This window comes from Saccharicrinis sp. GN24d3 (genome assembly GCF_052400645.1).
Lineage (GTDB): Bacteria > Bacteroidota > Bacteroidia > Bacteroidales > Marinilabiliaceae > Saccharicrinis.
Genome location: NZ_JBQTGI010000006.1, coordinates 120,488 through 168,894, shown reverse-complemented (window position 1 = coordinate 168,894; position 48,407 = coordinate 120,488). Strand labels below are relative to the sequence as shown.

Here is a 48,407-nt window from a genome sequence, read left to right as displayed (position 1 = left end):
CTGTTGTTATACTTCACGTTAAAAGGTGATGTTTTAAATAGGATATTGAACAAAATTGGCAAATAATTATAAACATTGTAAGTCAGCAGCTCTACTATAGACTATACTGCAACCACCAATTAAACCATCTCCCACCTCCTTCTTTTTACCCCTCCAAACCTCCCCTAAAGTGGAGGCTGAAGTCCCCTTTAGGGGATTTAGGGGTATTATCAAAGGCAAACTGCTTACAAATTGAAAGTTTCTCAAAAATACTTATGCATTTTCACACACACACTTTTGAAGGAGGAGTACCGACTCCCGTCTTGTAAAATATTGCGGGTTCAATATTACAACTTTCCGAACACTTATGAGCGTTGCCCCAACTTTCGAAATAATGCCTTTCAGCCTTATGATATTTACCATTGATTCGAATTCTTAAATTATTGGTTTTTTAAATGCCAGGAATATGGGCTTCCTCCAAGGGCTTTTTCTAAAGAGAAAAACTTACTAACTTGGACAAATCCGTAAAGTAATGCCCGGATAGTACCGTTACGATAATATACACAATATGAGTAGTACTAGTATACCCAAATTTATTGGTTTAAGAATATATCTCACCTCAACCATCTTGTATTTGTTTTTGGTGATGCCGTTTATAGGATTCCTGATATTTCAGAACCTGCCCGATATTATAAAAGAATCAAGATTTCCTGGAAAGAGAATGCCGATGAAGGAAGGCCGACCGCCAGTCATCAGGGACTCTGTTCTATTGGATGTGATGGGCAAAAGGGAAGGTGTTGCACAAATGGAACAACACTATAAACAAATGGCGGATTCCATTGCAGCAGCCATGGAGCCTGCTGCCAGAAACCATCCCGGAGAGCGGAAGCATAACAATAAACAAGATTACCTAATGCTGTTTTTTTTCTGGTATTTTAACGTTCTGTTGGGGTGTTATTTACTGGGGCTTGCTTTTAATAGGCCCTTTAAGATATATCTGCGCCGAAAAAGAAAGCAAAAGCCAATTGGCAACAGACTGCAATGGTATTGTAAAAAACTTATCCTAAAAACACCCCGGATCAATGGCATAATTTTATTGCTGCCGCACCTAGCCAGCCATACCTTTGCCTTGTATATCCTGTTGTCGGAAAAAATCTTCATGAAGGAGATAGAGCGCAATATTTTTCAGAACTTCTTCTATGTGTCTGCCGTAGCTGCTTTTCTTACGGTACTCTTTGTTTACTTCTGGCAAAAAAACAGGGTGCGCTTAACCTATATCGAGCATTTCTATAGCAAAGAAGAACTCAGGCAACGTATATTCCGTTACAGAAGTGGTAAGATTGGCCGGCAATTGTGGTTTGCCAATGCCTTAACCACCTTTTTTCCATTGGCTATTGTGGGCCTGTATATTGTGCTGAGCCTGACCTCGGTGGAGAGCCTTGGGATTTCTGAGTTGAGCCCGGAACAAAAAAAGGTGATGCTGGGCAATTGGAATGATTCGGTTAACATGTTATCAGGGACAATAGACATAGGTAACCATGCCGATTATTATTATGTGAACGCCATAGATACCATCGTTATGTTTTTGGGAATTGGCACAGGGATTCTGGTTTCCATCATGTATATATTCCTGATTGTAAAATGGACCACCCGCAGTATTGTGAACCCGGTGCATGAGCTCCTGCTGAACATGAAAAAGATCCGGTCGGACGGGATTACCGATTTTACGATTGTGCGAAGCAATGACGAGGTAGGTGAACTGGCCGAGGGTTATAATGTCATGATACAAAAGATTAAAAACTATATATCCAGTATTTCGCAGATGAACGCGGAGCTGGAAGATAAAGTGGTGGAAAGAACCCGTGAGATTGCCAAGCAGAAAGAAGAAATAGAGGACCAGAAAGAGGAGATAGAGACCCAGCTGGAGCTCGTTATTAGGCAGAAAGATACCATTGAAGCCCAGCAGCAGCAGATACTCGACAGTATCCGTTATGCCAAGCGGATCCAGACCGCCATCATGCCACCTGAAGACTTGCTGCAAAACGCCTTCTGTGATCATTTTGTGTTAAACAACCCGCGCGATATTGTTAGCGGTGACTTTTACTGGAACGTGAAAAAGGACAATAAGTTGTTTATCGCCGTGGCTGATTGCACGGGGCATGGCGTGCCGGGAGCCTTTTTGAGCATACTGGGCATTTCCTATCTCAACGAGATTGTTAGTGTCAACAATTACGATGCCAGCGAGATTTTAGGGCGGATGAGGGAGGCTTTAATATTTTCGTTACACCAGAAAGGAAAAGAAGGAGAGGCCCGGGACGGACTGGAAATAGCCTTGTGTATCCTCGACCTGGAAAATAATACCCTGCAATATGCCGGGGCTAACCGGCCGCTGTACCTTGTGCGGAAGAACCATAACGGACAAAGCAACGAGGAGAAACCAAATAGCAACCTGCAGGTGATCAGGCAAGGTGATTATAGGATGTTAAAATACCGGCCTGACAGTATGCCGATTGGTATCTATTACGATGCTGTTTCACCTTTTACCAATAATGATATAACCGTTCAGCCCGGAGACTCGTTTTATCTGTTTACCGATGGTTATGTCGACCAGATAGGAGGCCCTAAGCGTAAAACCTATCGCGTGAAATATTTCCGCGAACTCTTATTTGCCATTCAGGATAAAAAAATGAGCGAACAAAGGGAGATACTGCAACAGAATATTAAGAAGTGGCAGGGAGAACTGGTGCAGACGGATGATATCCTTGTGCTGGGGGTAAAAATTGGACCTGAGAGTTAGTGCCGTTAATGGGTAAAGAATTCAGGACGGATAACAAAAAGATAAAAAAAATGCGTCACCTTAATTTAGTTTTTCTTTTTTTTACGCTTCGATTGTTAATTTACTAAATCGTATTACAACAGCTAGCACGGACTTGCAGTGTGTACAGAAAATAATACTTGGAAGGTCCAGGATAAGTGTTGAATAATTAATTTTCAGCTATTTTTAAAAAATAAAAAGAAGAATGGAGATCATAGCGCCCAAAAACAGACACAGCATTAAAGAAAACAATAAAACATTTAATGCCTTTGTACATTTTAACCGGTTTTTGGCTGAGTTAAGAACAAACAACTTACCGAACGGGATAATTGATTCGATTAACGGAATTATAGAGCGTTTTAATGGATTATCTGATTCGGGAGTTGACTACAGAAGGCAGATCGCAAAAATGCAATCGAGGATTTATACGCTACTAGAAAAAGAACTCGGACTTGTGCCCAAAGGTTATTATAAGCATAAATGGTTAGCCGTTGGCATGGTTGCCTTTGGTATTCCCATTGGTGTTGTTATCGGAGCCATTATTGGCAATGTGGGTTTGCTGGGAGTTGGTCTCCCCATTGGCCTGGTTATTGGGGCAGTGATTGGTTCTCAAAAAGATAAAAAAGCATTGAGCGAAGGAAAGCAGCTTGATATAAAAATGTAATTTGCTGACTTTTGAGTTTGTCTTTGGGAACCATCTGAGCGTCCGAAAAAATCAAGGGGTATAAAAAAAATTATACGGAAGAATGACTTACACCGAGTAAATAGTTCTTGAGAAGATATCCAAAGCCGTTAATTTTCCACAGCCCGGTATATGCTTATAAACACATCCTGTATCTAAATTGATCACTTGTGCCCCTTTTTCTATGGTCCATTTGCAAGTGTTGAAAGTAATTGGCGTATGTCCATGAATAATGGTTTTTCCCTGAAAGATCGGATTGGTGTAGTTTCCGTTTCTTGTCCACAGCATCTGATGTTTCTCGTTCAAGGGATTTGTGCTTTGGTCATCAAACCCGGCATGCACAAAAAGATAGTCCCGATAGCTATAATAATATTCCAACCCCTGAAAAAAGTTCCAATATTGGGTAGGCAGATTAACGGTTGCGCCTAATCCAAAACTATGTAACGTTTCCCTTCCGCCATTATACAACCATAGGGGAATATACCGGTCCTCGGTAAATGCGTCTATCAGCATTTGCTCGTGGTTGCCTTTCAATGGGACAATATCATACTTCATGGCCATTAAATGCAATATATAGTCAACCACCTCTTTGCTTTGCGTACCCCTGTCTATATAATCGCCCAGAAAGACCAGTCTGTCAGCCTTTGTAACTCGTATCTTTTCTTCGACAAGCCTTTTTAAAGACCCAAAGCAGCCGTGAATATCCCCTATGGCTATAATTCTGATTGGCATCATGGTATACTTTTGCGTTCGATAGGATTTATGCAAGAGAAGTTACGGAAAAATTGGATATCATCCACGTCACTGTAAGTTTATCCCGGATTATGCATTGGAGGTTCGTCGTGAGCATTGAAAGTGCAATCTTACTAGGTTTTCATTGTTATGGTGAGTTGAAGTGAAGCAGCGGAGTGTCTTGTTTTGAAACAATTTTAATGTGTAATAGATTTTCTAATGCATAATGCGGGTTTAATAGGTCCTGTGGATAGTTGGCGTGGTTCTAAAAGTTATTCATGCTTTCCTCCTTATAAAACAAAGCATCCACCGACTTTCTTATGCTGTCCTCCCCAGGGAGGACGGGGGGTTTCTATGGGAGGACATGGTATATCGCCGGGAGGATAATGGTAAACAGAGGGAGGGTGAGGAAAATTTGACGGAGGGCAGGACTCATGTTGGGAGGGAAAACCAAAAAACAGGGAGGATAATCATAGGAGCCCATCCCTTTGCTGCGGCAAAGTACTTCCCCCGGTTTCAAGACCGAGGGAAGAATTTAAAGTTTACTTTGAGAGATATAATAACTTTTTAGTCGAAAGCTATTTTAATGTTTCTTGTCTCGATTGTACTTACTGATATACCCTTGTATGCGTTTTTCATCGCGCCAGAACAGGTATTTACCGCAATCCCTGATTTCATCCACCATTTCTTTCAGCAAGGTGTACATTTGGTTTCGGATGGTGAGGGTTTCATTGGATTCCCTTTTTTCACCATTGGCCAGGGCACGCAGGTCGGCCATTTCACCGCTTAAAGTATCGGCGGTTTCAATTAATGAGGCATCAAAATGAATGGCTGTTAACTCATCCGGATATTTACGGGCCAGTGCGGCCTCATCGCTTAAATCCTGTATCATATCTGCATTGCCAGCGTCTTCTGCAATATCAGCTACTACTTGCAAAGCATTTTCGTTTTTGCGGTAAGCATAGCGGAAGGTGTGAAGCAAGCGGTCTCGCAGGTCAAAAGCCAGGCGTGCCTCATTGGCCCATCGTTCTTCGGCATCTTTTCGGGCCTGTAATTCCGTCATCCACAGGCTTTGGGCATACCTGCATGCATCGGTGGCTGACTGAAGTTTCTCAAAGATACGCTCAGTAAGACCAGCTTGTATTAAATCATCTTTGTCTTTGCTGGCCCATACATACAGGTCTTCAGCTTCTTGCAGGTAAATGCCTATGGGCATGTAAGGTTTTTTTAATCTCTCATCGGTAACAGCTTGTGCTTCCGGTAAAATTGCGTCATACGAATTTTTCGACATAATTTTATATTTTAGAGGTTTATACTGCAGATAACCTTGGGCCTGCCTCTGCCGGAACTGTTCGTCAAAACTCAACCGGTGGAGAACCGGCCTTTGGGTTATCTGTTTGTTAAAAATGAATGGATAATATACTATATTATTATGAACAAAACAAATAATATAGCTCTATGATGATTGGTTTTCCGATTAATCAGGTCTTTTATTCTATTTTTCAATGGCATCATGGCCTTTGATAAAAGTCTATCGCAATTCATCGCTTAATGAATATTCTGCAACGAACTTGTCATTCGAAGATGGCCTTGTAGAGGTTGATGCTTCGATAAAAGAATCAAATTTTATGCGTGCTTACCACAATTACAAGAAAGGGGACTTTACTAGGTGGAGAGAGGAAATGGAAAAAGTGATTGCATAAAAATGGCGATCACACCGTATAAATGATTTTAGAGAAGATATCCAAAGCGGTTAGTTTACCACAGCCCGGTCTATCCTTATACACACAGCCTGTATCTAAATTGATCACTTGTGCCCCTTTTTCTATGGTCCATTTGCAAGTGTTGAAAGTAATTGGCGTATGTCCATGAATAATGGTTTTTCCCTGAAAGATCGGATTGGTGTAGTTTCCCTTTCTTGTCCACAGCATCTGATGTTTCTCGTTCAAGGGATTTGTGCTTTGGTCATCAAACCCGGCATGCACAAAAAGATAGTCCCGATAGCTATAATAATATTCCAACCCCGGAAAAAAGTTGCAATATTGCGGGTTTATAAATGATGTGAGTCGCGGCGACGATTACATCAAGCCAAATACAAATTTATGCATGAATCAAAATTTGACGCCAAAATCCTTTGATAAGTGCATATAATTAACAATATTTATACAGCTTAATAATTAAAATTTAATACAATGGCAGATATAAAATTTAGAGTACATGCGCATAGTGAAAATGCCACCAAAACAGTTGTAAAAGCAAGAGGTTTTGAAATGATCATTGATGAACCGGCTAACCTGGGAGGCACCGACGAAGGTGCAAATCCTGTTGAATATGTTCTGGCTGCTTATTCTGGCTGTATTAATGTGATGGCACACATTGTAGCTAAAGAACTTGGTTTTGAGTTGCGCGGCATGGAAATTAAACTTGCGGGAACGCTGAATCCGGCTCGTTTGTTTGGTCAGTCGTTTGAAGAGAGGGCCGGTTACAAATCCATTGAGTTGACCATGATCCCTGATTGCGATGCGGATGATGCTACCTTGGAAAAATGGAAGGAAGCCGTTTGTGACCGTTGCCCCGTTTCTGACAACCTTAAAAATATAACACCTATCGAAGTTAAACTAAAGCAATACAAGAAAAGTTTGTCTTAACCGGACCGCAAGCTAAACTGTAGCCTGTTTTTTATAGCCTGCGTACAGTAAGGCTTTATCATTATTCCCCAAGCTACCCGGCAAAAAGGAAGAAAAACAACAAAGATATATTCCGGCTATTATTAGATTAAAGCGGATGTTTGTTAAAAAAAAAGGTTGAAACCGTAAGATTTCAACCTTTTTTGTTGTCCCATTAGGGCTCGAACCTAAACTCTTCTGGACCAAAACCAGACGTGTTGCCAATTACACCATGGGACAATCCTCATATCTTTCTTTTCGAAAGCGATGCAAAAGTACATCTTTTTTTAATACCCGCAAATATTTTTTTTATTTTTTTATTGACGCTTAAAACCGGGCTGAAAAATAATACAATTATTTTACTGAATCTCTTTTATTTAAAGGCCGATGTGCAAGTATTTTTTTTTTCATTATTAAATAATCGACATTAACCCTTAGGCGCTTACAGGGCAAAACTAAACAACAAGTTGTTAGAATTGCTTTTTCTGCTTGCGGTTTTATTTATGCAAAGTTCCAGGTTGGGCCACCGACCTCCGCACAGGGCTTGAATCCCACTTATTGAAGTTGATGAAAGAACAGAAATCCCGTCTTGGAACTTGTAAGGTTTTGGAATCCAAATCCAGCAAGGTTCTTATAACGGGAGGGTTCATTCTGTTCCATCGATAATACATTAGTGGGTAAGCACTAAAGTGCAGTCGGTAGTCTGTCTGGGACTTGCTACAGGAGTCTTTTTTGTTTACCTGTCTGCCCTGTCCGTTCCTTACAGACGGGCAACAGGCAGGCTTTTTTTTGGCTGCAGAAAAATAGTAAAAGCCCCTGCGGCCAGAGCAGGTTATAGTTGTTTTGTATGAGTAACAGATGTTTTGAGTTAAAGTTTTTTTGCATCGTCAGCTTTCCCCGAAAGGCCTTTTAATATGGAGAAAAACTTATTACCTTTCCGCGAATATTCTGCTTTTTTTGGCAGAACATCCCAATAAGCTAGCCAGGTAAGCACTCGCGATAATGGTCGGGATAGGCTTGGACAAACAAAAGCCTGTTTGGTTCTGGTTTGAGCAGGTTGGGTATACTTGTCTTTTAAGCCGTCGTATTTTATGGAGCGTTCTTATTTATTAAATTCCTGGATCAAACGAATTGCTGGTGTTTTTGTTTTTGTCATCAGTTTGGCCATATATCTTGTTACCTTATCTCCAACCCTTAATTTTTGGGATTGCGGCGAGTTCATTGCCTGCGCCAACGGACTAGAGATAGGTCATGCACCGGGGGCGCCTCTGTATTTGATGGTAGCCAGAATATTTTCGCTGTTTGTTGCTTCCCATCAGGTAGCCTATAGTCTCAATATATTGTCGGCCATTGCATCGTCACTTACTGTTTGGCTGTTATATGCCACAACAATCATCATATTAAACAAAGTAACCTCCCGCATAAATTCTTATCGGATAATATTTTCTGCGGTGGTAACTTCACTTGCTTTTGCTTTCACAGATACCTTTTGGTTCTCTGCGGTAGAAGCGGAAGTTTACGCGATTTCCTTATTGTTTACGGCATTTACCATTTGGGCGGTACTACGTTGGGAAAATTCGCTCCCAGACCCAAACGCCCATCGCTGGCTACTGCTTATTGCATTTTCCATGGGGCTTTCGGTTGGCGTGCACCTTCTTAACTTACTGGTTATACCGGTGGTAGTTTATTGGGTTTTTGTAAAGCTAATGGATGTAAAATACAAACATATTTGGGGTTTCCTGGTTGGAATCACTTTATTGCTTGCCATCCAATTTCTAATTATTCATAATGGCTTGTTTCTCGCCAAAAAACTTGAATTGTTATTTGTAAATATTTTTCATTTACCAGTGCACGCAGGATTGATTACCTTCATGGCATTATTTTTTGGTGTTCTTTTATGCGGAATAATCTTGACCGGAAAGAAACACACAGTCCTTCATTTTATTTTTGTGGCATCATTTTTCTTTGCTTTAGGCACCACCAGTTATACGATGGTTATTGTCCGCGCGAATGCCCAAACCGCCATTAACTTAAACAATCCGTCCCATGTTTTTTCATTGGAGTCATTTATTAACAGAAAGCAATATGGGGAACGTCCGTTAATTAAAGGAGCTTGGTTTGGTGCCAAATCTACCGGCATAGCGTCCACGTTTAATTATCGATTGGATGAAAATGGAAATTATGAACGTTTTGCAGAGGATGACAGGTACGTGTATCCTTCCGGCGACAAGAGCTTTTTGCAAAGAATGTACAGTTCGCAGAAACACCATATCAGCGGATATCATTTTTGGAGTGGATCGGAAGATGGTGAAAAGCCTACCTTTTTTCACCAACTGCAGTATTTGTTCAAATACCAATTGGGCCACATGTATTTCCGGTATTTTCTGTGGAATTTCTCTGGCCGTCAAAATCATTATCAGGGGCATGGAGATTTCCTCAATGGCAATTTTACAACCGGGTTTAAGTTTATCGACCAGCAATTTTTAGGGGACCGCCAATATCTGCATACCAAAGAGCTCAGCAGTGCGACAGGCAACAACTATTTGATGATCCCCTTGCTTTTTGGCATAGCAGGGTTTCTCTTTCTGATCAGAAAAAGGCATTGGCCCTTACTTTATTTGTTGGGTTCGTTGTTTATACTGACCGGAGCAGCAATTGCTTTTTATCTGAACCAACCCCCCTTTGAACCTCGCGAAAGAGACTATGTTTATGTGGGCAGTTTCTATGCATTCTCTGTGTTTATTGGGCTAGGCATCTGGGATCTATTGCAAAAACTAAAACAGCTTTCCCCTTCGAAACTAACGGATGCGATAGCTTCATTTGCCATTTTACTGGCCTTGCCGGGATTGTTGCTGGCCAATAATTATAACGATCACGATAGAAGTGACAGAACACTGGCCCGCGATTTGGCCGTATCATATCTCGAGAGCTGCGAGCCCAACGCTATTCTTTTCACGTATGGCGACAACGATACATACCCCCTTTGGTATATACAGGAAGTGGAGGGTGTTAGAAAAGATGTAAGAGTGGTAAATATTGGGCTACTGTCGGCAGATTGGTATATTTATCAGCAAACCATTGCCCGGGATGAGGCTAAGCCGTTGAACTTTACTGTGCCATTGAAAAGATATAAAAAAGGGGAAATGGATTATGCAGCCGTTGTGGATCAACAGGCTGAATGGATGCATTTAAAAGAAGGACTGGAATTTTTGGCAGATACCTCCAGGTCAGGACAGCTTTTGACAAACGGTTCAAACAAAATTGATTTTATACCCAGGAGCTTTCGGGTCGCCGATAATTTTAGCGCTTTTTTATCTATCGAAAAAAACTATCTGATGAAAGGTGAAATCGCCTTATTGGATATCGTTGCCACCAATTATCCGCAAAGGCCAGTTTACTTTGCCAATGGAACGCCAACAACTTCAATGTTAGGGTTCGATAGATTTATTCAGCCTTATGGTATTGTTTCTAAATTGGTTTTGGACAGTACAAAAATTGACACTGAGGAATTATACCAACTGTTCAAAAACAAGATAAATATTTCCATACCCCAACGGAGTTGGTGGGATGAAACCTGCATGAATGCTATTGGTATTTCAGATTTACAAAATACGGGCATTGCATTGGCGAATAAATTAATTGCGGAAGGTGAATCTAAAAAAGCGCAAACAATCCTGCTTAAATTTCTTCCCATTACTTCACTTCCGAACTTTGAATTATCCACAAATGATATCCGCTGGACGCAAACATTATTTAGTGCAGACTTAAATAAGGAAGCCATAGCATATTTGGAGAAAATAACGTACTCAGCGGTACAAAATTTTTATTTCTATATTTATTCCCAACAATATCTGGGGGGTAACATGTTGCACTATGCCAAAGAAGAGCAAGATTATTTAAAGGAACTATATAATCTCGCCAAAGAGCACAGTATTACCGAGATAGAGCTTGCCATAGAGCCTTACTTAAACGCATTTTAGTAAGAAATAATCTTTGATGGAACAGAAAAAACAATGGAAAGAAATAATACCACTTTTTGTCTGTCACAATAAAAATCCCGAAACCTGACAATATTGTCAAATTTCAGGATTTTAATCTCAGTCTAAGCAAGTGTAATTTGTTTTACTTTTTAATGAATTTGAATTGGTACCTTTGGCTATCCGTAACAATTTGTAATTGATAGTATCCCCCAATCAATTCGCTGGTTTCAATCTTATTCGTTTCAGAAACCTCAGCATTTTTTGATTTGACAAGACTTCCTGCTGAATTGTAAATGTTTATGGTGATTTCCTTTCCAAAATCTTCTTCAATTTTAAAAAACAAGGTGTTTTCAGTCGGATTAGGGTAACAAAGCAATTTAGCTTTCTTAGCCAACTGTCCTTCAATACTTGTAACTGTTGTTACAGTGACCGTACCTACCATTCCAAAATCAACATGCGGGTCGCACTGGTAATCATAAGTTCCCGGCGTTGTAAACTGGTATGCGTAGGTCCAATCACCCGATGCGGCTTCTCCGTTTCCAAAAGATTCCGGATTATCCGGATAGGTATCCTGGCTTCCATTAACATTATGAGATCCTTCTATCTGCATCCATTTAACTACGTCTCCGGCCTTAATGATTACATCTTTAGGCGTGAAGTTTCCGTTCGACACAACAACTTCATGAAAAGTAGATGAAGTTTCTACAACCGTAATCGTACCTACCATTCCAAAAGCAACATGCGGATCGCACTGGTAATCAAAAGCTCCCGGTGTTGTAAACTGGTATGCGTAATTCCAATCACCCGATGCGGCTTCTCCGTTTCCAAAAGATTCCGCATTATCCGGATAAGTATCCTGGGTTCCATTAACATTATGAGATCCTTCTATCTGCATCCATTTAACTACGTCTCCGGCCTTAATGATTACATCTTTAGGCGTGAAGTTTCCGTTGGACACAACAACTTCATGAAAAGTAGATGAAGTTTCTACAACTGTAATCGTACCTACCATTCCAAAAGCAACATGTGGATCGCACTGGTAATCAAAAGCTCCCGGTGTTGTAAACTGGTATGAATAATTCCAATCACCCGATGCGGCTTCTCCGTTTCCAAAAGATTCCGCATTATCCGGATAGGTATCCTGGGTTCCATTAACATTATGAGATCCTTCTATCTGCATCCATTTAACTACGTCTCCGGCCTTAATGATTACATCTTTAGGCGTGAAGTTGCCGTTGGACACAATAACTTCATGAAAAGTAGATGAAGTTTCTACAACCGTAATCGTACCTACCATTCCAAAAGCAACATGTGGGTCGCACTGATAATCAAAAGCTCCCGGTGTTGTAAACTGGTATGAATAATTCCAATCACCCGATGCGGCTTCTCCGTTTCCAAAAGATTCCGCATTATCCGGATAGGTATCCTGGGTTCCATTAACATTATGAGATCCTTCTATCTGCATCCATTTAACTACGTCTCCGGCCTTAATGATTACATCTTTAGGCGTGAAGTTGCCGTTGGACACAATAACTTCATGAGTTTCCGCTTGCATTAATAAAGGACTTAAAAAAGAAAAAGCTAGCAAAACCATTCTAAAATTCTTAAAGCAGTAAAGTTGTTTCATAATTATTGATTTTTAGTTGTTATAAGGTTTTCTTTCTAAATTCTTTTGGCTTTTTGAGCGTAAATACCCGGCTAACATTAAATCCGAAATGAATATCCCCATTACCCCAGCTTCCTGTGTTTTCTCCAATAAGATATTTTTCCGTCATACCGCGGCTATTGGTAAGGTGTAGTTGAAAAACGTGACCACCGGTTTCAAGATCAATTCCAAGGGATAGCGAATTTCGTACTTTGAGACCAGCAATATCACTGGATATTTGTCCATCAGGTATAAAGAAATATTCGGCATTGAAACGCAAAGAGTTTGTGATTTTTATGGATGTTCCAGTCCCAACAGATACAATACTATTCTGATCTTCCGTGGCGGGCACCAGGTTGCGGTGCACTACAGTGGGCATAAGCTGCAGAGATACAGTTTCTCCAAACTTTCGTGCCAGGAGAAGGGAATAATGATAAGCTATACGGGAAGAGGAAATATTATCTCTATCAGGATTACTCCATTCGCTTGTATTAATGTATACCGTACCTACTGCAGTAGCAGTGAAGGGGAAGTTTTTAAAGCCGGTTTGCTGTCTAAGGAACTTCCATTTAAAAGTACCATCTATGGTCTTTTGAAATGACGCCCTCCCAATTCCAATATTTATTTGATCTGTAAGTCCGTAATCGAATCCCAAACGTATTGTGGCATTATCCAGTCCATATAAATTTCTCCAACCTGAATTAATGGGGCCAAAGCGATGTCCAATCGTAAAGTTCAAAACACCTTCTGCATTGGTTTCTATAGAATGTCCGCTTACAATTCTGGTGCTTTTAAAAGTAGCAATGGTGTAATTTATTGCAGAATCTTCCTGGGCATTTAAAAGTCCTAATAAGTCTTCCTGTGCTTTAACGCTATAGGAAACCAACACGAATAGTACTCCAACTGTAAGGAGAGTTTTACATTTCTTCATAAACCATATTTACTTTAATTTCTATATTATCTGCAATATTTTTACGAACAGCAGATGGTACTTTAATTTCGTATTCTTGTATATCGATGATAAATGCCGCCTTACCTTCAATATTCCCATTTTTATCTTTCATAAGTGTTGCGGGAATACTTACATCCTTAGTCACTCCATGTATGCTTAATTTTCCTGAAACAATAATATCGGCTGGTTTTGAACCAAGTTTAAATGAATCAAAGTCTTTGATATTTCCTTTGAAACTGGCTTTGGGGTAAAGATGACTTTCTACATATTTTTCATTAAAATGCTCTTGCATCAGCGCTTTTTCGAAGGTGAAGGCCTTCATTAAAAGAGTAAATGCCATCCCTCCATTCTCAAGATCAATGACTCCTGAAACCTGATTGTTATAAGCTTCAATGTTTTCTAACGGAGTTGCTGAGAAAAAACTAATTGACCCCGTACGTGTAAGATATTTTTGCGCGTGCGTTAAGGTTATACTACATATACAAATCAGAACTAAAACTGTAATGTTTTTCATTTCATTTGTGTTTTTTATTAGTTATTAGGAGCTCCATCATCTAACCAGGCTTTAATTAATTCAAGTTCTTTGTCCGACAAACTTCCTTCGGGAGGCATATCCTTTTGTACTAAAACTCTTTGTCTGAAAGAACCATTATCAACCTTTGTTTTTACTCCGTCATAGTCATCAAAAAAACCGTTAGCAAAACCTCCCTGAGTATGGCAGGATATACAACTCATTTGTATAATGGGAGATATGTCGGTTGAATAACTCACTTCTGTAGGTTCAACTATTTTTATTCCGTACAGTTCCTCTTCGTTATTGAACTCACAGGAAGATGTTACTAAAATGAGCAGAAAGCCTGTTGTAAATACTTTTATTATTTTATTCATATTCTATATTGCAATTGTTTAATACTACGTCCATGAGATATCCCTGGCATCTACCTTTAATGGATATCATATCTCCCTTGGATACTCCTTTTATTTCATGATTAAAAGAACAGTTTATGCCACCCGCAAGTGAATTGTCAGCTGTTAGAATAATGCTGGAATATTCCTTGCTAATTTCAAGCTTTTCAACTTTTCCTTCCACAAGTATAACTTTGTTCAGATACTTTGCATTAGCTTCTTGTTCTTGGGTTTCAAATACTTCATAAAGCATCGTGGCTGCTATTGTATAATCCGCTTTAACTTTTTCCAGTCCTCCTACTTTTTTATTAAAAAGATAGAAACCAACGCCACTCCCGACCAGCGTCATAATGATTACAATTAGAATTACTGTTTTCTTCATGATATTGTTTTTCAGTAATCAAATTTCATTCAAACGCTAAAAGAAAGCCACTTTTAGTGCACGAACAGGTGAAAAGGGTTCATGAACGGGATATGGTTCAGGATTGGAACCAGATTTTAAAGTCAGGAGTTTTTTCTTTGCTAACGATAAGATCTGTATCAAAAGATACGGAAGGAATAATTTTTAAACGGTTGCCGGGATGCTTCTTTATTTCTTTTACTACTTCCTTATTAATAATCTGTTGACGGTTTATCTTATAAAATAATCCGGGTGAAAATTCTTTCATAAGTTGATAAAGACTATAATCCAGGTAATGCGTTTTGCCACTAAAAAGAATGGCTCGGGTAATGCGATCTTCAAAATAGATAATGGCCATTTCACTAGCTTCAATTACTTTAGTGCTGTTTCCTATCTTGCTTAAGATCTTTTTATTCGAGATGAATTCACCTTTCTTAAAGTAAGTATGAAGTTCAGGATTTAGCTGTATGATCTTTTGTTCCTCAAATTTATTAATGGCTTTATGCAGTTTTTCTTTTACGAGTGGTTTTACCAGGTAATGCACCCCGTTATAATCGAAGGTTCGAATGGCATACTCATTGTAAGCTGTAATAAAAATGACCGGGATTTTATTTCTGGTTTTTTCAAATATTTCAAAGCACAATCCGTCGGAAAGCTGTATGTCTGATAATATAAGTTGACAATCGTGCTTTTTAAGTAATGCAACACCATCGGCGATATTATCAGCATCACCCACCAACTTGTACTCAGGCCTGATCTCACTGATCAGCCTTTTAATCCTTCTTAATGCTGCAGGTTCATCCTCAAATATTATAATTTCAACCATCTATAAGGGGTAATTTTACAATGAACGTTTCTTTACTATTTACAATCCGGATGTTCTTTTTCGTTAGGAGTTTAAATCGTTGCTCCAGGTTTTTCAACCCAATGCCCTCTGAATTCCCGGCTGTATTAGATCCCGATTTATTGTTTTTTACAACAAGGTAATCATCTTCCATATAAATGGATACAAATAACTTGTTCTTTCGATTTATGATATTGTGCTTTATTGCATTTTCAATGAGTATTTGGCACGACATCGAAACGATAGATTTTGATTCCGGATGGGGAACATTGATATCCAGATGGATCAGATCTTCAAATCGCAATTGATGGATTCTAAAATATTGATTTGCCAGCTCAACATCCGCTTTTAACGATATGATATCAACCTCCTTAAGCTTTAAAATGCTACGGTATAAATCTGATAGCTCTAAGAGAGATTTTGACGCTGCTGCAGTATCCTCCTCGATTATTTCAGCCAAAGAATTTAAACTGTTAAATAGAAAATGTGGATCCAGCTGTGATTTGAGCTGAATTATTTCGGCCCTCGTTCTGGCACTTCGAAGTCTTTCTTTTTCCAGAAGTCTTTTCTCACGGCGTCTAAAGCCATAGAAAACAAGTAATAAAAGCAAGGCAGATGACAACACCAAAAACCAAATGGCTTTCCAAAATGGTTTATTGATTACAAAAGAATATGCTTTAATCAAATTAGGTTCAAACCCGGCATGGGTGCCTGCCGAAACCTGAAACTGGTATTTACCCGAAGGAAGCTTGAAGTATTGAATGCTTTTTTGACCGGTGACATACCAGGTGGAATCCACTCCTAACAAACGATACTTATAATGGTTATTTTCGGGATTATAATAATTATAAAGCTGAAAATTAAATGTAAAGGTGTTCTCGTTAAATTTAAACTCGGATTGCTTGTCCTTTACCTTTTCCTCAAAAAGCAAGGGCTTATCCAGGTTAAAATGCATGTTTCCAAGTTGCGAAAGTTTTGATTTCTCTATTTTGAGAATCCCATTTTCGTAGCCCAGGTAAATTGAAGCGGAATTTTCCGTTACCGAGTTAATATTCATGCCATTCAAACCCAGACCGGGCAATGCGTAGGTGTAATTAAGAGCGTCATCCATATAGAGGTTTTCGTAATCCGTTGCTAATACAATTCCGCTTTCCAGCGGAACAATATTAAGCACCTTATTCGATGTGGAAATCTGTTGTGCCGTGTTGGTCTTTAAACGAATACAGAACACACCGTTTTTTTCTGTCCCTGCAAAAACACGGTCGCCTCTCTGCGCCAGTGTATAAATAGAATGATTATCAAGCAATGAACTTAACTTGCCATTATTGTAGTTCAGGATCCCCTTTCCTGAAGTGCCGATGAAAAAAGTGTTTCTGCTTATTGGCAAACAGTTAAACAAGTAATTGTTCCCTAGTAATTCTTTGAAATCTCTCTCAATGCTTAAATCATCAGGATTAAGTGTTAATAATCCGTTTAAATAGGCCACCCACATGAGTGAATCCCGTTCCTTTAGTTGAATTATATTGTTTTTATTAAAACTTTCTTTCTGTAAAATGTGCTGTAATTGTCTGCCCCCTTTATCAAAAACATATACACCATCACCCAACGTTCCGGCTATAATGTTTTTATCATCAACCAGTAAAGAAGAAACAAAGACATCTCTTTGCTTTGACTGCAGCATAACCGTTTTAACAGGGATCCCGTTTTTTAAACAAACGATTCTACCCTCCTGACCTGACCATAAAATGCTGTCGTTTTCGGCATACAAAGAAAAGTTAGAAAGCCCTTCGGAATGGATTTCCTGTGTAATGTCCTTTCTGCTTAGTTTATTCCCATGAACCAAAAATAGAACATTTTTATGCGTAAGGATGTGATGATACATGCCCTTTGCAACCAGTTTAAAGCTTAAATCAGAGCTCAATTTGTAATATGCCTCCGGGCTTATGCCATAGACATCGTCATTATTTGAAGAAAAGTGCATGTTTGGGTGAACCATTTCCCTGGTTTGGCCCCTATAATGGCCATCATTTTGAATCTTGTACAGTTTTCCAAACTCACCAACTCCTATCACATTATCGCTGGCCTGGAATAGCTTGCTTATTAAAGCAGATAGGTTTGATTTCTGAAACAGGGTAAGGCTGGCTTTATTTAAAAGACTGATGCCATTATCATGTGCAATCCAGATGAGCTGCTCACCTACCAGAATATCATTCACAAATCCTGCGTTCACTGCCGGGATGCTTTTTACAATTCGAGTGTTCAGGTCAAAAGAAAATAAACCTTTCCCCGCTGTCCCTAAAAGCACCGTAGCGCCATGCAATTTGACGCTTGTGATTAATTCAGGCAGTGAATCCAGATACACCTGTTGGTTATTTTCAATGTAAGTAAAGCCGTTTTCGTGCGTCACAAGGAAATTACCTTTTGAGATTGCGATGGAAAAATCGATCGTATACTCACTGGTGTATTGCAAAATTAATGGAGCTTCTCCGGAGAATTCATAGATTTCCTGCTTTGTTTGAATGTACACGATGTCGTTGCTGTCTTTTAAAAGATGATGAATGGGATCTTCTGTAATCAGAACAACCTCACTTGCAAAAACATTGCTTCCAAAGCTTATTAGAAATAGTGATATGAGCCAACCAACGTTATTCATCTGTTTCCGTAAAAACCAAGTTTACACGAACCGATATTTCAGGGGCAATTTTGGATTCCAGGATCCTGGGAACGGTTATGTCAAAATTATACAACAGCACTTTAAAATCGGCAGTAGCATTGATTATGCCATCTTTCCGTTCTATGGATACAGGTACGGTTATTACCCTTGTAATACCATGAAGCTTTAATTTTCCCTTCGCATAAATCGTTTTTTTACAAGGTTCTCCACATTCATCCATCCCGATCATCTTCCCAGAGAATTCTGTTTTGGGATACTTTTTGGTTTCAAGGTAATGTTCGTTAAAATGCTCCTTTTGAAGCGGACTGTTGAAACCTTCAAAAGATTGAACCGATAAAACAAAAGCAAATGTTTGGTTTTCTAAGTTGAGTAAGCCTCTCAATTGATCGGAACTTGCCTTAATGGTTTCCAGGGGAGCAACCGAAAAAAAATCAACCGTTCCAGTGCCATTATATATTTGTGCTTGAGCTATTTTATGGCCAGCAAAAAAAAGAAGAATTATAACAAATACCTTATTTAAATACATGTTTAATAGATCAAATACTTAATATCAACAAAATAGAAAGTAATTAAGTTTGCTGGTTTAAGAATAAAAATTTATTGATTGTACATCTTCAGCCTAATTCAGACAAATGGGTTTAAAATTTAGTGAGATATTTATAAAATTACACACAAAAAAGTGGATAAAAACATTGATGCTATTTTATGGACTATTAAATCGAGTTATGGGATTACTATTGATGTACAGTGGAGGACTGAAATATTGAAGAAATTAAGAGAATATATGCTATCCTGCCCAGTTTGCAAGCACATTGGCAAAGCCCCATAAGCCAACGCCAAGATCATAGCTTTTCCAAAGAGAGTACAAAAGCCGACCTTCTTAACACACAGGGCTTTTCTCCAATGCTCAGAAACATCAAAATAAGTTTGTGCTTCGTTGTGCGTTTGGTGCGTATTTAAGGGTGATTGATATACACGCTGAAACAAATGAACGCCGGCGTGCGATGTGTATAAATCATTTGGCGGGAAGTGCTATATTTGAAGTCATTAAAATTAAAAAATAGTAGCTTGGGTGGGCGCTGCTTACGGCCTGACAACTTAAACTTTTTTTAACTCGACCGCTTCCGACATCTTGTGCTAACTGTTGTGCAACATTTATGAAATTTCGTAACCATTTTAAGAAAGAATTAAATTTAAGGAAATCAGTTTACATCATTAACATATTGGTATAACTCCTCCTTGATCACTGACTCTATTTTTCACTAACTCTATTAGCCGATATTTGTGTTAAAATCAGGTTAAACCTACAACATTATCGTACATTAAAAATCCGTTTGATAAAAATTACTTATTTTTGGCATCGGAGTTCGTGTGCCTGAATCCTATATGTTTAAATATTAATCTGATACTCAGAGACTAAAATGAAGAATCATACATTGCTGAATAACCTGCTTGGTTGGTTATCCTTTGCCATTGCAGCTATAGTTTACACCATAACAATTGAACCTACGACCAGTTTTTGGGATTGTGGCGAATTTATCTCAACCTCCTATAAACTTTTGGTAGGCCATCCTCCGGGAGCGCCGGTATTTATGATTCTTGGTCGCTTTTTTTCACTTTTTGCGTTGGACCCGGGTTCGGTCGCCTACGCTATAAATGTGATGAGTGCCTTGGCCAGTGCGTTCACCATCCTGTTTTTATTTTGGACGATCACGCATCTTGGACGTAGAATTTATATGAACAAGAAAGGTGAAACCTGGAGATCCTGGGCAGTGCTGGGTGCCGGTTTTGTTGGCGCATTGGCTTATACATTTTCCGATACTTTCTGGTTCTCTGCGGTTGAAGGCGAGGTTTATGCCATGTCATCGTTGTTTACGGCCGTGGTTTTTTGGGCCATTTTAAAATGGGAGGACGTGGCCGACCATAAATATGCCAACCGATGGCTGGTTCTGATTGCCTATTTAATGGGGCTTTCCATAGGGGTTCACCTGTTAAACCTATTGGCTATACCTGCCATTGTAATGGTTTATTATTTCAAGAAATTCGAAGTAAACCGAAACGGCATTCTATTGTCTCTGGGAGTCTCCGCCGTACTGCTGGTTGGGATTTTATATGGTATTATCCCTTACACCGTAAAAATAGCCAGTTGGTTTGAACTTATGTTTGTGAATGGCTTTGGCGCGCCCTTCAATACGGGTATTGCTGTTTATTTTACCTTGTTAATAGGAGGATTGATTTTTGGTATCTGGTATACCCAGAAAAATCAAAAGGTGATATTGAATACCATTTTGCTGGGTGTTACCGTAATTATGATCGGATATTCTTCTTTTGCCATGATTGTTATCCGCTCGTATGCTAACCCTACCATGGATCAAAACTCGCCCGAAGATGTTTTCTCCATGATGGGTTACCTGAACCGTGAACAATACGGCGACAGGCCCTTGTTTACCGGCCAGTATTATAATTCCCCGCTCGACAGGCAAAAATCTAATGCGAAAAAGGGAGACCCTGTTCGTATTAAAAAGGACGGAGAATATAAAACAGTGGACCACAAACCCTATTATGTGTTCGATTCCAAAACAACCACCATATTTCCCCGAATGTACAGCCGAGAGGGGCGTCACATTAATCAATACAAATATTGGGCAGGGGGAGAACCCAAGGGTAGAACAGTACAAATAGAAGACCAGGAATCAGGTGAAATGAAGAGTATCACCTTACCAAGCTTTGCTCAAAACCTGAGTTTCTTCTTTAATTATCAGGTTAAGTTTATGTATTTTAGGTATTTCATGTGGAACTTTGCCGGCCGGCAGAACGACATCCAGGGGCATGGAGAAATACACAAAGGAAACTGGATTTCCGGCATTCCTTTTATCGATAACCTGCGTTTGGGCGATCAGTCAAAACTACCCGATACCTATAAAAACAATCCGGCCCGTAACAAATATTATCTGTTACCGCTCATACTTGGATTACTGGGCTTGTTGTTCCAATACCAATCGGGCCGGCAAGGAAAAGAAGGTTTCTGGATTGTGATGTTGCTTTTCTTCTTAACGGGATTGGCTATTGTACTTTATCTGAACCAAACACCTTTACAGCCTCGCGAACGGGATTATGCTTATGCAGGTTCGTTTTATGCTTTTGCCATTTGGATTGGTTTAGGTGTGTTGGCGGTGGTTGAAGGCATCAAAAAATTCTTGCCGGGCAGCGTTTCGGCAGTACTGGCAACAACCCTTACGTTGATATTGGTGCCCGGTATAATGCTATCGGAAAACTGGGACGACCATAACCGTGCCCACCGCTATGTAGCCCGTGACCTGGCTTTCAATTATCTGGATACCTGCGACGAAAACGCCATTATTTTTACCAATGGCGATAACGATACTTTCCCGTTGTGGTATGCCCAGGAGGTTGAAGGCTATCGTACGGATGTTAGAGTATGTAACCTTAGTTACTTGCAAACCGACTGGTATATCGACCAAATGGGAAGAAAGGCTTACGATTCGGATCCGCTTCCATTTTCATTGACGCACGACCAATATGTAACGGGAACCAGAGATGTGGTACACCTGCTTCCCCGTATTCAAGGCAGGGTGGATATGAAAGAAGCTATTAAATTCCTGGCCAGCGAAAATCCAAAAACCAAGGAAATACCGGGTTATCCGGGAAGAATCGAACATTTACCCTCTAAATCGTTCAGTATTCCGGCCGACAGCCTTAAGGTTTTACAAAAAGGAATAGTAAGCCAGGACGCAGCCGGACTGATAGTGCCTGAAATTAAGATCGATTTAAATAAAGAATATATCCTGAAAAATGAATTGATGATTCTGGATATGTTGTCGAATAACGACTGGGACCGTCCTATTTATTTTGCGGTTACCGTGGGGCAGGACAACTATGCCAGCCTGGAAGATTATTTTCAGTTGGAAGGATTCGCCTACAAAGTGGTACCTATAAAAACCAAAGCCAAAGAAGGACAGTTTGGTAGGGTAGATGCCGATAAAATGTACGATAAGTTCAAGAATAAATTCCGCTGGGGAGGTTTCGACGATGCCCGTGTGTATTTAGATGAGAATCATCAGCGTATGGCCATGAATATTCGTAACAATATGTCGCGTTTGGCCAACACCTTATTGGATGAAGGAAAAGAAGAGCAAGCGGTCGAGATTTTAGATATGGCCTTAACCAAGATGCCGGTTGAAAAAGTTCCCCACAATTATTTCTCCATCTTTTTGGCCGAAGGTTATTACAAAGCCAACCAAATGGAAAAGGGTGACGGTATACTGAAGGATTTTGGGAAAAAGTCGTTCCAGGAAATCAATTTCTTTTCATCGTTGCCGCAATCCAAACAAAACAATGTGGGCGAGGACTTTCAGCGTAGCCTGGCCATTTATACCGAAATAGCAAACATGTCTATCAGATATTATCGTGACGAGGTACGCGAAGAATTAAGCAAATACATGGCAAAATTACCTTTAGGTGTGGTACCGGATAATATGCTTTCCATTTTTGCGGCGGAAGGGCTTTATTTGGATGGCAAACCGCTTGTCGGCGATCAGTTATTGGAAAATATGGCACGCATCAGCGATCAAACCATAAAATATTACATGAGTTTGCCGATGGAGCAGAAAAGCCGATTCGAATACCAATACCGCCAAAGCCTAATGTTTGATCACGAAATTGACAAGCTGTTGGCCAAATATAAGCGCGATGATTTAAGGAAGAAGCTAGGTAAGGAAGAAATGGCACCGGATACGCAAATATTAAATTTTAGTACCAATTAAAATCCAATGGTAAGGCCTCCGTTTATAGCCAAAATATTATTGCGCGGCGCCACATGGCGGCAAGAAAACGCCGGCAACGATGTGTTTGTCACATTCGACGATGGACCAATACCCGGGATCACCCCATGGGTGTTAGATGAGGCTGAGCGGTGGTATGCCAAATTGACTTTTTTTTGTGTGGGAGAAAACGTTCACAAACATGCGGATATTTTTCAGGAGATTATCGATCGGGGACATGGTGTGGGAAACCACACCTACAACCACATGCAAGCGTGGAAAGCAGATAAAAAATCATATTTCGACAATATGGACCAGGCTTCCCATCTTATCAAATCAAGGTTGTTTCGACCTCCTCACGGCCAATTGTACCCCTGGTACATGAAAGATATAAAACGGGAGTTCGACAAGGTGGTGATGTGGGATATATTATGCAAGGATTATGACGCCAAATTATCGCCAACACAGGTTTTTGATAATATAAAAAATAACATTCGTCCAGGTTCAATTATTGTATTTCATGATTCACTTAAAGCCGAAAAAAACATGAAATACGCATTTCCTAAAACTTTGGAAATGATAGCTGAAAAAGGATTAACAACACGAGTAATAAAATAACAAAACTAAAAATGAAGGTACTTTTACTAGGTTCAGGAGGTAGAGAACATGCCTTGGCTTGGAAGTTAAAGCAAAGTCCAAAACTAACCGAATTAATTATTGCTCCGGGCAATGCCGGAACCGCTGAATTGGGAACAAATGTAGCACTTGATCCCAACGATTTTGAAGCGGTAAAAAAGGTTGCGCTCGACAAGCAGGTGGATATGTTGGTGGTGGGTCCGGAAGAACCTCTGGTGCGAGGAATTAAAGATTTCTTTTTAAATGATCCTGAATTAATTCGTATACCCGTGATCGGTCCCGGCAAACGTGGTGCCCGCCTTGAAGGCAGCAAGGAGTTTTCCAAGGACTTTATGTTCCGATATGGAATTCCAACGGCGGAATATAAATCGGTAACGCAGGATAGCCTGGATGAAGGTCTTGCGTTTTTAGATAAGATAAAAGCGCCATATGTTTTAAAGGCCGATGGTTTGGCAGCCGGAAAAGGTGTGCTGATCATCGATAATTTGGAGCAGGCTAAAAATGAACTTAAAACAATGTTGGACGGCAAATTTGGTGAAGCCAGCCAAAAAGTGGTTATCGAGGAGTTTTTAGATGGCATCGAACTTTCGGTATTTGTGTTAACCGATGGTTCGGCTTATGTGGTATTGCCCGAGGCCAAAGATTATAAGCGTATCGGCGAAGCAGATACCGGTTTAAACACGGGCGGTATGGGAGCCATTAGTCCTGTTCCATTTGCCGATAAGGCCTTTATGAAAAAAGTGCACAAAAAGATTATTCAACCCACTATTGCGGGATTGCAATGCGACGAAATTCCGTACAAGGGATTTATATTTATTGGATTAATAAAAATTGGCGATAACCCGTTTGTGATTGAATATAACGTACGAATGGGCGACCCTGAAACCGAAGTGGTTATGCCGCGTATAAAAACGGACTTGTTAGAGCTGCTGGAAGCCGCAGCCGCAAAAGAATTAAAAAAATGCACCATCGAGTTCGAGGAGAACACGGTAAGCACTGTTATGATGGTTTCCGGGGGGTATCCTGAAGCCTACGAAAAAGGCAAGGAAATAGCTGGATTGGATAAGGTATCCGACGCCATCGCCTTTCATGCCGGAACAAAGTTGCAAGATGGCAAAGTGCTCACTAATGGAGGCAGGGTGATTGCCATGAGTGCGTTGGGAAAAAATATGAAGGATGCACTTGCAAAATCCTATAAAAATGTTGAAGTTGTCAACTTCGATAAAAAATATTTCCGCAAAGATATTGGTTTCGACCTGCAGTAAATGGCCTAAAAATCTATTTTAAATGCTATTAAAACGGATACATAATAATAAGATTGGGACATATGCACTTATGTTGTTTCTTATCATTTTATGCTGGATAAAACCAATCACATTGGGGTATGCGATTAATGCAGAATCCTTTGATAATGCAATGCCGTTATGGAAACTTTTTTCGTTTCTGTCAAAATCAAAGTGGTTAGGTTTTCTTTTCAGCATGATGTCAGCCGTAATCATTACACTTAGCATCAACAGGTTGAATTCCAAACACGGGTTGCTGAGCAAGCAAAGCGCGCTGCCCGGCATTGTTTTCGTCCTTTTAGTGGGTGGTTTTACCATGGCACAGCGCTTCAACCCGATATGGCTGACCACCCTGTTTTTTATTTTGGCGTTCGAATATCTGTTCGAAGCCCATAATCACCGCAGGGTAATGAAAGAGTGTTTTCTTGCGGGTTTCTGGATATCTGCGGCAAGTCTCCTGAGCTATAAGATTGTACTCGTCTTTCCTCTCCTCATCGTAATGATGGGGAATTTGAGGTTGCTAAATTTTAAATCGTTTTTGGCGGCTATAATTGGGTTAATTCTTCCTTGGTTGTTTTTGCTGGGATACGAATTGGTTTGGGGTTCCATTCCCGAATATTTTAAATACCTTGGATTTAGCTGGAGCAAGATATTTGATTCACATTATCACACAACATTTCTATTGATTTACCTGATGGCAATGGCGTTCATTTTTTTAGTGGCATTGTTTTCAGTGATAGGGGCATACGGTACCAAAAAAATATACACCCGAAAGCAATATCAGGTATTTGTATTTTGCGGTTTGTTCTTTTCCGGAGTGATGGGAGCATCGGGGTTAAACTTAGAGTTTCTGATCATGGTAGCCTTACCTTTTTCAATAATCATTGCCCACTTAATCGATAATATACGTTCCTTGTTGTGGCAAAATATTGTGGTGGTTACGATGCTTGCCATCCCTGTTTTCGGACAAATATTTCTGTGATGGATGCCTCAAGACCCACGTTGTCAGTTTATGCCATACAAGATCGTTTAAATTCCGAAACCCCATATTTTGTGCATGACCATTCCTTTACTTTAATGGACCAAGGAAAGGTTATTAAGCATTTGACGTTGGAAAGACTGAGCCGTAAAAAGCACGACAACAAGCTGCATCAATCACTCTATGATATATTAAAAGACGGGAAATTACTGCTCGACGATTTTGACATCGTATTTCCTGATAATGTTGTGGGGCGTTGCATGATTTCTTCTTGTGGCAGGCTTCGGTTTGAGGCTCCGCTCAATAATACACTTTTCTCCCATCCCGAGAAAGGTCGTTGCTGGTGGTTAGATCACGAACGCTCTGCCTATGCCATCAATCACGAGTTAGCGCATATTGGCAGTTGTTTGCCTTTTTATGGTTCGTTTAAAGAAGACAGTTTATTAATTCATTTCGATGGGGGAGGTAGTCTTTCTAATTTTTCTGCCTGGTATTTTAAGGATGGAAGGTTGGTGAATATTGATTTTCACTGGAGGATGAAATACCTTTCTTCGTTTTTTAATGCCAATGCCCTTGTATTTGCAATTCTTGGTGCCAAGTTCGAACACCAAAACTCGGTTCCCGGTAAGATGATGGGATTGGCTTCATACGGTTCGTATTCTGCAGGGATGGAAGAATGGTTGGTTGGGAACAACTATTTTAGTGATTGCTGGGGGAAGAAAAGCGAATTTTATCGAAAAGCCAAAGATAAATTCAATTGGAGTGCCAATCAATTAACCACTGGCGATGCGTTTCTGCAAGACATAGTGGCAACTCTGCAGCATATTTTTATAAGGGATTTTCTTAATGAATTGACAAAATTACAGAAGCAAACCAACACGAAAAACCTTTATTATACCGGAGGTTCTGCTCTTAATATTGTGGCTAACAAGGCAATTGTTGATTCCGGTTTGTTCCAGGATGTATTTATACCGCCTTGTACCGAGGATAGCGGACTTTCTTTGGGAGGAGCAGCTTTTGTGGAATGGGAAAAACATGGTAAAGTGGATATTCATTCTCCATATTTAAACAATTTTAAGCTTACCAACAAGGTTGAAGTGGATCACAAAGAAGTGGGGCATGTGGCCCAACTGGTTTTCGAAGGCAAAGTGTTAGGAATTTGTAATGGCTTTGGCGAGATTGGCCCCCGGGCTCTGGGTAACAGAAGTATTATTGCAAAATCCGGGGATCAAAAAATAGCAGATAGAGTAAGTATGCAACACAAGGGGCGCGAATGGTACAGGCCCGTGGCACCTATTATGTTGGAAAAGAATGCAACGTATTTTACCGGCCTTTCCGATATTCATAGGCTTTCCGATTTTATGCTGCTCGATTTCGATATTACTGATAACCGAAAAGAAGAAATAGAAGGCGTAGTTCATGTGGATGGTACCGCGCGTATTCAAACTATTCGTGACAGATCGCAAAACCCGTTTATGCATGACCTTTTAAATGTGTTGGATCAGAAATATGATATTAAGGCCTTGATTAATACCTCCTTCAATAAAAGGGGTGAGCCTATTGTACATACCCCGGAAGATGCGGTTAGGTCTGCCAAAGGGATGCAACTGGATGGCGTGGTAACAAACGGGAAGTTGACGCTGTTTTCCTGGTAATTTTTAATGTTTTATAGGATAAACCAAATACCCATTGCGCCATAAATCATTCCCTGGTTATTTGGCGCTTTTTTCTTACAAAAAACGTCTGTTTGCTGTATATGTTGCGATTTTTTATACACGCGCTAAAAACTTCACTACTCGTCGCGCGCGCTCAATTCGCTGCTCTCCGCCGTGTACATTGCGACTGGCCTGGCATTGACCAAAGTCTGCTAACGAATGACCAATTCACCTAAGCATTACCTTCCAGCCGTGCTTCATCTGGTGCTTTATTTTGTTGTCGGGGAATATCAGTTTTAAGGATAAGTTGGTAACCAGGCCAGCACCGGTCGAGTACAATAATTGTTGGGTGCTTGTTAAGTTGTCCCCATTATTTCGGATCGTATAATAAGTTCCAAGGGTTGCCCCTACGGTAAGCGCTGTTTTTAACAGCATTGAACCTGCCGATACTTTTCGGAACCCCCTTATATCTTCAATACGGATTTTTTTCTTGTTTACGGGTTCGGAGAAGAGCCTGGGTTTACCAATGGTTACCGTGCTATCATTTATATCCAGAACATAATTAGATTCCAGCTCCATTTGTTTCAGATAGCCCTGATACATTAATACAACCAATCCCCCTTTAGTAACTTGAATTGCTTCCGCCTTATCCTGGTTATAAAATACCAGTACACGCTTTTGTGATTGTGCACATAGCGAGATAAATAAAATCAGAATAGTAAGACAAACCCTCATTTTCTTTTTTTGTAAAAATAGCAGAAAAATCAAAGCACCAAAACAAACGTCGTTAAGTCGGTTTCAAGAACAATCAACTTATGAACTGAGTTTTGTTAAAAACCCGCACCAACCTTTATGGCCAGGTGCTCAAAACCCGTGTCGTAATTTATTTCATTAAAAAACATATCATAATTGGTAGCTATACTTAAATCAATGCCTATTTCGCCATCGGATGCTTCTGCAGTAAATCCCAGATCTGCGCTAGGTCCATCATATTTAATCTACATATGAGAATAATTTTGAGTGGCAAGACTATAAAATCCAAATACGACCTCTTCCTAAAAAGTGTAATGTGCATCCGCTTTTAACTGCCAGGTCGTTAGCTTCATATCTCCTTCCGAGCTTGGGGAAAACAAAGTTAAAACCGGGAGCAACAGACCAATCTTCGTTTAACCCGCAATATGCATTAGAAATTCTATTACACATTGAGATTACTTTAAAACAAGACACTTCGTTGCATCACTTCAACTCACCAGAACGATGCTATGCCTTGTTTCAGTAATGCCTTGTTTTATTGTACTTGCAATACTCATGACGTACCTCTAATACATAATCCGGGTTTAAATTTTCGTTTCGGGCAAATGACAATGACGTTAGCATTGGCGACAAAAAATGGCTAATCGTATTTGTTTCATTGTTGGTTTTTTAGGTTGCCTATTTTAATAAATAGATATGGACGCACATTGGAAGAACCTATATAATAGATAGCATATGGTCCTGCAAGGGAGGTAGTTGTTTTGTAATCCTCTAACTCTTCGTGTTCCTGCGCAAAAGACAATCCTATGGCAAAATTATGTACAGAAAAGTACCCTATTGTTGGACTATAGTTGAAATTTTTTTTTGAGACTTCATCGCCTATTTTTTACCCACAGGCAAAAACTCCAATCGATAATTTGATTTAGGATCTAAAGATGAGGGGCCAGCTACCAACATAGCTATTGAACCTTTTAACTGTCTTTCGTTTATCCAATCTCGTGCAAAATCACTCCAGTTTTCCGGGGTTTCGTTTAGGTGTACAGGATAAACCCCATATGAGAAAGCCAATCCCTGACAGACCGTATTAGATTGACTGAGCGCTACGATCCATACTTCTGGAGAAAAGCGCGATATCATACGTGCTGTTTTGCCTGTTCTGGTGGGTATAAATACACTTACGCATGACACCGTTCGCAGGGCATTCTCAACAATCGTGGAGAGTGCTTCGGCGGCTTTAATTGGCTTATTGTCATCTCCAATTTCATAAAAACCTTTAAGGTTGTTTGGAGGTCGGTGAGCTTCCGTATGGTTGGCAATGTCGGCCAGCATGGTCACTGCTTCTTCAGGGAATTTACCCATAGCTGATTCCCCGGAAAGCATAATGCAATCTGTTCCATCAATAATCGCATTGGCTACATCAGTGGCTTCTGCTCTGGTAGGTAGTCGATTTTCAGTCATCGATTCCAGCATCTGGGTTGCCGTAATAACCGGCTTGCCAGCCATTCTGCTTTTGTAGATAAGTTGTTTTTGAAGGATTGCCATTTCATGAATCGGTACTTCTACACCAAGATCGCCACGGGCAACCATTATGCCATCAGTTACCTTCAAAATCTCATCTATGTTTATTAGCGCATCTGCCCGTTCTATTTTTGCTATAATAAAAGGTTGTTTACCCATGCCATTAGCTGCCGCTCTAACATTTATAATGTCATCAGCAGTTTCAACAAACGATTGACTGATAGCATCCACACCATTTTGCAAAGCAAATTCGAGACAGGAGCGATCATGATCGGTAAAGACATCAATCCCTAGTTTAATACCTGGTAGGTTAAGTCCTTTTCTGGAGCGTAATTCACCTCCAATAGCTACTTTGCAATGTACATCAGAGTCTGTTATTTTTTCGACGATAAGCTGCACTAATCCATCGTTTAAAAAGAGTCTGTCACCTGATTTCACTACTTTACCCAGTTGTTTAAAACTCATTGACACCCGTTGTCGGTCGCCAATAATATCATCACTGGTTAATATAAAGCGGTCTCCGGTTAACAATTGAATAGGCTCTGCGGCAATTTTACCCAAACGCATTTTAGGACCCGGTAGGTCTGCCATAATAGCCACTCGCATCCCAGTTGTTTTCTCGGCAGCACGTATACGTGTAATGCGGCTGGCATGGTCAGAAAAGTCTCCATGCGAGAAATTAAGTCGTGCGATATTCATTCCGGCCCGAATAAGCCTTTCCAGCATCTCTGGGGAGTCGGAGGCCGGTCCAATGGTGGCGACTATTTTGGTTTTATGTTTTGAAAGTGTTGTATTGGCCATCATATATTTCTAAAGTATTGTGAAGGTTCTAAACCTGTTATTCCCGAATTGATTCGATTATTCAAATTTAATGGACTGCCCCGTCGAAGCTAATGTCCCATTCCAAATCATACTGTTTGGATCCATGAGTTTTTTTCGGCCGGAAAGCAGTTCAACTGGCACATGAACGAATTGATCGTGCATATAACCGATGACAACACCTGTTTTTCCAGCCATTGCGGCATGAACTGCATTTCGGGCAAAGAGATCGCATAGAATGGAATCCTCTGCATTAGCCGGGCTGCTTCGCACAATGTAACTAGGGTCCATATAACGCATCACTATTGGAATCTGCTCTTTCTTAAAATATTTTATGATGCTTTCACTGAGGTAAAGGCCTATATCTTTGGATTTGATATTTCCTGAAGCGTCTATTTCCGGGTGGGTATTTTCTATCAACTCCTGTCCTGCTCCCTCAGCGACTACGATAAGTGCATGCGCTCGATTTTGTATGCGTTTTTTTAGTGCTGCTAAAAAACCCTTCGGACCTTCCATTTTAAAGGGCACTTCGGGTACCAAGGCAAAATTAACATCCTGACTAGCCATGGTGGCGCCAGCAGTTATGAACCCGGCATGTCGACCCATGAGTTTAACAAGCGAGATTCCATTTTCTACGCTGCGTGCCTCAGTGTGGGCACGGTCAAGTACCTTGGAAGCTTCTTCAATAGCTGTGTTGTAGCCAAATGTTTGCGAAACAAAAGGTACATCGTTATCAATTGTTTTTGGAACGCCTACAACCGATAAAGGATAGCCTCTTTTTTTGGCCTCTTTAAGTAGTTCATAGGCTCCACGCTGAGTGCCATCTCCACCCACAACAAAGAGTATGTTTATTTTTCGCTTAATCAGGTTGTTCACAGCCAGCGCTATGTCGACCGGTCCGCGCGATGTGCCTAAAAAGGTTCCTCCTTTTTTGTGAATCCCGTCTACCAGTTCGGTAGTCAGGATATAGGGTTCTTTTCCGAGTACAGGATCTAACCCTTTGTATCCGCCGCGAAAGCCAATGACATCCATCACTCCGTAGGCATGGTGTAATTCAAGAAATAAGGAACGAATCACATCGTTTAATCCAGGACATAAGCCACCACAAGTAACAATTCCGGCCTTTGTCGTTTGGGGATCAAAGTAAATTTTTTCCCTTGGACCGGCTATCTCAAAAAGCAATTCTCCTTCTAGAGGAGCATTTACTCCTCGAATAATATTTTCGGGTAAACGAAGGTCATCATTTACAAAGTGTCGAACGGGAGAATTGAAGCGTGGTTGACCTAGAAGCATTATATTCATTTACAACAATGTATTTGTATAAATTTAATTACCATTCGGTTAATAACAAAGGAATTTACCAATTGTTTTGCATGAAAAAGTATCTCATTACAATTGTAATGTACAAAAAGGATGGGATTGAGATTAAGCATTCGTTTTGCATTTTAGTAAAGCATAAACGGACAAGTTGTAGTTGATGTTTGGTTAGAACAAAAGCGGCATAAGTAATTTGGGTCGTTCCTATCTACGCTTCAGCAGCAAAATTAAAAGTATTTCCTAGTTCTACTTTCGATTTTATTCTTTCTCTTTGTTGTAATGTGCGAAATCAATATCCTTCCTACGTTTCCTATGTCGTATTAGCATTTGCATGGCTCTGCGTTTCAGTTCAACCTGTGTTGCACAGATGTTAGAAACTATTGATATTCGTGCATCTCTTAAACTTAGCAGGGGAACATCTTCTGTTTACGATCAGCTGTTCTGTAATGTGTAACAAAGCCATCATTGCAATTGTATAGTGGGTCTGCTATGATTGCCATTTCCTTATTTGATAATCAGATATCCCCAGTTCGCTCTTTGCATTATCCAAAGATCTTTCCATCCCAATATCACTGACTCACAAAATAGGCATATTCTTTATGCGTATAGGCATCAGGCTCACCGCTGCTGACACTGTATTTTATCTTTGGCTTTGCGTCTGTTGTTTTGGTAATTATCAGAATTCTTTTTTTTTTGCTTTTTCACTTTTCCCGTCCCAGCTCCAAATAGTTCTTTTGTGGAACCAAAGGCACAACTTGTCCTGAACGGTTTCTCTGATCTCTTTCTTTTGCGAAAGCTCCGGGGAAATTGATTTTGTTAGATTGTCCAACCGCACAGACTTGGTGTCCGGCTGTATTTTTGATGGCTTACGACCTTTGTTGGTTTTGGTCTCGGGTACTGAAAATGCCGGTTCCAGAAGGAACACTTTCCCGGCTTTGTGAACATCAAAACATAGAAGAGTCCCATTGCCTCCAGTCCGTTACAAAACTTTGTGTTGAGTCCGTACAGTCCATCCCCACCTATCCAGTCAAAAACAACACCCCTTTCGACATCCTGTTTTATCAAGGACAAAGCCAGTTTCGGCTTGGTTTTAAATTGACGACATCCTTCGTCCGGTATTTTTGCCTGGTTACACCTTTCTTTGTTATCCATGATTTAGGCAAGAAGATGCGTTCAATTATCAACGAGGCCGATGTCCCATTCACCGGCGAAGCATAAACTCCGACCTGACAATTGACGACTTTTCCGATCACTTCGGCATACTGTCGACCAGCACCCACAGAAAAAAAAAGGAGTGTTTCCGTTGAAACGCTCCTTTTTAAACTTAAACCCTAATCTATGAAAAAAAACTTAAACTCTTCAATTTTTATGTGGTTTAAAAAATAATCGAGACATCGAGTGATGCCTCGATTACCAAACTTAAACCCTAACCTAATCTATGAAAAACTTAATTGCTCTTCGGTAGAATAATCAACAATGTTCGTGCCATAAAATTGTTGTTTTGTCAAATTAACAGACGTTAACTTAGGTGTTAAAATCATTCAAATTGACTATAAAATACCCGTTGCACCGTATGCCCTTTTTGTATATTTTTAGGCAGTTTTAAAATTCATTAAATTACCGATTGTTAAATGTGTTTGGTATTGAGTGTGACCTGTATCTAAATGCTTTTCATTTAATTATTGGCCTGCCATCAGGCAGGTATTTGTATACATCCCGCTATGCGCGGATACACGACTGATTCTTTTTATAAATGTATAACATGATTGATAAATTAAAATCTTCCTTACCCTACGTTGGTACCGTATTGTTATTTATTGTTCTGAGCTTCGCTTACTTTAGTCCCGTGCTGAAAAATAAAACCTTAATGCAAATGGACGACAGCCATGCAATTGGTATGGCCCAGGAGCTAAGGGAGTTTGAAAAGGAAACAGGAAACAAGTCGCAATGGACCAACAGTGCCTTTAGCGGCATGCCGGCGTATCAAATTAAAGGAGACGCTTCCAAAAATATATTTTCGTATATCAACAGAACTTCAAGGATGGGTATGCCATATCATACCGTAGCCATCCTATTTTTATATTTGTTGGGATTCTATATTTTCCTACTGAGTTTAAAAATGGATTGGCGTTTTAGTCTCATAGGGGCATTGGCTTTTGGTTTTGGCTCGTACAATCTCATTATTATAGTCGCCGGCCATATAACACAAGCCTACACTGTTGCATTAATGGCTCCGGTAATTGCGGGAATTATATATACGTATAATCGTAATATGTGGGTTGGAGGATTGTTTACCACCATCGCTTTGGGGGTTCAGATAGCCTATAACCATATGCAAATAACTTATTATTTGGCTATGTTGGTTATGATATTGGTTATTTCGCGACTGGCATACGCTGTTGTTCACAAAAGCTTGAATCAATTTGCTAAGGCATCCGGGGTGTTGGTTGCGGCCGCTCTTCTGGCCGTATTGCCCAATATCACAAACTTATGGACTACCTATGAATATGGCAAATACAGTATCCGCGGTAAATCAGAATTAGCCCCGGAAGATGGGAAAAAACAGCATAGCGGTTTGGATAAGGATTATGCGCATGCCTGGAGCCTGGAGCCTCAGGGTACATGGACTTTAATAGTTCCGAATGCGGTGGGAGGGGCTTCCGAAGCGATTTCCAATAATAAGTCGGCGTTGGATAACGTCGACAGTCAGTTTAAAGAAGCGGTAGGTGGTCAAAGCCAATATTGGGGTGGGCGACCGTTTACGTCCGGGCCTGTTTACGCGGGCGCTGTGGTTTGTTTTTTGTTTATGCTGGGAATGTTCTTCTACCGGGGACCCGATAAATGGTGGCTGGTAGCAGCTACTGTTTTTTCCTTCTTTTTAGCCTGGGGACGTCACTTTCCGGCATTTACCGACTTTATGTTTTATAATTTTCCGCTATACAATAAGTTCCGTACGGTGGAGATGGCTATGGTGATTGCTTCATTTACGATTCCTGCACTTGGGTTTTTAGGGTTAAGAGAGGTTTTTAATAAGCCACAACTCATTAGGGAGACCAATTGGAAATTCTTTGCCGCATTCGGATTAACGGGTGGTATCAGTTTGCTTTTTTATCTGTTTCCCCATGCCTTTTTTAGTTTTATTAGTGATGCCGAATTAAATGCTATTGTACAGCAAAAGCAACAGGCCATGCAGCAGAATGCAGCTCAGGCAGCACAGGTTTCTGCCTATTTCGATGGGATATTGGCCAACCTTAAAATTGCCCGCGTATACTTGTTAAAATCAGATGCTTTTAGATCGTTTGCCTTTATACTGATCGCTTCTGCATCAGTTTGGTTTTTTGCCACCCAAAAATTATCGGGCAAGTATCTGATTTGGGGTCTGGGCTTATTGATCCTTATTGATCATTGGGGAGTTGACAAACGTTACTTAAATAACGATCATTTTCAGAGCAAGCGAAAAGTAGGTCAGGAATTTGCGATAAGCAAGGCCGATAAAGCCATCAACAAACAGAAAAAGGATGGAGAAAGAGTCTTTTCGATATACAGAGATCCATTTAAAGAAGTGGTTACATCATACCACCACGAGTCGATAGGAGGTTATCACGGAGCCAAGCTGCGCAGGTACCAGGATTTGATTGACAGATATTTAATGAGCGATTGGAGATCGGTGATTTCGGTATTGCAAAACCAAGGTGATGAACAAGAGATCCAGGATAAGTTAGCCGATATGCATGTGTTGAATATGCTTAATGCTAAATATATTGTGTACAGCCCTAATGCTGGTCCGATTGTAAATAATAATGCAATGGGCGATGCCTGGTTTGTTAAGGAGGTATATCCGGTTCAGGCCCCTGATGGGGCTATTGATGCTTTAAATCATGTTCCTTTAAGCGAAAAAGCGGTAGTTAATATATCGGAATTCAAAGATCTGGAATCGTATCAAGTAGATTCAGTGTCGGGTTCCTTAAGCATTCAAAAATATGAGCCAAACCATATTGTTTACGACTATTCGATCAAGCAAGAACAGTTAGCGGTATTCTCGCAGATTTACTATCCCAAAGGTTGGAATGCTTATGTGGATGGAGAGAAGATTGATATCAAAAGAGCCAACTACATATTAAGAGCGGTAATGTTGCCGGAAGGTCAACATAAACTCGAATTTAAATTTGAACCTGTATCTTTTAAATTGGGGCAGCTGATTTCGTTGATAAGCTCACTGTTAATACTCGCGTTGATATTATTTGCGATATATAAATCGGTTAAAAGACAAAACTAACGACAGTGATAAAACATAAAAAAGGAGCAGATAGCTCCTTTTTTATTTGAATTCCAGACCCGTAACGGAGATGTCGTCAAACACTGAGCCTCTTTCGAGCTGTACCTGAATCAGCTCCTTGAGGGCTTCCATATTTGTTTCAATATTGTTGCTGTCCGAAATAATATCCTCAATGGGTTTCATGCCCGATTCTATCTGATCGCCATTCTCCAATTCCACCAAACCGTCAGTAAAGGCCAAAAACTTGGAATTTCGCGGAATTCGTACACTGCCAACTTCAATAGAAGGTATCTCATCGAGCATGCCTAAACCTATACACCCTTTGTCGAGGTGAATCAGATGCTTCTTTTTTGGGTCAAACAGCATGGGCGGCAAATGGCCCGCATTGATATAGGTTAATTTTCGGGTAATGGTATTGTACTTTCCCAAAAACATGGTGATGAATTTCTCGTTGTTGGCACTCATGTTCACCTTTCTGTTCAGCCCATGGGCCAGTCTTTTTAGGTTTATGCTGGGTGTATAAAGGGTACGGAAAACTGCTTGAAAGTTCGACATCAATATGGCCGCAGAAATCCCTTTCCCGGAAACATCAGCAATACAAAAGCCAAGTACGTTTTTCGAAAGCCGGATAAAGTCGTAGTAATCCCCCCCGACTTCGAACTGGGGGTGGTAAAAGGTATGGATTGTGTATTTAGTGCTAACGGGAAGGTGGTCGTCTGCGGGAACAAGTTTCGATTGGATGCGGGAAGCCAGCTCCATCTCTTTTCGCATAGCCTCTTGCTCAAGCAATTCATTCTGCATCCGTTTGTTTTCGATAAAAACGATGATCAGATTGGAGATGATCTGAATCAGTTTTAGATGCTTGATCGTGGGGCTTATACCTGTTTGTTCTTCGTCCACATCACCAATTAACACAAAGCCAATCGATTTGTATCGGTGAAATAATGGAATTACGGCATCAAACCCTTTGAGCTGTGGAGGGTGTGATATGGTAATGTTTTCTATATTCCGATATTGTGCAAGGTCCCGTTCAACATCTATATTGGCAACTTCTTCTTTGGTGACACCGGAGTTTAACAGGTTTTCCCATTTTCCATCTCCAAAAGTAAAAACCAGTATCTTGCCCACTTCAAGTTCCTCGCGCAAAAGCACTTCAAACTCCGACAGTAAGTCGTCTATGCTGTGGTCCTCATTGATCGTTTGAGCAATGTCTAACAGAATATTCAACCTGTCTTTAAAAAGCCGGAGTCTTTTTTTTTGAAGCTGCGTTACCATAGAATTTTTTAAACCTTTTGGAATGGTAAGATATTAAATTTTTTCGACCTAAAGAAAATGTATTTTCTTGAATCCCGTAAAAAGGCCCCTGTAGTTCAGGTAATATCAAAAAGCCCTGAAATGTGCCAGGCTCGATTTTGTGGTCTGATAGAATTATTTTTTAACTCGTTCAACGTACGAACGGTCACGCGTGTCCACCTTGATCCAATCTTCCGTGTTTACAAACAATGGAACCATTATTTGGGCCCCTGTATCAATGGTAGCCGGTTTTAGTGAGTTGGTAGATGAAGTGTCCCCTCTTACGCCCGGTTCGGTGTAGGTAACCTCAAACTCAATATGCATCGGAAGATCTACTAAAAGAGGTGTCTCGGTATCGGCGTGGTAAACTACTTCACAAGTCAAGCCATCTTTCAATAAGTCGTGATTTTCAATTAGCTTTTCTTCAATTGTAACTTGCTCATAGGTTTCGTTGTTCATAAAAACGTAACCCATGTCATCTTTATATAAATACTGGTATGAACGGCGCTCAACGCGTTGCTCGTTGATTTTATGTCCGGCCGAGAAAGTATTGTCAATTACTTTTCCTGTAGAAATGTTCTTCAGTTTGGTACGTACAAAAGCCGGACCTTTACCCGGTTTTACATGCTGAAACTGCACTATTGAATACAAGTCGTTCTTGAATTCAATACACATCCCGTTTCTGATATCAGCTGTAGTTGCCATAGTGTTCTTAATTAAATCTTTGTATAAACTGTTTTTGTGCTGCAAAAATAAATCAAATACTTGGAATAGCTAATAATTATGTATATTAATTAGCAAGTGGGAGATTAATTGGCATATTCATATCTAAATATTTCCATGGTATGGAGAAAAATGTATGCCGTTGTAAAACAATAGAAAGACTCCCGGCATACTTGCCATTACAATTCAGGCTTCAGTTTTGCGGGATTGGCTTATTGCTTGCCAAGTGCATTTTTTAATCCCGTATGCTCGATAAGCTCGCAGGTGAATGATCCAACTTTTAAGTTGACCTTTGCCTTAATCGGTATTTTGTTTTTATCCCGTGTCACCCATATTTTCATATCCTCTTCCGTTTCAAACATCCTGCCAACCTCAGTCACAGGGTGGAATAGATAACATTCGCTTTTCCCGAACTTAGTTCTGACCATTTGGTTACCCACATATTTTATTTTCAAAGGGAATATCTCATCGCTGAAATAAGTCGTGAATTCCAATATATCGCCCACTTTCATTTGATCGTTAAATTTGTACCTGCGGGCAAAGTAAAACGCCGATACAATATCATGAATATGGGGGGGGACCCTCACGCTGCCGGATTTCTTGCTCTGAATGGTGATGGAATCTTCCCTTAAGGTATGGTAGTCGTAAACCACCTCGTTATAGTATTCATATCTTCCTTCCCTGATATCCCGAACAGATTTTAAGGGTTGATCCGAGGTTGGGTCAATGTAACTGGCATATTTGTCCCGTACTTTAAATAAGACATCTACCATACCCGAAGTTTTGGCAAAAAGCTCCAGTTCGTGCGTGTTGATTCCGTTCCATAGTGTATCTTTAACGGTGAACGAAATGTAACCTCCTTTTATAAAGCCGTATTTAAGACTGTATTTTAATTTTTCTCCCGGCTGATAGGTATGGTTGCCATCTGCGCCTGGATTGTTTTTAGCAGAAGCAATGTGATTGCCAAGCAGCATTATGACCAGAAAGATCGTGAGTATATGTTTATGCATAGTAATCGATTTATTTGATGCTGTCAGGGTTAAATCCTAACAAAGAAGATCATCATAGTAGTGTTTAGCTGTTTGGCTTAACCAGATGATTTTCTTTCTTCAAATTATGCATTTATATTTTTAAATGCACAATACGGGTTCAACAATTACCAGACCAAATTTATAAGACCTTCTTTTTTGGGGTGGTTGCCACAAAGTCTTTTAAATAAAACGGTTCAAAATAAGCAACGTCTTCGAAATCCGAATTTTCAAACTTTTTGTGGGCAATATTTACCATGTTTGATGCCAACGGGGATTGGCCATCCAAAAACAGGGCGTTGGAATGTACTATGGTATCCTTACATTTTTCGGCTCCATCCCCTAAAAAAACCATGGGGTGTTTATCTAAGATTTCTTTGTAACTATCCTCATCAATGATTCGGGCACTAATTTTCTCTACCAACTTCATGTCTGCATTAAATAATGCCGTATATACCTCCATCCTGCGTGCATCAATCATCGGGCAAAATAAGGTGTCTTTGCTGGTTTTACCCTTCAATGCTGAATGGTTAATAACTGCCTGTGCCAGGCACTCCAACGATGTAATTGCAATCAGGGGTTTATGAAGTGCATAGCATATTCCCTTGGCAACCGAAACGCCAATCCGTAAGCCGGTATAGGAACCCGGGCCACTGCTTACCGCTACTGCATCGATATCGTTGATGCTCAAGTCCGGTAAATCGTTAAATAAATCCTGGATAAAAACGGTAAGGTGGGTGGCATGCGAGTTTGCCTCAAAGAGTTCCTTTTTAGCAACTATGGTATGGTTGTTTGATAAACATACCGAACATACTTTTGTAGATGTTTCCAGTGAAAGAATTATAGCCATAAATACTTGTGTTATAAGATTGCAAAAATAATATTTTTTGCTCTTAACTCGCATATTCCATATCTTTTTCAGAAGACGAATGCTCAGGCAGGTTAATCCTCTGTATTCCAAGTGACTACTCTGACGTTCGGGCGAAAGTGTATCGCTTGCCGAAAGATTGTCCTTTTTCGGCGACAGTCATTGCTCGCCGGAACAATGGTGGGTTAATGGTACTTTTGGGTATGAAATAAAAAAGGTCGTTCTTTCGGAACGACCCTTTTTCACTTAACCTAAACCTTAATCTATGAAAAAAAACTTACTCTTATCTTCTGGTACGGAGAAAATCGTTTGGTGTTACAGCCATTTGACTTAAAATCCTCCTTTTGAATTGTTTTTTTATGGTTAATTTTCTTCTATGTCAATAAGCAAAGGCTGTGCCGAATATTCGCCATATTTTCGATTTAACATTAATTAACGCATTGGGCTGAAATTATTTTATTTGGTTTTCAGAAGTTTTCCTTGAACAGTATCTTCATCAGAAATCACTTTATAAAATAATATTCTTTCTTTACTATCTCCTCCTGTTATTTTAAACGTATATTTAATTTCGGATTTTAACTCCCCGTTATAAACACTCTCTACTTTATTGCCACTGATATCATACACCTCAATATTAACATTCGTGTTGCTTTCTGTCACAATTGTTAATTGAGCTATGTCTTTAAATGGGTTTGGGAAAACGGATATAGTGAGTCCGGCTTTTAAGTTTTGTTGCATTTTTATATTGACCAATTGCAGCGTATAAGCATTGGCGCTTTTGTAGGCAACGGTAATTGTTTCCGGGAAATAATCGGGTATTTCATTATTATAAAAGCATGCTTCAAATGTAATTTTAAACCGATCGTATCCATTTTGGCCAAAACCGGAAATATCGTCTATTTTAAAGCCATAAATGCCGGTTTTGGGATCGGTGGAATTCATTTCCATTTTCCAGTCTCTGGAATTTTCAAGCCAGTTAACTGTAGCATTATCCAAACCTACGGATAGGTGCGAAAGCTCATGCTCGCAATGGCCATTGGTATAAACCATCATCTCAAATTGATAACAGTTATCTCCAATTGGAGTAATTTTGCTGATCTCTGAAAAGAAGCAATCGTCGGCAAAAACGATATTAGGAATTGAATCGCCTGGGTTGTTTCCTCCTGAACCATCATCTTCGTTTGTGCAATTTAGTTGAATTGTATCCGAAGCAAAACATCCTTCGGCGTTTAAAACGGAATAGGTAACAGTAACCGCTCCGATTCCTGCATGATAAACCAATTCGTTTTTCGAACTTGTTTCGATATACCAGGTGTCGTTACCAATAAACTCCCAGGTATAAGTATCCGCACCGGATGAATTGGAATATAACATGTTGTTATCCGATTCGCACTTGACCAAAGTAGGTGGTATGATAGAAGCCGAAACATTGGAAACGCTATCAATGACTGCTTCGGTTGTGGCTGAACATCCGTCGGAATCAACAGCTTCGATTTGGTAAATGCCTGGCTGAATATTGTTCCTTTCTTTTCCGGTATAACCGTCGGACCAACTAAAAACATATGGAGCTGTTCCTCCACTTGTTATCAATTGGGCATTCCCGGTTAAATTGCCTCCACAAGCTGGGTGATCAATATCTGCACTAACACTAAAATCGCTATTTACTGAATTAATGGAGATTTCCTGGCTCGCTTCGCACCCAAAGGCATCAATTACAGTATATGAAGATGTTCCTTCTGACCATAAGGTAACAGGAATAGAAACTTCAGTTTCATCTTTGTAATAAATAAAGTTTGGGGTTCCTCCTGTGGCTGAGAGATAGAGTTCAACTTCAGTACTGTCGGATGAGCAGTCCGATCTCGAAATAGAATAACTCAATTCGAGTTGTCTCCGGTCGGCCAGATTTATAGTTCGGTTTATTGTGCACCCATATGCGTCAGTTACCGTAACCTGGTACCTTCCGCTGCTAATATCGTTAAGTGACGAAGAGGTATCTCCGGTATTCCACAAATAATTATAAGGTTCGTTTCCGTAGCGTACATCTGTAATGCTAATTTTTCCGTCATCGTATCCAAAACAACTTGGGTTTGTTACCGCTGTGCTTAACGACATTTTTTTGATGCCAACATATGTTGTACTGGTGGCCGTGCAACCATTGGAATCGGTAACCGTTAAGGAATAGCTGCCAGAATTAACCTGACTCAAATTTTCCGAGGTTTCGTCGTTGGACCATAAGTACGCATAAGGCTGCTGACCGCCGGCTACCTTGCTTTCAACGGTGCCTTCACCTTCCTGGAAACACTCCAGGTAGTTAGGTTTTAAACTGATTGCTATATCTGTTTCCGCACTTAACGCTATCGTTTCATATTTGCTGCAGCCCATACTATCCGTCACTTGAATTGTAAATGTTCCGTCATTTAAATTTACGAGAGAATCGCTGGATGACCCATCGTTCCAAGAGTAGATATATGGTTCTGTTCCTCCTGACACAGATAGTTTTATGGCTCCATCGTTTTGACCACATGAAGGAAATGAAATATCCTTGGTAATATTAATCGGAAATTCAGGTTGTAAAATAGTAGTTGAGAGCTCAATGGTAGCACCTGTACTATCAGTTACCGATACAAAATATTCGCCACTATGTAAGCCATCAATGCTTTGCGAAGAACTTTCCGTATTCCACAAAAAGGTAAAAGGTGCCACGCCTTCTACAATTTCAATACTTGCAAATCCATTATTGCCTTCGTAACAAGTAACATCGCCTTTGGATATGATGGCAGAAAGTTGATCTGCAATTTTTATTTCTTCATAAAAAATACAATTGCCGGCTTTGTATGCTAACTTTATTCCTTCTTTTATTTTTGTAATGCATTGGGCATCATCCAAACACACGGTATAACCTATGTTAAAGGTGCCGGCATTATTATCTTCTCCAAATCCATGGATGTTATCTATTTTAAAACCGGTTATTCCTGTTGTTGGATCATTGCTTGGATTTTCTATTTTCCAACCCCCCGAGTTTGTAACATTGGAAATGCTCCCGCAAGGCACCTCGATAGTTAAATGCGACAATGCGGAACTGCAAATTGCAGATGCGTTTATTTCAAGTTCTACGGTTACGCAATTAGAATCCTCTTCGAAAGTTACTAATTCGGCAGAAAAGCAGTTTTCACATTCTTTTGTAAGGTCATTTATTGCAGCATTTGCATTGGTGAAAATGGATGCGAAAACAATTAATGTCGCGACTAATTTAGAACTCTTTTTATAGAGCCCCTTAGAGTGTAAATTGTGTTTCATTTTGTGTGTTGTGTGTGGGTGTTCGGATTTTTTACGTTAAAAAAAATCAAAAGGTTCGTTTTACCTAAAAATACATATCTATATTCAGCGTGTTTTAATTTATTAACTGATGTTTTCGGCTAACATATTTTGTTATTTTTGTGCATCGATTTTTTATTGAGCAAGAATTTATAAATGAACGAAAAAGATTTGCCAACGAAAGAGAAACAACTTCTGTTGGATAAAAGATATTTGAGAATGGCTCATGTGTGGGCCGAGAATTCGTATTGCAACAGAAGGCAGGTTGGTGCATTACTGGTAAAGGGAAAGATGATTATTAGCGACGGTTACAATGGCACACCATCCGGATTTGAGAATAACTGTGAGGACGGGAACAATATTACCAAACCCTATGTTTTACATGCGGAGGCCAATGCTATTACTAAAGTGGCACGTTCCAATAATAGTTCAGAGGGTGCTACGTTATATGTAACTTGTTCTCCTTGTATCGAATGTGCCAAACTCATCATTCAGGCAGGAATTGTAAGGGTAGTTTACAATCAGAGATATCGGGTGGAAGACGGAATAATCTTGTTAAACCGGGCTAATATTGAAACCATGCATATCGAGATGTAAGGTATACTGGAAAAGAAAATTGAAAATTTATGAGTTACAATAATTCTAAAAGACAAATATTTCAGCCTGTTTTGCTGGCTTTGATTTTAATAGCCGGTATTTTTATTGGCTATGTAATTTTGCCGGGGAAAATGGGCAAAAAGAATCCGTTGGTCATTTATCCCCAGACCAATAAAATGGAGGCAATTCTAAATCTGATTGAAGAGGAATATGTGGATACCGTCAACACCGACAAGCTGCAAGAGGAAATGATACCGGAGTTGTTGAAGAAATTGGATCCTCATACAGTTTATATTCCAGCCAAGGATCTGAAAAATGTGAACGAAGAGCTTTCGAGCGGCTTTGGAGGTATTGGCGTACAGTTTAATATCCATAAAGACACGGTTATGGTGGTTGCCGTAGTGTCGGGTGGCCCTTCCGAAAAAGTGGGTATCTTGCCCGGAGACAGAATAGTAACGGTAAACGATTCATTGATAGCGGGCAACGGGATTAATAACTCAGTGGTGTTAAACCTTCTTCGTGGCGAAATGGGCACCCAAGTAAAGGTAGGTATTATCCGTAGAAACCTGAAAAAACCGATTCGGTTCGACATTACACGGGGTAAGATTCCGATGTACAGTGTGGACGTTTCGTACATGGTAACGGATGAGATAGGTTATATTAAGGTAAGCAGGTTTGCAGCTAATACGTACAGTGAATTCTTAACGGCGCTTGCCAAGCTGAAGGCCAACAGCTGTAAAAAAGTCATTATCGATTTCCGCGGAAATTCAGGGGGGTACCTCGAAGTAGCAAACAACCTTTGTAATGAGTTCTTGGCGAGAGGGGATATGATCGTTTATACCGAAGGTAAATCAAACCCCAGATATGAGTTCCGCGCTAACGGGAAAGGTACCTGTCAGGAAATAGAGGTTGCCGTCCTGGTGGATGAGTTTTCTGCTTCGGCCAGCGAGATATTTGCAGGAGCCATCCAGGACAATGACAGGGGTATCGTTGTAGGGCGCAGAACTTTTGGGAAAGGTTTGGTTCAAAGCCAAATTCCCTTGCCGGATGGATCAGCTTTGCGCTTGACTATTTCGAGATATTATACCCCTGCAGGAAGGTGTATCCAGAAACCTTACGAAAATGGAAACGAAGAGTATTACAAAGATATTCTAGCCCGTTTTGAACATGGAGAATTTTTTAACCAGGACAGCATCAATGTTAATGATTCATTAGCATATAAAACAAAAAAAGGCCGTACCGTATATGGAGGGGGTGGGATAATGCCCGACTACTTTGTGCCACGTGACACTACAAAACTGACCGAATATTTTTACAAGGTTAGAGAGAATGGTTTGATCTATCGCTTTGCACTGGAATATACCGATATTAATCGTTCTAAAATAGACCAGTTTACTAAGGTTGAAGAGGTGAAAGCTTACTTGGATAAGCAACCTATTATCAATGAATTCAAGTCCTTCGCATCAAAAGAAGGGGTGAAAATGAACCGAAAACAATTTAAAGTTTCGGAACATTTGATCGATACGGAAATTAAAGCATATATCGCCAGAAACATTATAGATAATGATGGGTTCTATCCGATTTTAGGCGAGATTGATGAGGTTCTCCAAAATGCGGTCTCAAGGCTGGAATAAACTAAATTTTAAAATCATATTTAGCAGAAAGTCTATTGAAAAATAGGCTTTCTTTGGTTATAGCTATATATTCGAATCAAGGCTGTATGCTTGCATAAACATACAGCTCTTGATTCGCATTATATATAAAATTGTATCTGCCGTAAGATTCAAGTTAATTGAGATGACAATTTGGCACTGCTTTCAATTGGCACAATAACTGTAACCTGGTTATGCGCACAGGACATCATGTCGATGGAAAATATTATCTTTACAGAAAGAATTAAGTTATGGGATTACTGAGGACGATAGTAATATTGGTCGTTTTTTATTATTTGTTTCGTTTTATTGGAAGGGTAATTATGCCTTTTTTGTTAGCAAAGGGTGTAAACAAGATGAATAACCAATATCAAAAACAGCAGAATTTTAAAGAACAAAAAAAACGTGAAGAGGGAAAAGTAACCATCCAGAAAAACCAGAAGAATAATAAGATTGCCGATCCTGATTTGGGTGAGTATACTGACTTTGAAGAAGTAAAATAGTTGTTACTTTCTAATTTAAATGATTTTGCATGGCTCTACTTCATAACTATGGCACAACTCATTAAGTACAACTCAAACTTCAATCCGGATATTAGACTTCCAAAGTCATGTACTAAACATACAGGGAAGAGTTTATGTACGGTTTATCGTGAATAAAGATGGAAAGGTTGAAAATATTTCAATAGGCAGAGGTGTTGACCCTCATTTGGATAGTATAGCTAGGTGGGTTGTTCCGGGAAAGCCAGGTTGGATTACAGGAGAAAGCCAGGGAAAGAAAGTAAATGCTTCATAAGCTGTTCCCATTCACCTTGCTTGGCAATTAAGTCTTTCATTTTTCAAACAAATTAGTTCAATTGTTGTTGGTTGTTATCGGTTAAATGATTATATTTTGCTTTGATTTGCTAACAACCCACAAGTATGGACTTTCCTTTATTTCACCTCGACTTCATGGGTAATCGCATGTTGGTTGCTGTGATTGCCATTATTCATGTTCTGATTAACCACGCCATCGCAGTTGGTTTTATCCCTCTGGTTACTCTGATGGAGTATTTGGGTTACAAATCAGAAACAACAGATCCCGATAAAAGTGCCTATTGGGATAAATTCTCCTATAAACTTCTGTTTGTGTCGTTTGTAATAACCACTACGGTTGGCGCACTCACAGGTGTTGGCATTTGGTTTGCGGCAGCTTTGGTTAACCCCGCATCCATTGCCAGTTTAATCCGTGTTTTCTACATGGCCTGGTTTACTGAATGGATCGTGTTTGTGACCGAGGTTGGCATGATCATGCTGTACTTCCTTACCTGGAAGCGCGCAAGCAAAAGCCGGAAGGCCAAAAAGCAACATATTATTTTTGGTGCATCCTTAGCCATATTTTCGTGGTTAACCATGGCCATAATCGTTGCCATACTTGGCTTTATGATGGATCCGGGCAATTGGAACACCGAAAATACGTTCTGGTCTGGAGTGCTTAATCCACTGTACATGCCCCAACTGGTCTTCCGTACTGGATTAGCCATGATGATGGGAGGTGTGTTCGCCTTATTTCTATCTTCATTTTTTATAAAAAAGAATGATCCCATAAAAATTCCTGCCACCAGAACCATGAGTCTTTGGACACTTTTCTGGACACCCATTGCATTACTAGGCGCCTTTATTTATTATATTAAGATACCCACATTTATGGTCGGTAACCTTCCTGTTGCCCTGGGAACTCAGGAATACCAAGACTGGTACGGATCGCTCAAATATATAATCGTTGGCGGAGTAGGGTTGGCAGTAGTGGTAAGCCTGCTGTTACTTTGGAAACCCAGCAAGTTCCCCAAAGGTTGGCTCTGGGTGCCTCTGGTTATGTTGTTTGCGTTTTTGGGAACCTTTGAAAGACTGCGCGAATTTATTCGTAAGCCTTATGTAATAGCTGATTACATGTATGCCAATGGTTTGTTAAAACAAGACTATCCGCTATATAAACGCGACGGTGTATTAGCGCACTCATCTTTTACAAGTACACCAAAAGTGACAGAACGTAACACGTTAGAGGCCGGTCAGAATGTATTTCTCATAGCTTGTACCAGATGTCACACTACCCATGGCATAAACTCCATCGTTACTAACTTCGAAAAAATGTACGGCACCGACAAACCTCTGGATGTAGTTGCCATGAAAGCATACATCGAGGGCATGCACAATGTAAAAACATATATGCCTCCATTCCCCGGGAATACGGCCGAACTGGATGCGCTGGCGGCTTATATTAAGTCACAGCAGGAGTATCCAAGTAAGTTGGAGGGTGCTCAGATAAAAGGTACAGCTACCAATCCCTATAATTTAAGCCCGATGAATAAATAGTTTCCAACTTGCCTTTGCTTTTAAACTTGTTCTAACCTAATAAAAAATAGTTTCGCATATGTTTGCTCAATTACAACTTGTACCTAAGGATATTCCACTCCCATTACCGTTACCCGAAGGTGTATTGATTACCTTATTGGTTTTTTCGTTTCTTCTGCATATTTTATTTGTGAATTTAATGGTAGGCGGTTCCGTTCTTACACTTTGGTTCGAGGTAAAAGGATTGAAAAATAAAAAGTATGATGCATTGGCTTATCAGATTGCACAGACCATCACCGTCAATAAGAG

At 40.0% G+C, this 48,407-nt stretch carries 37 protein-coding genes, 1 tRNA gene and 1 pseudogene (1 of these 39 cut by a window edge); 17 read left to right on the top strand and 22 right to left on the bottom strand.

Translation table 11 applies throughout. The features are described 5' to 3' along the window. Positions 1–547 precede the first annotated feature (547 nt). Positions 548–2,776, top strand: a complete 2,229-nt coding sequence (locus ACT29I_RS09225; RefSeq protein ID WP_444793255.1) for a SpoIIE family protein phosphatase — start codon at positions 548–550, stop codon at positions 2,774–2,776. A gap of 223 nt (positions 2,777–2,999) precedes the next feature. Further along, positions 3,000–3,458, top strand: a complete 459-nt coding sequence (locus ACT29I_RS09220; protein ID WP_430932170.1) for a hypothetical protein — start codon at positions 3,000–3,002, stop codon at positions 3,456–3,458. Between the two features lie 87 nt (positions 3,459–3,545). Here the strand turns inward: ACT29I_RS09220 and ACT29I_RS09215 are convergent, their stop codons facing one another. Together ACT29I_RS09215 and ACT29I_RS09210 are read right to left on the bottom strand one after the other, a co-directional pair. Continuing rightward, a complete protein-coding gene (locus ACT29I_RS09215) occupies positions 3,546–4,211 on the bottom strand; it encodes a metallophosphoesterase family protein (protein ID WP_444793254.1) in 666 nt (221 codons plus the stop codon). Positions 4,212–4,791: 580 nt separating this feature from the next. Next, entirely contained in the window at positions 4,792–5,499 is a 708-nt protein-coding gene (locus tag ACT29I_RS09210) for a hypothetical protein (RefSeq protein WP_444793253.1), read from the bottom strand. A 214-nt stretch (positions 5,500–5,713) separates the two neighbouring features. Here ACT29I_RS09210 and ACT29I_RS09205 point away from each other — a divergent pair, with 214 nt between their 5' ends. After that, complete coding sequence (locus ACT29I_RS09205; RefSeq protein WP_444793252.1) at positions 5,714–5,911, top strand: hypothetical protein; 198 nt, start codon at positions 5,714–5,716, stop codon at positions 5,909–5,911. Positions 5,912–5,920: 9 nt separating this feature from the next. On the opposite strand, the gene ACT29I_RS09200 is transcribed toward ACT29I_RS09205, so the two are convergent. Then, positions 5,921–6,229 (bottom strand): hypothetical protein, encoded by a 309-nt coding sequence (locus ACT29I_RS09200; protein WP_444793251.1) that lies wholly within the window; start codon positions 6,227–6,229, stop codon positions 5,921–5,923. A 171-nt stretch (positions 6,230–6,400) separates the two neighbouring features. Between ACT29I_RS09200 and ACT29I_RS09195 the strand changes: the two genes are divergently transcribed. Continuing rightward, positions 6,401–6,856 carry an OsmC family protein gene (locus tag ACT29I_RS09195; protein WP_430932182.1) on the top strand — a complete coding sequence of 152 codons (456 nt, stop codon included), beginning with the start codon at positions 6,401–6,403 and terminating at the stop codon, positions 6,854–6,856. Positions 6,857–7,041: 185 nt separating this feature from the next. Here ACT29I_RS09195 and ACT29I_RS09190 read toward each other — a convergent pair. Then, positions 7,042–7,114 (bottom strand) — tRNA-Gln (locus ACT29I_RS09190). Between the two features lie 851 nt (positions 7,115–7,965). Between ACT29I_RS09190 and ACT29I_RS09185 the strand changes: the two genes are divergently transcribed. Continuing rightward, positions 7,966–10,854, top strand: coding sequence for a glycosyltransferase family 117 protein (locus ACT29I_RS09185; protein WP_444793250.1), 2,889 nt, complete (start codon positions 7,966–7,968; stop codon positions 10,852–10,854). Between the two features lie 142 nt (positions 10,855–10,996). Here the strand turns inward: ACT29I_RS09185 and ACT29I_RS09180 are convergent, their stop codons facing one another. The 8 genes from ACT29I_RS09180 to ACT29I_RS09145 all read right to left on the bottom strand — a co-directional run bounded on the left by ACT29I_RS09180 (position 10,997) and on the right by ACT29I_RS09145 (position 18,801). After that, on the bottom strand, positions 10,997–12,481 hold the full coding sequence (locus ACT29I_RS09180; RefSeq protein WP_444793249.1) for a plastocyanin/azurin family copper-binding protein: 1,485 nt from the start codon (positions 12,479–12,481) through the stop codon (positions 10,997–10,999). Between the two features lie 19 nt (positions 12,482–12,500). Then, positions 12,501–13,430 (bottom strand): DUF5777 family beta-barrel protein, encoded by a 930-nt coding sequence (locus tag ACT29I_RS09175; RefSeq protein ID WP_430933609.1) that lies wholly within the window; start codon positions 13,428–13,430, stop codon positions 12,501–12,503. Next, positions 13,417–13,965: a YceI family protein gene (locus tag ACT29I_RS09170; RefSeq protein ID WP_444793248.1), complete on the bottom strand. Its 549-nt coding sequence runs from the start codon at positions 13,963–13,965 to the stop codon at positions 13,417–13,419. The genes ACT29I_RS09175 and ACT29I_RS09170 overlap by 14 nt, the downstream gene beginning before the upstream one ends. A 17-nt stretch (positions 13,966–13,982) precedes the next feature. Further along, entirely contained in the window at positions 13,983–14,339 is a 357-nt protein-coding gene (locus tag ACT29I_RS09165; RefSeq protein ID WP_430933607.1) for a c-type cytochrome, read from the bottom strand. After that, complete coding sequence (locus ACT29I_RS09160; RefSeq protein WP_444793247.1) at positions 14,332–14,739, bottom strand: OB-fold protein; 408 nt, start codon at positions 14,737–14,739, stop codon at positions 14,332–14,334. Before ACT29I_RS09160 ends, ACT29I_RS09165 begins: the two co-directional genes overlap by 8 nt. 97 nt (positions 14,740–14,836) lie before the next feature. Beyond that, the gene (locus ACT29I_RS09155; RefSeq protein WP_430933605.1) at positions 14,837–15,583 is read right to left on the bottom strand and encodes a LytR/AlgR family response regulator transcription factor; all 747 of its coding nucleotides are present in this window, start codon (positions 15,581–15,583) and stop codon (positions 14,837–14,839) included. Then, complete coding sequence (locus ACT29I_RS09150) at positions 15,576–18,254, bottom strand: sensor histidine kinase (RefSeq protein WP_444793246.1); 2,679 nt, start codon at positions 18,252–18,254, stop codon at positions 15,576–15,578. The genes ACT29I_RS09155 and ACT29I_RS09150 overlap by 8 nt, the downstream gene beginning before the upstream one ends. Then, the gene (locus ACT29I_RS09145; RefSeq protein ID WP_430933602.1) at positions 18,247–18,801 is read right to left on the bottom strand and encodes a YceI family protein; all 555 of its coding nucleotides are present in this window, start codon (positions 18,799–18,801) and stop codon (positions 18,247–18,249) included. Before ACT29I_RS09145 ends, ACT29I_RS09150 begins: the two co-directional genes overlap by 8 nt. Positions 18,802–19,696: 895 nt before the next feature. Between ACT29I_RS09145 and ACT29I_RS09140 the strand changes: the two genes are divergently transcribed. The 5 genes from ACT29I_RS09140 to ACT29I_RS09120 are packed head-to-tail and all read left to right on the top strand — an operon-like array spanning position 19,697 to position 27,609. Beyond that, positions 19,697–23,059: a glycosyltransferase family 117 protein gene (locus tag ACT29I_RS09140; RefSeq protein ID WP_444793245.1), complete on the top strand. Its 3,363-nt coding sequence runs from the start codon at positions 19,697–19,699 to the stop codon at positions 23,057–23,059. Between the two features lie 6 nt (positions 23,060–23,065). Continuing rightward, positions 23,066–23,674 (top strand): polysaccharide deacetylase family protein, encoded by a 609-nt coding sequence (locus tag ACT29I_RS09135; RefSeq protein WP_430933600.1) that lies wholly within the window; start codon positions 23,066–23,068, stop codon positions 23,672–23,674. Between the two features lie 11 nt (positions 23,675–23,685). Continuing rightward, entirely contained in the window at positions 23,686–24,957 is a 1,272-nt protein-coding gene (gene purD / locus ACT29I_RS09130) for a phosphoribosylamine--glycine ligase (protein ID WP_430933599.1), read from the top strand. A gap of 22 nt (positions 24,958–24,979) precedes the next feature. Further along, positions 24,980–25,957, top strand: a complete 978-nt coding sequence (locus tag ACT29I_RS09125) for a hypothetical protein (protein WP_430933598.1) — start codon at positions 24,980–24,982, stop codon at positions 25,955–25,957. Next, positions 25,957–27,609: a carbamoyltransferase C-terminal domain-containing protein gene (locus tag ACT29I_RS09120; protein ID WP_444793244.1), complete on the top strand. Its 1,653-nt coding sequence runs from the start codon at positions 25,957–25,959 to the stop codon at positions 27,607–27,609. The genes ACT29I_RS09125 and ACT29I_RS09120 overlap by 1 nt, the downstream gene beginning before the upstream one ends. A gap of 228 nt (positions 27,610–27,837) precedes the next feature. On the opposite strand, the gene ACT29I_RS09115 is transcribed toward ACT29I_RS09120, so the two are convergent. From ACT29I_RS09115 to ACT29I_RS09095, 5 genes and pseudogenes are all read right to left on the bottom strand, one after another. Then, the gene (locus ACT29I_RS09115) at positions 27,838–28,344 is read right to left on the bottom strand and encodes a hypothetical protein (protein ID WP_444793243.1); all 507 of its coding nucleotides are present in this window, start codon (positions 28,342–28,344) and stop codon (positions 27,838–27,840) included. Between the two features lie 294 nt (positions 28,345–28,638). Continuing rightward, entirely contained in the window at positions 28,639–28,812 is a 174-nt protein-coding gene (locus tag ACT29I_RS09110; protein WP_430933593.1) for a hypothetical protein, read from the bottom strand. A 429-nt stretch (positions 28,813–29,241) separates the two neighbouring features. After that, positions 29,242–30,684 (bottom strand): pyruvate kinase, encoded by a 1,443-nt coding sequence (gene pyk / locus ACT29I_RS09105; RefSeq protein WP_444793242.1) that lies wholly within the window; start codon positions 30,682–30,684, stop codon positions 29,242–29,244. Between the two features lie 54 nt (positions 30,685–30,738). Further along, entirely contained in the window at positions 30,739–32,001 is a 1,263-nt protein-coding gene (locus ACT29I_RS09100) for an ATP-dependent 6-phosphofructokinase (RefSeq protein ID WP_444793241.1), read from the bottom strand. Between the two features lie 831 nt (positions 32,002–32,832). Then, a pseudogene (locus ACT29I_RS09095) lies at positions 32,833–33,269 on the bottom strand (transposase). A 509-nt stretch (positions 33,270–33,778) separates the two neighbouring features. Here ACT29I_RS09095 and ACT29I_RS09090 point away from each other — a divergent pair. Next, positions 33,779–36,292 carry a YfhO family protein gene (locus ACT29I_RS09090; RefSeq protein ID WP_430933589.1) on the top strand — a complete coding sequence of 838 codons (2,514 nt, stop codon included), beginning with the start codon at positions 33,779–33,781 and terminating at the stop codon, positions 36,290–36,292. 42 nt (positions 36,293–36,334) lie between these two features. On the opposite strand, the gene ACT29I_RS09085 is transcribed toward ACT29I_RS09090, so the two are convergent. The 5 genes from ACT29I_RS09085 to ACT29I_RS09065 form a co-directional block, all read right to left on the bottom strand. Further along, on the bottom strand, positions 36,335–37,567 hold the full coding sequence (locus ACT29I_RS09085; RefSeq protein WP_430933588.1) for a PP2C family protein-serine/threonine phosphatase: 1,233 nt from the start codon (positions 37,565–37,567) through the stop codon (positions 36,335–36,337). Positions 37,568–37,720: 153 nt separating this feature from the next. Continuing rightward, on the bottom strand, positions 37,721–38,290 hold the full coding sequence (gene efp, locus ACT29I_RS09080; RefSeq protein ID WP_430933587.1) for an elongation factor P: 570 nt from the start codon (positions 38,288–38,290) through the stop codon (positions 37,721–37,723). 230 nt (positions 38,291–38,520) lie between these two features. Beyond that, positions 38,521–39,318: a DUF3108 domain-containing protein gene (locus ACT29I_RS09075; RefSeq protein WP_430933586.1), complete on the bottom strand. Its 798-nt coding sequence runs from the start codon at positions 39,316–39,318 to the stop codon at positions 38,521–38,523. A 160-nt stretch (positions 39,319–39,478) separates the two neighbouring features. Then, positions 39,479–40,186: a tRNA (adenosine(37)-N6)-threonylcarbamoyltransferase complex dimerization subunit type 1 TsaB gene (gene tsaB, locus ACT29I_RS09070; protein WP_430933585.1), complete on the bottom strand. Its 708-nt coding sequence runs from the start codon at positions 40,184–40,186 to the stop codon at positions 39,479–39,481. 474 nt (positions 40,187–40,660) lie between these two features. Further along, the gene (locus ACT29I_RS09065; RefSeq protein WP_444793240.1) at positions 40,661–43,501 is read right to left on the bottom strand and encodes a hypothetical protein; all 2,841 of its coding nucleotides are present in this window, start codon (positions 43,499–43,501) and stop codon (positions 40,661–40,663) included. Between the two features lie 174 nt (positions 43,502–43,675). Between ACT29I_RS09065 and ACT29I_RS09060 the strand changes: the two genes are divergently transcribed. The 6 genes from ACT29I_RS09060 to ACT29I_RS09035 all read left to right on the top strand — a co-directional run. Beyond that, positions 43,676–44,116, top strand: a complete 441-nt coding sequence (locus ACT29I_RS09060) for a dCMP deaminase family protein (RefSeq protein ID WP_430933583.1) — start codon at positions 43,676–43,678, stop codon at positions 44,114–44,116. 29 nt (positions 44,117–44,145) lie between these two features. Continuing rightward, complete coding sequence (locus ACT29I_RS09055) at positions 44,146–45,750, top strand: S41 family peptidase (protein WP_430933582.1); 1,605 nt, start codon at positions 44,146–44,148, stop codon at positions 45,748–45,750. Positions 45,751–46,124: 374 nt separating this feature from the next. After that, positions 46,125–46,271: a hypothetical protein gene (locus tag ACT29I_RS09050; protein WP_430933580.1), complete on the top strand. Its 147-nt coding sequence runs from the start codon at positions 46,125–46,127 to the stop codon at positions 46,269–46,271. A gap of 82 nt (positions 46,272–46,353) precedes the next feature. Next, positions 46,354–46,563: an energy transducer TonB gene (locus tag ACT29I_RS09045; protein ID WP_430933618.1), complete on the top strand. Its 210-nt coding sequence runs from the start codon at positions 46,354–46,356 to the stop codon at positions 46,561–46,563. Positions 46,564–46,688: 125 nt separating this feature from the next. Then, positions 46,689–48,119 carry a c-type cytochrome gene (locus tag ACT29I_RS09040; RefSeq protein ID WP_430933579.1) on the top strand — a complete coding sequence of 477 codons (1,431 nt, stop codon included), beginning with the start codon at positions 46,689–46,691 and terminating at the stop codon, positions 48,117–48,119. A gap of 58 nt (positions 48,120–48,177) precedes the next feature. Continuing rightward, a protein-coding gene (locus ACT29I_RS09035; RefSeq protein ID WP_444793239.1) for a c-type cytochrome crosses the window boundary here: on the top strand, positions 48,178–48,407 show its 5' end (the start). Its footprint extends 1,078 nt past the window's final position; only the first 230 of its 1,308 coding nucleotides appear in the window; its start codon is at positions 48,178–48,180; its stop codon lies off the right edge, out of view.

Bases quoted from the DNA above. Each gene is read 5' to 3' on its own strand.
- ACT29I_RS09225 (WP_444793255.1), top strand. From the start codon at position 548: ATGAGTAGTACTAGTATACCCAAATTTATTGGTTTAAGAATATATCTC.
- ACT29I_RS09220 (WP_430932170.1), top strand. From the start codon at position 3,000: ATGGAGATCATAGCGCCCAAAAACAGACACAGCATTAAAGAAAACAAT.
- ACT29I_RS09215 (WP_444793254.1), bottom strand. From the start codon at position 4,211: ATGATGCCAATCAGAATTATAGCCATAGGGGATATTCACGGCTGCTTT.
- ACT29I_RS09210 (WP_444793253.1), bottom strand. From the start codon at position 5,499: ATGTCGAAAAATTCGTATGACGCAATTTTACCGGAAGCACAAGCTGTT.
- ACT29I_RS09205 (WP_444793252.1), top strand. From the start codon at position 5,714: ATGGCATCATGGCCTTTGATAAAAGTCTATCGCAATTCATCGCTTAAT.
- ACT29I_RS09195 (WP_430932182.1), top strand. From the start codon at position 6,401: ATGGCAGATATAAAATTTAGAGTACATGCGCATAGTGAAAATGCCACC.
- ACT29I_RS09185 (WP_444793250.1), top strand. From the start codon at position 7,966: ATGGAGCGTTCTTATTTATTAAATTCCTGGATCAAACGAATTGCTGGT.
- ACT29I_RS09180 (WP_444793249.1), bottom strand. From the start codon at position 12,481: ATGAAACAACTTTACTGCTTTAAGAATTTTAGAATGGTTTTGCTAGCT.
- ACT29I_RS09175 (WP_430933609.1), bottom strand. From the start codon at position 13,430: ATGAAGAAATGTAAAACTCTCCTTACAGTTGGAGTACTATTCGTGTTG.
- ACT29I_RS09170 (WP_444793248.1), bottom strand. From the start codon at position 13,965: ATGAAAAACATTACAGTTTTAGTTCTGATTTGTATATGTAGTATAACC.
- ACT29I_RS09165 (WP_430933607.1), bottom strand. From the start codon at position 14,339: ATGAATAAAATAATAAAAGTATTTACAACAGGCTTTCTGCTCATTTTA.
- ACT29I_RS09160 (WP_444793247.1), bottom strand. From the start codon at position 14,739: ATGAAGAAAACAGTAATTCTAATTGTAATCATTATGACGCTGGTCGGG.
- ACT29I_RS09155 (WP_430933605.1), bottom strand. From the start codon at position 15,583: ATGGTTGAAATTATAATATTTGAGGATGAACCTGCAGCATTAAGAAGG.
- ACT29I_RS09150 (WP_444793246.1), bottom strand. From the start codon at position 18,254: ATGAATAACGTTGGTTGGCTCATATCACTATTTCTAATAAGCTTTGGA.
- ACT29I_RS09145 (WP_430933602.1), bottom strand. From the start codon at position 18,801: ATGTATTTAAATAAGGTATTTGTTATAATTCTTCTTTTTTTTGCTGGC.
- ACT29I_RS09140 (WP_444793245.1), top strand. From the start codon at position 19,697: ATGAAGAATCATACATTGCTGAATAACCTGCTTGGTTGGTTATCCTTT.
- ACT29I_RS09135 (WP_430933600.1), top strand. From the start codon at position 23,066: ATGGTAAGGCCTCCGTTTATAGCCAAAATATTATTGCGCGGCGCCACA.
- purD (WP_430933599.1), top strand. From the start codon at position 23,686: ATGAAGGTACTTTTACTAGGTTCAGGAGGTAGAGAACATGCCTTGGCT.
- ACT29I_RS09125 (WP_430933598.1), top strand. From the start codon at position 24,980: ATGCTATTAAAACGGATACATAATAATAAGATTGGGACATATGCACTT.
- ACT29I_RS09120 (WP_444793244.1), top strand. From the start codon at position 25,957: ATGGATGCCTCAAGACCCACGTTGTCAGTTTATGCCATACAAGATCGT.
- ACT29I_RS09115 (WP_444793243.1), bottom strand. From the start codon at position 28,344: ATGAGGGTTTGTCTTACTATTCTGATTTTATTTATCTCGCTATGTGCA.
- ACT29I_RS09110 (WP_430933593.1), bottom strand. From the start codon at position 28,812: ATGTGTAATAGAATTTCTAATGCATATTGCGGGTTAAACGAAGATTGG.
- pyk (WP_444793242.1), bottom strand. From the start codon at position 30,684: ATGATGGCCAATACAACACTTTCAAAACATAAAACCAAAATAGTCGCC.
- ACT29I_RS09100 (WP_444793241.1), bottom strand. From the start codon at position 32,001: ATGAATATAATGCTTCTAGGTCAACCACGCTTCAATTCTCCCGTTCGA.
- ACT29I_RS09090 (WP_430933589.1), top strand. From the start codon at position 33,779: ATGATTGATAAATTAAAATCTTCCTTACCCTACGTTGGTACCGTATTG.
- ACT29I_RS09085 (WP_430933588.1), bottom strand. From the start codon at position 37,567: ATGGTAACGCAGCTTCAAAAAAAAAGACTCCGGCTTTTTAAAGACAGG.
- efp (WP_430933587.1), bottom strand. From the start codon at position 38,290: ATGGCAACTACAGCTGATATCAGAAACGGGATGTGTATTGAATTCAAG.
- ACT29I_RS09075 (WP_430933586.1), bottom strand. From the start codon at position 39,318: ATGCATAAACATATACTCACGATCTTTCTGGTCATAATGCTGCTTGGC.
- tsaB (WP_430933585.1), bottom strand. From the start codon at position 40,186: ATGGCTATAATTCTTTCACTGGAAACATCTACAAAAGTATGTTCGGTA.
- ACT29I_RS09065 (WP_444793240.1), bottom strand. From the start codon at position 43,501: ATGAAACACAATTTACACTCTAAGGGGCTCTATAAAAAGAGTTCTAAA.
- ACT29I_RS09060 (WP_430933583.1), top strand. From the start codon at position 43,676: ATGAACGAAAAAGATTTGCCAACGAAAGAGAAACAACTTCTGTTGGAT.
- ACT29I_RS09055 (WP_430933582.1), top strand. From the start codon at position 44,146: ATGAGTTACAATAATTCTAAAAGACAAATATTTCAGCCTGTTTTGCTG.
- ACT29I_RS09050 (WP_430933580.1), top strand. From the start codon at position 46,125: ATGAATAACCAATATCAAAAACAGCAGAATTTTAAAGAACAAAAAAAA.
- ACT29I_RS09040 (WP_430933579.1), top strand. From the start codon at position 46,689: ATGGACTTTCCTTTATTTCACCTCGACTTCATGGGTAATCGCATGTTG.